Annotated in this window: 27 protein-coding genes; 17 read left to right on the top strand and 10 right to left on the bottom strand. The window is 38.9% G+C overall.

Translation table 11 applies throughout. The annotated features are described in order from the left end of the window. The 17 genes from KFO40_RS19990 to KFO40_RS19910 all read left to right on the top strand — a co-directional run. Nucleotides 1–268, top strand: a 268-nt coding sequence (locus tag KFO40_RS19990; protein ID WP_211146729.1) for an MFS transporter, incomplete at its 5' end; no start/stop codon positions are given. 131 nt (nucleotides 269–399) lie between these two features. Further along, nucleotides 400–1575 carry an AGE family epimerase/isomerase gene (locus tag KFO40_RS19985; RefSeq protein ID WP_128858708.1) on the top strand — a complete coding sequence of 392 codons (1176 nt, stop codon included), beginning with the start codon at nucleotides 400–402 and terminating at the stop codon, nucleotides 1573–1575. 31 nt (nucleotides 1576–1606) lie between these two features. Then, nucleotides 1607–4729: a SusC/RagA family TonB-linked outer membrane protein gene (locus KFO40_RS19980; protein WP_151935922.1), complete on the top strand. Its 3123-nt coding sequence runs from the start codon at nucleotides 1607–1609 to the stop codon at nucleotides 4727–4729. 14 nt (nucleotides 4730–4743) lie between these two features. After that, nucleotides 4744–6384, top strand: coding sequence for a RagB/SusD family nutrient uptake outer membrane protein (locus tag KFO40_RS19975; protein ID WP_141409162.1), 1641 nt, complete (start codon nucleotides 4744–4746; stop codon nucleotides 6382–6384). 21 nt (nucleotides 6385–6405) lie between these two features. After that, complete coding sequence (locus KFO40_RS19970) at nucleotides 6406–6783, top strand: hypothetical protein (RefSeq protein WP_128858665.1); 378 nt, start codon at nucleotides 6406–6408, stop codon at nucleotides 6781–6783. Between the two features lie 13 nt (nucleotides 6784–6796). Beyond that, entirely contained in the window at nucleotides 6797–8095 is a 1299-nt protein-coding gene (locus KFO40_RS19965; RefSeq protein ID WP_128858664.1) for a DUF5018 domain-containing protein, read from the top strand. A gap of 32 nt (nucleotides 8096–8127) precedes the next feature. Continuing rightward, complete coding sequence (locus KFO40_RS19960; RefSeq protein ID WP_141409161.1) at nucleotides 8128–9372, top strand: alpha amylase family protein; 1245 nt, start codon at nucleotides 8128–8130, stop codon at nucleotides 9370–9372. 33 nt (nucleotides 9373–9405) lie between these two features. Further along, the gene (locus KFO40_RS19955; protein WP_192498821.1) at nucleotides 9406–10389 is read left to right on the top strand and encodes a phosphodiester glycosidase family protein; all 984 of its coding nucleotides are present in this window, start codon (nucleotides 9406–9408) and stop codon (nucleotides 10387–10389) included. A gap of 116 nt (nucleotides 10390–10505) precedes the next feature. Continuing rightward, the gene (locus KFO40_RS19950) at nucleotides 10506–11804 is read left to right on the top strand and encodes a family 10 glycosylhydrolase (protein WP_128858662.1); all 1299 of its coding nucleotides are present in this window, start codon (nucleotides 10506–10508) and stop codon (nucleotides 11802–11804) included. 33 nt (nucleotides 11805–11837) lie between these two features. Then, nucleotides 11838–13811 carry a glycoside hydrolase family 97 protein gene (locus KFO40_RS19945; protein ID WP_128858661.1) on the top strand — a complete coding sequence of 658 codons (1974 nt, stop codon included), beginning with the start codon at nucleotides 11838–11840 and terminating at the stop codon, nucleotides 13809–13811. Nucleotides 13812–13823: 12 nt separating this feature from the next. Continuing rightward, nucleotides 13824–15212, top strand: coding sequence for an SGNH/GDSL hydrolase family protein (locus KFO40_RS19940; protein ID WP_004307213.1), 1389 nt, complete (start codon nucleotides 13824–13826; stop codon nucleotides 15210–15212). Continuing rightward, nucleotides 15209–16681 carry a calcineurin-like phosphoesterase C-terminal domain-containing protein gene (locus KFO40_RS19935; RefSeq protein WP_141409159.1) on the top strand — a complete coding sequence of 491 codons (1473 nt, stop codon included), beginning with the start codon at nucleotides 15209–15211 and terminating at the stop codon, nucleotides 16679–16681. The genes KFO40_RS19940 and KFO40_RS19935 overlap by 4 nt, the downstream gene beginning before the upstream one ends. Nucleotides 16682–16706: 25 nt before the next feature. Next, complete coding sequence (locus tag KFO40_RS19930) at nucleotides 16707–18710, top strand: glycoside hydrolase family 97 protein (RefSeq protein ID WP_128858659.1); 2004 nt, start codon at nucleotides 16707–16709, stop codon at nucleotides 18708–18710. A 7-nt stretch (nucleotides 18711–18717) separates the two neighbouring features. Continuing rightward, complete coding sequence (locus KFO40_RS19925) at nucleotides 18718–20901, top strand: alpha-N-acetylglucosaminidase (RefSeq protein ID WP_141409158.1); 2184 nt, start codon at nucleotides 18718–18720, stop codon at nucleotides 20899–20901. Between the two features lie 21 nt (nucleotides 20902–20922). Next, complete coding sequence (locus KFO40_RS19920; RefSeq protein ID WP_128858658.1) at nucleotides 20923–22374, top strand: calcineurin-like phosphoesterase C-terminal domain-containing protein; 1452 nt, start codon at nucleotides 20923–20925, stop codon at nucleotides 22372–22374. Nucleotides 22375–22379: 5 nt separating this feature from the next. Further along, the gene (locus KFO40_RS19915) at nucleotides 22380–23780 is read left to right on the top strand and encodes a DUF5009 domain-containing protein (protein ID WP_211146728.1); all 1401 of its coding nucleotides are present in this window, start codon (nucleotides 22380–22382) and stop codon (nucleotides 23778–23780) included. Between the two features lie 18 nt (nucleotides 23781–23798). Continuing rightward, a complete protein-coding gene (locus KFO40_RS19910; protein WP_128858656.1) occupies nucleotides 23799–24869 on the top strand; it encodes an SGNH/GDSL hydrolase family protein in 1071 nt (356 codons plus the stop codon). A gap of 699 nt (nucleotides 24870–25568) precedes the next feature. Here the strand turns inward: KFO40_RS19910 and KFO40_RS19905 are convergent. From KFO40_RS19905 to KFO40_RS19860, 10 genes are all read right to left on the bottom strand, one after another. Next, nucleotides 25569–26981, bottom strand: coding sequence for a DUF5009 domain-containing protein (locus tag KFO40_RS19905; protein WP_141409156.1), 1413 nt, complete (start codon nucleotides 26979–26981; stop codon nucleotides 25569–25571). Beyond that, nucleotides 26978–29632 carry an alpha amylase family protein gene (locus tag KFO40_RS19900; protein ID WP_211146727.1) on the bottom strand — a complete coding sequence of 885 codons (2655 nt, stop codon included), beginning with the start codon at nucleotides 29630–29632 and terminating at the stop codon, nucleotides 26978–26980. Before KFO40_RS19900 ends, KFO40_RS19905 begins: the two co-directional genes overlap by 4 nt. Nucleotides 29633–29639: 7 nt before the next feature. Continuing rightward, nucleotides 29640–31073, bottom strand: a complete 1434-nt coding sequence (locus KFO40_RS19895; protein WP_151922954.1) for a calcineurin-like phosphoesterase C-terminal domain-containing protein — start codon at nucleotides 31071–31073, stop codon at nucleotides 29640–29642. A 22-nt stretch (nucleotides 31074–31095) separates the two neighbouring features. Next, nucleotides 31096–32499 (bottom strand): alpha amylase family protein, encoded by a 1404-nt coding sequence (locus KFO40_RS19890; protein WP_008644145.1) that lies wholly within the window; start codon nucleotides 32497–32499, stop codon nucleotides 31096–31098. Between the two features lie 53 nt (nucleotides 32500–32552). Beyond that, nucleotides 32553–33551, bottom strand: coding sequence for a phosphodiester glycosidase family protein (locus KFO40_RS19885; protein ID WP_008651675.1), 999 nt, complete (start codon nucleotides 33549–33551; stop codon nucleotides 32553–32555). Nucleotides 33552–33645: 94 nt separating this feature from the next. Next, entirely contained in the window at nucleotides 33646–35343 is a 1698-nt protein-coding gene (locus KFO40_RS19880) for a DUF5018 domain-containing protein (protein ID WP_004308394.1), read from the bottom strand. 18 nt (nucleotides 35344–35361) lie between these two features. Beyond that, nucleotides 35362–37023 (bottom strand): RagB/SusD family nutrient uptake outer membrane protein, encoded by a 1662-nt coding sequence (locus KFO40_RS19875; protein ID WP_004307227.1) that lies wholly within the window; start codon nucleotides 37021–37023, stop codon nucleotides 35362–35364. Between the two features lie 18 nt (nucleotides 37024–37041). Further along, a complete protein-coding gene (locus tag KFO40_RS19870) occupies nucleotides 37042–40266 on the bottom strand; it encodes a SusC/RagA family TonB-linked outer membrane protein (RefSeq protein WP_008644149.1) in 3225 nt (1074 codons plus the stop codon). 52 nt (nucleotides 40267–40318) lie between these two features. After that, complete coding sequence (locus KFO40_RS19865; protein ID WP_008644151.1) at nucleotides 40319–41482, bottom strand: AGE family epimerase/isomerase; 1164 nt, start codon at nucleotides 41480–41482, stop codon at nucleotides 40319–40321. Nucleotides 41483–41522: 40 nt separating this feature from the next. Beyond that, nucleotides 41523–41790, bottom strand: a 268-nt coding sequence (locus KFO40_RS19860) for an MFS transporter (RefSeq protein WP_211146726.1), incomplete at its 5' end; no start/stop codon positions are given.

Genomic DNA, 41790 nt, shown 5'->3' with positions numbered 1-41790 from the left:
CGCCGTGGTGTTCGTACTTCTCTCGGAGATGTATCCCACCAAGGTTCGCGGACTGGCCATGTCGATAGCAGGATTCGCTCTGTGGATCGGAACGTACCTGATCGGACAGTTAACCCCCTGGATGCTCCAGAACCTTACCCCCGCCGGAACATTCTTCCTGTTTGCCGTTATGTGCGTACCGTATATGCTAATTGTCTGGAAACTCGTGCCGGAGACCACCGGGAAGTCGCTGGAGGAGATTGAAAGATACTGGACCCGTTCGGAATAAATATAAAACAGACCTTAATAACAATAAACTAACATTTTATAAATATGGATAGTAAGAATAACATTGGTCATTCAGCAGACATCTCTTTAACCGCTGAATTACCTATAACAATCTATAATGGAAATACGATTATGGATTTCAAGAAACTGGCAAGTCTGTACAAAGATGAGCTTCTGGACAACGTCCTTCCTTTCTGGCTTGAACATTCACAAGACCATGAGTATGGTGGTTACTTCACCTGTCTGGACCGTGAAGGAAAAGTATTCGATACGGATAAGTTTATTTGGCTGCAAAGTCGTGAGGTATGGATGTTCTCCATGCTTTACAATAAAGTGGAAAATCGCCAAGAATGGTTGGACTGCGCCATTCAGGGTGGCGAATTCCTAAAAAAATATGGACATGACGGCGATTATAACTGGTATTTTTCCCTTGACCGTTCGGGTAGACCATTGGTAGAACCGTACAATATCTTTTCATATACATTTGCCACCATGGCTTTCGGTCAGTTAAGCCTGGCCACTGGTAATCAGGAATATGCAGACATCGCCAGAAAAACCTTCGATATCATCCTGTCTAAAGTGAATAATCCGAAAGGCAAATGGAACAAACTTCATCCGGGAACTCGTAATCTGAAGAACTTTGCCCTGCCAATGATCCTCTGCAACCTGGCTTTGGAGATAGAGCATTTATTGGATGAGAACTATCTGCGGGAAACAATGGAAACTTGCATCCACGAAGTAATGGAAGTTTTTTACCGTCCTGAACTCGGAGGTATCATTGTTGAAAATGTAGATATAGACGGTAGTCTGGTTGACTGCTTTGAAGGTCGTCAGGTAACTCCGGGCCATGCCATTGAAGCGATGTGGTTTATCATGGATCTGGGCAAACGTCTGAACCGTCCGGAATTGATAGAGAAAGCCAAAGAGACCACCCTTACAATACTTAATTATGGCTGGGACAAGAAATACGGAGGTGTCTATTATTTCATGGACCGTAACGGTTGTCCACCTCAACAATTGGAATGGGATCAGAAACTTTGGTGGGTGCATATCGAAACGCTTATTTCCCTGCTGAAAGGTTATCAGTTAACGGGAGACAAACGGTGTCTGGAATGGTTTGAAAAAGTACATGACTACACTTGGGAGCATTTCAAAGATAAAGAATATCCCGAATGGTATGGATACCTGAACCGAAGAGGAGAAGTATTGCTCCCACTCAAAGGAGGAAAATGGAAAGGATGTTTCCATGTGCCAAGAGGGCTGTTTCAGTGCTGGAAAACATTAGAAGACTTGATGAATTATAAATAACTATCTTGTTTTATTAACATTAATATTTAATATGGAGAAACAAATCACATGGAGTATAAGGTTTATAGCCTTATTCATCTGTTCGCTTTCTTTTTTAAACGCTCATGCTCAAAAAAACACGAACGTGAAAGGGACAGTGTATGACTCAAACAATGAACCGCTTGTCGGTGCTACTGTTAGTGTAAAAGGGAATTTGTCCAATGGTACTATTACCAATATTGACGGGCAGTTTAACTTAAATGTACAAGACTTAAAATCAACTTTAGTCGTTTCATTTGTTGGATATCAGACTCAAGAAGTTGCTTTACAGGGTCGTTCAGAAATTACTATCAGATTACAAGAAGATGCAAAAGCATTGGATGAAGTTGTGGTAGTTGGGTATGGAACTCAAAAAAAGAAGTTCTTAATAGGTTCTGTTTCTCAAGTAGGCTCTAAAGAGTTGATGATGGCTCCTCAAGCCAACCTATCCAATATGATGACAGGTAAATTACCGGGAGTAACAAGTGTTCAACGTTCCGGTCTTCCCGGAAACGATCAAACATCTATCAACATTCGCGGTTTAGGTACTTTTTTAGATTCAAGTCCCCTCATATTAGTGGATGGTGTTGAACGTATGTTGAATACAGTAAATCCGAATGATGTAGAAAACATATCTATTCTAAAAGATGCCGCCACAGCATCTGTTTATGGTTTGGCAGCGGCAAATGGAGTAATCTTGGTAACAACCAAGAAAGGTACTGAAGGTAAAGTTACGCTTTCATATGACGGTTCTGTAACTTTCCAAAAAAACACAGCTATGCCTGAAATGTTAAATGGTCCTGACTATATCTATTGGTATAATAAAGCTAGTGAACTTGATGGTAATGGTCCGTATTACGGAGCTGATATTCAGACGAAAGTAGCTAATAACTATGATCCGGAAGGTAAATATGGAAGTACAAAATGGACGAAAGAAGTTTTTAAGAATTATGGCTTCACACATCAACATAATATTTCGGCTTCTGGTGGTAACAAAAACATCCGCTTCTTTACTAGTATAGGTATGTTGGATCAATCTGGTATCATCGAAAATGTGAATTATGATCGTTACAATGTTCGTTCTAATGTAGAAGGTAATATCACCAAGGATTTAACGTTCGAACTTAATATCTCCGGCTTCTATGAAGAAAAGAATTGGCCTGGAATTAGTACAAGTGCACAAGCTGAACAAAATCCAATCCAGCAGGCTGTTTATGCAGCTCCTATTATCCCTATTTATTATCAAGGAGAATACACTGCTTGGATTGGTCCTGGTAGTTCCACCACACAAAGTCCCCTTGCTACATTGAGAAATAGTGGATTCCAGAAAAATCAAAGACATGAGTTTGATGGTACAATGAAAGTTAGTTATGCTTTCCCATGGGTGAAAGGGCTGAAAGCTTCTTTGGGCTTAGTTTACGATACTAGCTATACAGAAGATAATGGTTTTTTAGTAGGATATAACGTCAATGCATACAGTGCAGATTCAAAATCATATAATTTAATGCGTGCATCTTCTACAAGTGAGAAAGGTAATTATACAAAATCGGCCTCTTCTTTCAGAAGATTTATGGTCCGCCCAACTGTTGAATATGCAAATACTTTTGGCAAGCATGCAGTTTCTGCTTTATTCTTATATGAACAGACACAACTGAAAGGTTCTACAATGACAGGAAAGATGGGCGGTTATAACTTCAATGATCCGGTTGACCTTTCATTAGGTACTGAATTTATATCCAATCCTACAGGTAGCCACAGCGATAAAGCTACCATTGGTTATGTAGGACGTTTCAATTATATTTTTGATAAAAGATACCTTGCAGAATTTGCTTTCCGTGTAGATGGATCCTATAAATTCGCTAAAGATAAAAGATGGGGCTTCTTCCCTTCTGTATCTCTTGGATGGGTAATCTCTGAAGAAAACTTTATAAAAAATAACATCTCTTCTATCAACTTACTAAAGCTTCGCGTTTCTGTTGGTGAATTAGGTAGTGATAATACAGATGCTTTTTTGCATAGAAGTATTTTTAAGGTAGAGAAGAATGCGTATATATTCGGAGGAGTTCCTTATGCGGGATTAGGTGCATCCAACTCTATTACTTCCAGCTTAACCTGGTCTACCACCCGCAGTTACAATATTGGTGCTGACCTGACAATGTGGAATGGATTACTAGGAGTAGAATTCGATTTATTTTATAAGTTAACAAAAGACATACAAGAAAGCCGGAGCGGTGGTTTCCCTCCTTCACTAGGTGGAAATTATGCTCAAAAAGGAAATACTGGCAAGATCGATAATCGCGGTTTTGAGTTGGTGTTGAAGCATCAGAACCATATTAATGACTTCTATTATAACATAACCGGTAGTGTGGCATGGGCTAGAAATAAAGTTTTATCGCGAATAGAGAGTGAAAGTACTCCTTGGTACCGGACTAACATAGGTGAACCTTTAGGACAAATTTATGGCTATAAAGCTATAGGATTATATCAAACACAAGAGCAATTGGATAACCGTCCTTTCGTTGGCAATGGAGTTCAACGTTTTGGTGATATCATGTATGAAGATATTAATGGAGATGGTAAAATTACACAGGATGGAGACAGAGTTAAAATAGGTCACAGTACTTTACCAGAGCTAAACTACTCTCTGTCTATGGATTTCAATTGGAAAGGCTTTAACTTGAGTGCGTTATGGCAAGGAGCCGCTATTGTAAGTTATACACTGAATGGTACTTATAGCCATGGTTCAATGGATAATACAGTTTATACACGACCATTCTACTCTGGAGGTAATGCTCCTTATTATCTGGTAGAAGATTCATGGACACCGGAGAATGTTAATGCCCGTTATCCCAGATTAAGTGCCATTCATAATGGAAACAATGCATATACCTCTTCCTGGTGGTTGGTAAATGGTAATTTCCTACGTTTGAAGAACTTGCAGTTTGGTTACACCATTCCTAAAAAAATACTTGCTAAAGCCAATATCGGATTATCCAACGTTCGTGTATACGTAGCAGGTACTAATCTGTTTACTTTTACGGAGTTCAAATATTGCGATCCTGAAATGGCTATTATAAATAATGGTTATTACCCCCAACAAAAGAATTATAGTGTTGGACTAAATATCACATTCTAATTAAATCAATAATTATGAAAATAAAAAGATTATATCTATTAGGGATAGGACTGATGTTTACGTCACAGTTTCTAACCTCATGCCATGATTTGTTGGAGAAAGATCCCACAGACTCATATTCAGAAACAGTAGCCTGGAGTTCGGAATCTTCTTTAGATATGTATGTGACTTACTTATATAAGCCTCTTAATGGCTTATCCAACTTTTCTTCTTTATCCTTAACTGATGGATATACAGATTTAGTAAAGTATGGGAATGGAGTTCCACAGACATGGAGTGCTCATAATAAGATTCTGTTACAGCAAAATACAATAACATCAGATAACAACCCGATGTCATCATGGGGACTTTATACTGATATATTTAGAGAAAATGTATTTCTACGTGATGCTGGTATTTATGGAAATAAATTTAGTGAAGATTTTCTCAATATTCGTATTGCCGAAATTCGTTTTATCCGGGCTGTGAATTATGCACGTATGATTAGAATTTTCGGAGGTGTTATACTTCGTGATGAAACCAATGGAGTCGATTCAGAAGGGCAAAAAGATAAAGCGAGAGCAACTGAAGCTGAATCGTGGGATTTTGTTCTGAAAGATTTAGAATTTGCGGCAAGACATCTTCCGAAAGAATGGGATAGTAAATGGGATGGACGTCTAACTAAAGGAGCTGCATATGCTTATATGTGTCGTACAGCACTTTTCGCAAAACGTTGGGATGTTGCTATTACCGCAGCTGATGAGATTAAAAAGCTCAATAAGTATGACTTAATGGACAATTATGAAGATGTATTCAAAGTGGCAGGCAATAAAGAAATTATTTTCTCTATAGCATATAAGATACCAGATATGCCTCATTATTTTGATCGTTACTTTGCTCCTGACGGTAAACAGGGAATAAGAAGAGCTGTCCCGACGAGTGAATTAGTCGATTCTTATGATATGGCCGACGGAACTCCTTTCTCATGGAGTGGCTCTATGGCTAATGATCCTTATGTAGGTCGCGAACCTCGTTTCTATGCATCTATTATATACAATGGAGCTACCTGGAAAGAAAAGAAAATCTATACTTATGTGGATGCTGAAAATGGTTTCGCTGCTTATAGAGATAACATGAATCCGGGAGAAAAACAAACAGTTACCGGATACTTTATCAGAAAATATCTACAAGAAAACAATGCTGATTTTGATGACAAAGGAAGCGATCAATTTTGGATTGAAATGCGCTATGCGGAGGTTTTGTTAAATCTGGCCGAAGCCTTGGCAGAACAGGATTATAGCAAAAATCAGGATGATGCTTTAGAAGCTCTCAACGAAGTCAGAGAACGTGTTAATTTACCCAAACGCACTACAGAGGAAGCTCCGGATAAAGATTCATTTATGAAACTATTACGTAAAGAGCGTATCTGTGAATTAGCGTTTGAAGGATTCCGTTATTGGGATTTACGCAGATGGCGTTTGGCAGGAGAAGTCATTGATGGTAAGCAGGCACATGGGACAAAAATCACCAAAAAAGACGACAATACTTATACCTATGAACAAGTGTCATGTGATGACAATATAAACCGCTTCTTCCCAGAACGCTATTACTTACTGCCTATTCCTGTAGATGAATTACAGAATAATCCGTTATGTGAGAATAATGCTCCTTGGTAATATTAAAAGATTATTATAGTTATGAAAAATTTCAAAGTAATTACATACATCATATTAATGATAACATTTAGCTTTTCCTTTTCTTCTTGTGAAAAGCATGATGATATCCATTATCACTCTGATTGTAATATTGTATCTATTATGGTTCGTGCTAATTCTCCGGAAGATGGTACTACTTACGATGGAGTCATATCAGAGAATGGAAATATAACTTTCGAACTCCCGGCAAAAGTAAAATTGAGTGAATTGTATGTAACGGCAAATTTGCCTGTAGCAGCGTTTGCTTATCCTTCATTGACGGGTGCTAAAGATTTATCTACTCCATTTAAACTAACTATTGTAGCAGGTGATGGAACGCAAAAAGAATATACTCTGGTTGCCAAACACCCGAATAACTAAAAAAGTAGATGTCATGAAAATAAAATATCATAATTGGCTTCAAGTTGCTATAATGGCAACAATGGTTGCATTTTCCGCATGCTCGGACGATCCTACATTATACTCTGATACTGATATAACCGGATTCAAAGTAAGATTGGGGGAGGGAAATTATAAACAAGGTACCATTAAGGATGGTAATATAATTGAATTCAAGATTACTCCAGACTTAGATTTAAGCAAACTAAATGGAATTACTTGTTCGTTCTTTATTTCTCCATATGCAACAGTTACTCCTACCCCTGATGTACCTCAAGATTTTTCAAAAGATGTACATTATACAGTGAAGGCGCAAGATGGCACAACCACTGACTGGACCGTGAAATGGACTTATGGCGGAAAATTAAACGATGGAGAAGGTTTTGAATATTTCTTCAAGAAATGGGAAATTAGTGTACCTACCCCATCTAACAAAGACAAAGATGGTTTTGGTGCAGTGTTTGGTAATTATATAATAGATACCCAGTTTAACTTCTATGATAAATATACAGGGCAGAAAGTTGATAAAACGTTAAACGTGACAGGAATAGACGCTTCTTTATGCCAGTTAGTAAATGATGATGCCGGTAATCTGATAGGTGTAGTAAAGAATGTAGGATTATACAGATGGACTACTGTTGAAGGAGCTCCTCAAAAAGTTGCTAATGTAACTCCCGGAGCAAATAAAGTTTCTGCAACCGGTGATATTGATAAAGTGGGATATGTCTATGATTCTAAACCAGATGGTGTAGGTACACATGCTGTTTACAAATTTGAAAACGGTTCATATACAAGCACTTTATCCTTAGTTACCGGCCGTCCAAGCAATGATAGTAACTGGCGACAGATTGTAGCTGTACTCGGAGTGTCAGATAACCCACCATTTTATGTTATAGACGCAGTGAATGCCGGAGGTGTAATGGGACCGGAAATCGGTTACAAAGCAAATACGGCAGGGGCATTTAACAACATCACAGGTCCATATATTGATATGTGGAATAAGAAAGGATATGCTGGCTGGGGTAATCATGTGCTTATTTCCGGTAGAGGAATTCCATTCAATGGCAGATGGTATGGTTCAACTATTACTTGTGGTTGGGGCTGGGTTGGACTACACTTGTTAGATCCATCCAATAATAACTCATTACCCATCACTGAAACAATCGAGCCTTGGACTACCAACTCCTGTATCTGGACTACTTGTTCACCAAGTGATGATGGGGAATCATTATACCTCTATTACGGTTATGGTGTAGGTATTCGTTGTTATGAACTTACCAAATACGAAAAATAGACATAATACTCCTAATTATATAGAATTGAAATATGTTGAATAAAAGCATTATATCGTTTTTTCTATTGTTATTTGCTACCTGTTCCTTTGCCGGGAACAGGGGCAAAGAACAACCTAAATACCTTTGGTTTGATGCAGAAGCCAATTTTGAGCGTTTTGCTTCTAAAGATTCTATTTCTTACTATCTGGAAAAAGCTAAATCTGTAGGCTTCAATCAAGTAGTAGTAGACGTCAAACCTATATATGGGGAAGTACTATATAAAAGTAAAATTCTCCCTCCGCTTACAACAGTAAATGGCAAGGTGATTCATCGAGATTGGGATTACCTGCAGTATTTTATCAGTGAAGCTCGTCGGTTAGGATTAAAGGTTACAGTTTCTACTGCAATGTTTCCCTCCGGACATCCTGCTACTCGTGAAGGCTTAGTCTATGATGAGCCACGTTGGGATGGAAAAACATGCTTGGAGTACACACCCGGCGGAAAGATGCTTGACATCAGGGAGGATAAGAAAAAGGTAGGAGCTTTCTTGAATCCGGTTCGTAAGGATGTTCGCAAATTTGCTTTGAGTATTGTTCGTGAAATAGTGAAAAACTATGATGTGGATGCTTATGCATTAGATTATTGCCGATATCCCGGAGATGGCAGCGACTTCTCTATTGATAGTCAGAAAGCTTTTGAACGCTACCTGGGCAAGAAAATTCAGAACTTTCCAGATGATATTTTCACATGGAATACAGATGGAACGAAAAAACCAGGCATCTATTATAAAGAATGGTGGGCATTTCGGGCTAATGTTATTACAAGCTTTGTGAAAGAAGTACGTAAAGAAATTCATTCCATTAATAAGAAAGTAGAACTAGAGTATTGGGCTGCTTCCTGGATTCATGGTATTTATGGACAAGGACAAAATTGGGCTAGTCCAAAATCTGATTTCTCATTAAATTATCCATGGGGATCGGAAGCTTATAATGAATCAGGATTTGCACCTTATCTGGATACTTTCTTATGTGGAACGTACTTGGAGCGTATTTACGGAATGAATGATCCGGAATCTATAGAGTATGGCATTGACCGTGCACAGAGGTTGGTTGGTAATGATTGCAAAGTATTTGGGACGATATACGCTTTAAATCATAAAGCCAATATAGCGGATGCTGTTAGTCTTTGTCTTGAAAAATCGGAAGGTTTGATGGTGTTCGACATAGTACAGGTTATTGAGATGAATCTATGGGATGGTATCCGAAAAGGCATAGAACGTGCGGAAGCACAAAAATAAAAAATAAACATTTACGATTAAATCAATATGATAATGAAAAATATATCAAAATATTGGCTTCTTTTCATGATTGCCGCTATGTCAGCGACAAGTTGTTCAGATGATGATAATGAAAAGGTAGTAATGCCGGATCCTGATCCGACAACATTAGGTTGGGTTAAACAGGCAACAGAGTTTGGCACGTTACCTGAGTACATAAGTGTATATAAATCTCCAACAGAATTGGAAGGTATGAAAGCTATTGCTTTTATTGCTGTTGCAGATATGTCAAAAGCTAATTTTGCAACTATAGGAGATCAGATATATTCTAAGACTCCCAATCAAATTTGGCAAGCAGAACAACAAAAATATCCGATAATTATGAATGGCGGATATTTTGTTATGGGAGCTGGAAAGTCTGTTAGTCTGCTATGTCGTGAAGGAGAGGTATTAGCAGTAAATTCACAGGAAGAGATACGCTCTCAAAAAAGTTATTACCCGACACGAGGTATCTTTCAGTTGTCAAAAAATGGTAGTTTCTCCACAGATTGGGCTTATACAACAGCTGATGGCGTGACATATACCTATGAAGAACCTTCTCCTAATAAATCCGGTTATGAACCTCAACCTATACCTTCAGCTTATTTTCCGGCTAGAGGCGTAAAACTAAATGCGGAAACAGCTATTGGAGGAGGTCCGATCTTGTTGAAAGACGGAAATGTGAGAAATACTTTTACTGAAGAGCTTTTTGATGAAGAAAGTGGAGTTGCTCCTGAAAATTATCATCCAAGAACAGCTATTGGAGTAACAGCCAATAATAAGGTGGTATTTTTCGTTTGCGAAGGTCGTAGTGTGACGGAGGGTGTAAAGGGTATGAATATGGCTATGATAGCTAATGTTTTGAAAAGCTTGGGTTGTGTAGATGCGATGAATCTTGATGGTGGTGGTTCAACTTGTATGTTGGTCAACGGACAACCGGTGATAAAACCAAGTGCAGGTGCCCAACGTGCTATAACTACGGCAGTAGCTTTAAAATAACGGTCGAAAGATCTTTAGGATAACAAATTTATTTTATTTAGCTTTCTTATTATTCTCGGTTTCAGGCTGTATTTTTTTAATGTCAGCCTGAAATCGGGAAATAAAAACAATAAAGTATGAAATTCATTCCAAGCATTTTATTATTCTTTTTTCTTCTATCATTTAGTAGTTGTTCCACAAAGACTGTAGAACCAGAACTTCCTGATGCAAATCCTCCCGCTCCTGTTATTCCGGAAGAACCGATTCCTGAAAAAGAAAAAATGCTTTGGTTTGATGCAGAAGCTAATTTTGAACGTTTCTCAAAGAAAGAGAACATCACCTATTATCTTGATCTTGCCAAATCAACAGGTTTTAATAAAATTGTAGTTGATGTCCGTCCTGTACAAGGGGATGCCCTGTTTAAAAGTTCTTATTTAACCCCATTGACTGATCTTGCCGGTATACATATTGAAAGAGATTGGGATTATCTTCAATTTTTTATTGATGAGGCCCATAAACGTGAACTTAAAGTTACAGTATCCACCACCATATTTACAGCAGGCCTGCCTTCTTCTAAAAATGGGATGGCATATCGTGATGATACATGGAATGGAAAAACTTGTCTGGAATACACCAAAGATCAAGGGTTGATAGATATAAAGAACGATAAAACGAAAGTTTCCGCCTTTTTGAATCCTGTTTTACCGGAAGTACAAGACTTTTGTTTGAATTTCATAAAAGAATTAGTTACAAATTACGATTTTGATGGCTTTGCTTTAGACTATTGTCGTTATCCGGGAGATGAAAGTGACTTTTCGGAGATTACAAAAGTAACTTTTGAACAATACATTGGAAAACAACTGGATCGATTCCCGGATGATATTTTCACTTGGAATACGGATGGGACTAAGCGTACAGGGGCTTATTATAAAAAATGGTGGGAATTCCGTTCTATGGTTGTACGTAATTTTGTAGAACGGGTACGTACAGAAATTAAAAATATTAAACCGGATATTCAATTAGAATATTGGGCCGCCTCATGGATTCATGCCATTTATGGGCAAGGACAAAATTGGGCATCCACCGAATATGATTTCTCAAAAGAATACAGTTGGGCTTCATCTGAATATAAAAATGCAGGTTTTGCCGGATTATTGGATACTTTTCTATGTGGAACTTATTTAACCAAAATATTTGGATTAAATGATCCCGAATCAATAGAATATGGTATAGCGCGTGCACAACGCATTATTCATGGTGCATGTAAAGTCTATGGAACTTTGTATGCTTTAAATCACAAGGACAATATAGCAGATGCTGTTTATGTCTGTCTTTCCCAATCCGAAGGATTAATGGTGTTTGACATTGTACAAGTAATAGAATTCAATCAATGGGCAGCTATTAAAGAAGGAATTCAACGAGCAGAGAGTCTTTAAATAGAGAACATTCAATAAAATATAATATATAAAATGAAACGAGTACTTATACTATTACACATTATTTTATGCACATGCATAATGACTCAAGCCAAAAACTACACAGTAAATTCACCGGATGGAAAAATCAAAGTGACTGTTACAGCCGGTAAACAATTGAGCTGGAGCATTGATTACAACGGGGAGCGTATACTAAATCCCAGTCTGATGCAGATGAATATCGCAGGACAGATTGAACAACCAGGAGTGAATCCGAAAGTAATAAAGGCTAAAACAGTCAAAGTAAATTCGGAGCAAACCGCTGTTGTTCCACTTAAACAAAAAATCATCAGAGACCAATATAATCAGTTAACCCTGACTTGCAAGGGCAATTACGCAATAGTCTTCAGGGTATACAACAATGGAGCTGCCTATCGTTTTGAGACTTCGCTACAACAACCAAAAGTTATCATTAATAATGAAACTGTTGAGCAAAACTGGACAGATGGTTGCAAAGTATATTGGCCTAGAGAAAAGAATCAGGAATACATTACACATTGTGAAGCCATTTTTGATGAATTAAACATTGCCTCTCTGACTAAAGAAATGAAAGGTTATCTACCCATTTATCTTTCTACTCCTAAAGGAACAAAAGTTGTCATCATGGAATCCGATCTTCTCGATTATCCTAATCTATTCCTGACTGGTGATCGCAATAACACACTCTCTGGCGAGTTTCCTCCTGTAGTTTTAAAAAGTGCATTAAAGGAAGATGCCGACCGTGATGAAGTATTATTAGAGAAAGCTTCTTACATTGCCGAAACTGAAGGAACAAGAACCTTCCCTTGGCGTGTGTTAATGATTAACGAGGATGACAAAGCAGTGATTGAAAACAACTTAGTATATCAATTAGCCTCTCCATCTGTCACTCAAGATACAGAATGGATTAAACCCGGAAAGATCTCTTGGGATTGGTGGAGTACACTCAATGTATATGGAGTAGATTTTAAGGCAGGTGTGAATACTGATACTTATAAATATTTCATTGATTTCGCTTCAAAATACGGAATTGAATATATTTTATTAGATGAAGGATGGTCAGCCGGGACTTGGAATATTAAAGAGGCAATCCCCGAACTTAATATCCCGGAACTTGTACGATATGGAAAGGAAAGAAACGTTGGCCTTGTATTATGGACTTTGTGGAACCCGCTGGATAAAGATTTGGAAGGAATTCTGGATATTTATGAAAAATGGGGAATCAAAGGTATAAAAGTCGATTTTATGCAACGTTCGGATCAATATATAGTTAATTTCTACGAGCGTGTAGGAAAAGCGGCTATGGACCGTAAATTACTCGTTGATTTTCATGGTTCTTTCAAACCTTCCGGCTTACAAAAGAGATACCCCAATGTGATGACTTTTGAAGGTGTACTGGGATTAGAGCACGATAAAGATTCAAGAGATATTAATCCGGTACATGACCTGATACTTCCATTCACTAGAATGGTAGCCGGTCCGATGGATTATACGCCTGGTGCAGTAAACAATGCGACAGCAGAAGATTTTTACATCAATTTCGTGCATCCGATCAGTTTAGGTACGCGTGCCCATCAAGCAGCCTTATATGTAGTGTATGAAAGCTCGTTACAAATGTTAGCAGATTCTCCTTCAAACTATTATAAAGCTCCTGAATTTGCTTCCTTTATCTCCCGTATACCTACCACTTGGGACGATACCAAAGCGATAACAGCCAAAATCGGAGAACAATTGGTGATTGCTCGTAAAAATGGGAAGAATTGGTATTTGGCAGGCCTGACAGACTGGAATGCCCGCAGCATTGAAGTAAAACTGAACTTTCTTGAGGCAGACAAATATAAAATGGAAGTTTTCAAAGATGGTGTGAATGCAGATGTTTATGCATCGGATTTTAAAACAGAAGAGGTAATAGTTTCAAAAGGTGATTCGATCAATGTCACAATGGCCAAAGGCGGTGGTTGGGCAGCAATTCTGACTCCTATTGAATAAAAAGATTGAGCAATGAAAAAAATACTATTCATATTATATACCTGTTGCATTTTATTGTTTCCCGTAAGTGCACAGCAAATTCCATCATTTAAAGCCAATGACAGAATTGTCTTTCTTGGAAATAGTATAACGGAAGGAGGCCATTATCATTCTTATATATGGCTGTATTATATGACGCATTTCCCCGAATTGCCTCTTCGTATTTATAATGGAGGAATTGGTGGCGATTGTGCAAGCCACATGGTTTTTCGTTTCGATTCAGATATTAAAATTAAAAAGCCAACTTATCTGGTTTGTTCCTTCGGAATGAATGATTCCGGATATGACGGATATAATAAGCCCGGATATGATAAGTACGCGAATAAACAGGTAGAATACGCTAACACAGAGTTTGGAAAACTACAACAGCAGATTCTTGCAGACAAGAAAATAAAAAACGTAGTACTTTTGGGTTCTTCTCCTTATGATGAGAATGTGAAATTGGAAGGAGTGGAAACTTTACATGGAAAGAATGAGACGATCAAAAGAATTATTGAAATGCAAGCAGAAGTTGCCCAAAAGCGAGGATGGGGATTTGTCAATTTCAATACAGTGATGTGTGAGCTGAATAAGGAGATTCAGCAGTCTGATTCTACAGCTACTTTCTGTGGAGGTGACAGAATTCATCCGGATAAAGACGGTCACATGGTAATGGCATATTTGTTCTTAAAAGCACAGGGACTTGCAGGGAAAGAAGTCGCTTATTTTCATATCAATGCAACTAACAGGAAAGCAATGGAAGAGAGAAATTGTCGAATAACTCATATAAAGAACGAAAATGACACAATATCTTTCAGCTATTTATCCCGTTCTTTGCCCTTTCCTGTCGACACTATTCCTCGTTGGGGAACAAAAGGTACAGCCCGGGATGCTGTCAGACAAGTTCCCTTTATGCAGGAAATGAATCAGGAAATAATGAAAGTGACCGATTTGCATGGCAATTTCCGAGTGACTATTGATGGAACAGAAATAGGACGCTGGGACGGCAATGAATTGAGTAAAGGAATTAATCTGGCTGAAATAACATGCACGCCCCAATACCAACAGAGCCTGTCTATCATGTATCTGAATGAGGAAAGATGTGCTATAGAAAAACGTTTACGACAGTATATGGCTATGCAGTATGTCTTTTTTAAGCATAGAGGATTACTTTTCGCAGATAATAAAGCTGCTCTTGATGCTGCCAAAGCGGAGCGAGAAAGTCACTATTTAGTGAAGTATTTATATACCAATTATACCCAAGCCATGTTTCCACAGATACGTGAAGCCTGGCAAGCTGAAATAGACCAGTTGATAACTCAAATATATAAAATAAACAAGCCTCTCACACGTTTGATTAAAATAGAAAGGATTAAAGAATGAAATTAAGACTATTATTGCTTTTAAGCTTGTTCCAATGGAGTTTTTCCTGTTTCAGTGTGCAGGCAATCACTACTCCCGTGGTCTATTATGGGAAAGTACTGTCCGGAGGTAAGGGAATTGCTAATGTACCTGTTACAGATGGTACACAAATTGTCCTTACGGATGACAAGGGACAATATTCCATATCAAGTACCTCTAATGCAGAATACATTTACATCACCCTTCCTGATGGCTATAATATTCCGATGAAAGGTAAAGTTCCTGCGTTCTTTCAAAAAGTACCTGCTCAACCTTCAAAAAAAGTGCATATTGATTTTGAACTGACACCATCATCTACTGACAACAAAAAGCACGTTTTGGTGGTATGGGCTGACCCACAAGTTTATTTCGATGAAGAAATGCCACAAGTACAGCAGGCTTCAAAAGATGTAAAAGAACTGTTGGCAACTAATTATCAGGGGATTCCTGCCTATGGAATAGTCTGTGGAGACATTATCGGTGACATCAATAAAAAGCCCAGTTACTTTACACCGATGATAGATGCAATAGCTGAAACGGAAATTCCCTTTTTCTATGTAATTGGAAATCATGATTTAGATTTAAACGTACGTTCTAATGAACATGCCCGTATTACTTACAAATCTTATTATGGTCCCACTTATTATTCATTTAATAGAGGAGATATACATTATGTTGTTCTTGATGATATTTTCTTTATTGCAAAAAGCTATTTATATGTTGGTTATCTCACCGAGCAGCAGCTTCAGTGGCTGGAACAGGATTTGAAACAAGTCACTCCAGGATCTACAGTAGTAGTTGCCATGCATATTCCTACATATTCAAGAGAAGCACGTCGGAAAGAATGGGGAAAAGAGTCTACTATGAAAGTCATGAACAACCGTTCTCATTTGTATGAGCTGCTAAAACCTTACAATACCCATATCATGTCGGGGCATGAGCACTATAATGAAAATTATGTTTTGGCAGACAATCTTTACGAACATGTACATGCTCCCTTGTCAACACTGTTTTGGCAAGCTCCCTGGGCTTGTGACGGAACTCCAGGCGGATATGCCGTTTACGAGTTTGACGGAGGTAAAGTCAATTGGTATTACAAATGTGTAGGAAAAGACAAAGATTATCAATTCGAGCTTTATCCGGTAGGTGCCAGTCGTAATAAAAAGGAGGCAGTTGTAGCAAATGTTTGGAATTACGATTCAACCTGGAAAGTGAAATGGTATGAAAATGGTATTGACAAGGGGGAAATGCCCCGTTTTTCCGGATACGATCCTGCTATTTATGAATACTGCGAGAAAAACAGTTCTACATTCAAACACAAGTATTTGGGAGCGGACATTACCGAACACTTGTTTTATGCGGTTCCTGAAACGAAGGATTCCGAAATAAGAGTAGAAGTTACAGATCATTGTGGTAATGTATATACCCGCAAAATGCAGCAATCTAAATAAGCAAAAACATAAAAAAGGAAAGAAGATGAATCGATTAACTGTATTAAGGAGAGTATTTTATATTCTGGGAATCACCAGCCTCCTTTCAGCTTGTAACGAGACTGATAATCTGGTACTAAAATCTCCGGATGGTAAAATACAACTAACAGTCACAGAAAATGATAATACAATATCATACGCAGTAAACAAAGAAAACGCCGCTATGATACTCCCTTCTAAACTGGGATTTATTCTGGAACATGAGGATAGTTTAAACCACTTTGTGATTAAAGGTACCGAACGTTCCTCTTTAGACGAGACTTGGGAACAACCTTGGGGAGAGAGCCGGTATGTACGCAATCACTATAATGAATTGAAGGTACTACTCCAAGAAACAGACGGAAAGCGCAAACTTAATGTAATATTCCGTCTGTTTAATGATGGTATTGGGTATCGTTATGAATTCCCGCAACAGGAATCCATGGATTCATTAGTGATTATGAGTGAAGAAACAGAATTTAGAATGTCAGGTACACACAAAGCCTGGTGGATTCCTGCATCCGATCCGTATTATGAGTGTATAGCAACCTTCTCTCCCATTAACGAACTAGACACCGTACGTACTCCTCTTACAATGGAAACAGCGGAAGGAAAGTATCTTACCATTCACGAAGCCAATCTGACAGATTATCCTAAAATGAATCTGACAGTCAAGGATTCTGCCACCCTCTGTGCTTCGTTAGTACCTTGGTCTAATGGAGTAGCAGCATATATCAAAGCTCCATTTGTTACCCCTTGGAGAACGATCGTGATTGGTGATAAACCGGGCGATCTAGTTACCTCCTATTTAATGTTGAATCTCAACGAACCCTCCAAAATTAAAGATACTTCCTGGATAAAGCCAGGAAAATACATGGGTATATGGTGGGAAATGCATTTGGGCAAAGGAACATGGTATTATGGTCCTAAACATAGCGCAACTACTGCCAATACAAAGAAATATATAGATTTTGCATCAGAGAATGGTATCTCCGGTGTTTTAGTTGAAGGATGGAATGTCGGCTGGGAAGGAAACTGGATGAAGCATGGTGATTCTTTAGACTTTACCAAACCTTATCCGGACTTCGATATTAAAGCAATTACAGATTATGCCCGTGAAAAAGGTGTGGAACTGATCGGACATCATGAAACGGCAGCTGCTACACGCAACTATGAGAACCAACTGGACAAAGCTTTTGCTTTCTATCAACAATATGGAGTACATGTTGTAAAAACAGGATATGTAAATCGCCTAATGGATTTTAAAGAAGCTCATGACGGTCAGTATGGCGTACGTCACTACCGGAAAGTAATAGAAACAGCTGCCAAATATCAAATAGCAATTGACAACCACGAGCCTGTTATGCCTACCGGTATTGAACGTACCTGGCCCAACCTTATGACCCAAGAAGGTGTACGCGGACAGGAACACAATGCGTGGTCTCCCGATGGAGGAAATCCTCCGGAACATACAACTGTTATTCCTTTTACCAGAGGATTAGCCGGTCCTATGGATTTTACATTCGGAACTTTCAATTTTGCTAACGAGGCATATCCGGGAACACGTGTCAATACTACGCTTTGCAAGCAATTAGCACTCTTTGTTGTTATCTACAGCCCTTTACAGATGGCTTCGGATTTACCAGAAAATTATAAAGGGATAAAAGCGTTTGATTTTATTAAGGATGTACCTACCGATTGGGATAAAACTTATGTCGTAGATGCGAAAATTGGTGATTATTCCGTATTTGCACGAAAAGATCGCAACTCTAGCGATTGGTATGTGGGTTGCATCACTGACGAAAATGCAAGAGAGTTGGACATTCCTTTAAGTTTTTTAGAGACGGAGGTAAAGTATATTGCTCAAATATATGCTGACAGTGATGATGCAGAATGGAAAACAAATCCGACTTCTTTTAAATATGAAGAAAAAACAGTAACGGCTTCTGATACGCTTCATGTCAAACTGGCAACAAGCGGTGGATGTGCTATTCGTTTTATCAAACAATAATATGATTATGAAGAAAATATTTAGTGTGCTCCTTTTTCTTGTTGTCATCTGCCAAATTCGCGCGGAAGATACAAATATCACTACCATGCGTAAAATGACACAACGGTTGTTTCCTCAACAGGCTTCATTTTTTGATTTTCGTCTGTTGAATGATACTTCTACAGATACTTTTACCATCAAAAGTGAAGGGAATAAAATTATTATTTCCGGAAATAATGCTAACTCTATGGCTGTAGGTTTGAATCATTATTTGAAAAACTACTGCCTGACTACTATCTCATGGTATAAGGATGATCCGATAGAATTGCCAAAGACTCTTCCTAATATACCGGCGGAAGTCACTATTAAGGCAAATGTCCCAACGCGTTTCTTTCTGAACTATTGTACGTTCGGATACTCAATGACTTGGTGGAAATGGAGTGATTGGGAACATTTCATCGATTGGATGGCTCTAAACGGAATTAATATGCCTCTTGCTATTACTGGTCAGGAAGCCATCTGGTATAAGGTCTGGAGTAAATTAGGATTGACAGATGAAGAAATACGTGGCTATTTTACAGGACCTGCACATCTTCCGTGGCATCGAATGTGTAATTTGGACGGCTGGCAAAGCCCCTTACCCAAAGAGTGGCTGTCAAGTCAGGCAGAGCTACAGGAACAGATCGTTGCCCGTGAACGTGAGTTTAATATGCAACCTGTATTACCGGCTTTTGCCGGACATGTACCGGCAGCGTTGAAACGGGTCTATCCCAATATAAAAACATCCAGAGTAAGCGAATGGGGAGGATTCGCCGATCAATATCGTTGCACTTTCCTTAACCCTATGGATTCTTTGTATGCGATCATACAAAAAGAATATCTTACCGAACAAACTCGTTTGTATGGCACAAATCATATTTATGGTATAGATCCGTTTAACGAGATAGATCCTCCTTCATGGGATGCCGATTCTTTAGGAATGATGGCTAAACATATCTACGAGTCTGTGGCTGCTGTAGATCCGAAAGCAATATGGCTACAAATGACATGGTTGTTTTATGCTGACATCAAGCATTGGACTACTCCACGTATAAAATCCTATCTTCGTTCTGTACCTCAAGACAAATTGATTCTATTAGACTACTTCTGCGAATATACAGAAATATGGAAACAGACTGATAGTTATTTCGGGCAACCCTATCTTTGGTGTTATTTAGGCAATTTCGGAGGAAATTCTTTCTTGTCAGGGCCAGTTAAATTGGTAAGTGAACGGTTGGCAGATGCTTTAAAAAATGGTGGCAGCAATCTTAAAGGAGTTGGTTCCACTCTTGAAGGCATAGACCTGAATCAGTTTATGTATGAATTTGTTCTTGATAAAGCATGGAATAGCGGTCAGACAGACAAAGAATGGTTCTTAAAACTGGCAGATAGACGGACTGGCAAGGTGTCTCCCGAAGCAAGAAAAGCATGGGAAATACTGGCAGAAAAAGTGTATATCCAGCCGGCACAAGTAGGGCAAGGCACACTTACCAATGCACGTCCTTGTTTAAAGGGAAATGGACATTGGACTACCAAGCCGACAATAGAATATCAACCCAAAGATTTAGTTGAAGCGTGGAGATTACTATTGTTAGTAAAAGACTGTCAACGGGATAGCTATGAGTTTGATTTGGTTAATATTGGACGACAAGTTTTAGGAAATTATTTTAATGTAGTCCGTGATGAGTTTACTCTTGCATATGAAGCCGGAGATATAATGATGATGAAAAACCGAGGGGATAAAATGAGAGAAATTCTTGCTGATCTTGATAAGCTCGTTAGCTGTCATCCTACCTTTTCTCTGAATAAATGGATCACTGACGCCCGCGATATGGGACACGATGCCGCTTCTAAAAACTATTATGAGATGAATGCCCGTTCTCTGATTACCATTTGGGGAGATAGCTATCACCTGACCGACTACGCCAATCGGTCATGGGCAGGACTAACCAATCAGTATTATTCTGTCCGGTGGGATCGTTTTATAAATGAAGTGATTAAAGCTGTCGAAAAGAAGAAGGCTTTTGATGAGGAAGTCTTCTTTAATGAATCACGGATGTATGAAAACGAATGGGTAAATCCGAGTAACAGAATCAACTATAACGAAGGTGGTGACGGAATAAAACTAGCCCGGCAAATCTATAAGAAATACGCAAAAGAAATCATTCGATAAATTTACAAAGTACACCTCAATATGAGAACAAATAAACTACACTTTTTTTTATTGCTTTTAATGTGCTTCTGCTTGAACTTTTCAGTTCAGGCAGAAGCCTCGATTCATATCATCAAAGGTAAAGTAACCTGCGAAGGTAAGGGGATACAGGGGATAATGGTTACCGATGGCCGTATATGTGTGCAAACTGATGCTTCTGGAAAGTATAATATACCAACTTTGGGAGACAGCCGTTTTGTGTATATTTGTACTCCTTCAGGTTATCTGACAGACCGGAAAGGGACTATTCCTTCTTTTTATTTACCAATCGATCATTCTAAAAAGCAAAACTATAATTTTAATTTAAAGAAGAATCCGAAAGATGATGCCTCTCATGTCTTTGTTACTCAATCTGACATACAGGTTACTTCCAGAGATGAACTGGCTATTTATCAGTATGTAGTGGATGATTGCAAACAACTTCTCTCTTCTTATGCAACAACTGATGTTTTTGGTATCGATTGCGGAGACATTGTAGGCGACCATCAAGAATTATATCCCGATTACCTGAAAAGAGCCGATCAACTGGATATACCCATTTATCGTGTAGTTGGCAATCATGATATGAATTATGACGGTCGTACTCATGAAACTTCCTACAAGACTTTTGAAGATACTTTTGGTCCTTCCTACTATTCTTTTAATAAAGGGAATGCCCATTACATTGTAGTAGACAACAACTTCTTCATCGGACGTGATTATTTTTATATGGGTTATCTGGACGAAAAGACATTTGCATGGCTTGACCAGGATTTATCATACGTACCGAAAGGGTCACTCGTATTCTTTATTATGCATATCCCTTCCCGTCAAACGGAAAAGCAAGAAGCTTTTTTGTATAACTATGATATGATTGGCAATCAGATGGTTAATGCCGGTGCACTGCATCAGATCTTGAAACCCTATAAGGCACATCTTATCACAGGACACACTCACTACAATCTCAATGTAGTATTTAATGAGAATCTGATGGAACATAATACAGCTGCGGTTTGTGGTACGTGGTGGAAAGCGGATGTTTGTCTGGATGGAACTCCGCGTGGTTATGGTGTATACGAAGTGAATGGTAACGATGTGAAATGGTATTATAAAAGTTCCGGATATCCTAAAGAACATCAGTTTCGCTCATATCCGGCAGGGGCCTCTAAAGAGCATCCGTCGGATATTATTGCTAATGTCTGGAACTGGGATAAACTGTGGAAAGTGGAATGGTTGGAAGACGGTCAATTGATGGGAAGCATGACACAATATACAGGTTTAGACCCATACGCATCAGTGGTATGTTCGGACCGGGAAAAGATGGTCTATACATGGATTACTCCAAGACCTACCCAGCATATGTTCCGGGCAACTCCTAAAAATAAAGATGCTCGTATAGCGGTTAAAGTTACCGACCGTTTTGGCAAAGAATATATTCAAACAATCAATCCATAGATATTATGACTAAACGTGCTTATGCTTTAGATGCCCTACGAGGATACGCTATAATCACAATGGTGCTTTCGGCAACGGTTGCGTGGAATTCTTTACCCGGATGGATGTATCATGCGCAAACTCCTCCGCCGGACAGAGCTTTCGACGCCAGTTTATCAGGAATCACCTGGGTGGATCTGGTTTTTCCATTCTTCTTGTTTGCAATGGGAGCAGCTTTCCCTTTCTCAATCAAAAAAAGATTTGAGAAAGGGGACACTAAGTTGAGATTGGTGTATGAAGCTATCAAACGAGGTGCACAATTGACTTTTTTTGCTATTTTCATCCAGCATTTTTATCCGCATGTATTGAGTAATCCACAAGACATGCGTGGCTGGTTATTGGCCATCCTTTGTTTTGTGATATTATTCCCCATGTTCATTCGTATTCCACTGAAAATACCGGATTGGATGCGTATAGCTATTAAGGTGGTAGCATATGGGATAGCTATTGTTCTGTTACAGACAACTCAATATGCAAATGGAAGAGTTTTTGATGTATCATTCAGCAATATTATCATATTATTATTGGCAAATATGGCTGTTTTTGGTTCAGTCATATATATTTTCACAATGCAAAGCCTCCGGGCGCGAGTAGGTGTATTACTGATATTGATGGCTTTGTTGTTGAGCGGACAGGTCGAGAATTCCTGGGCACAAGCTATATACAACTACACACCTCTACCATGGGCTTTTCATTTTGAGTATTTACAATATCTCTTTATCGTGATTCCGGGAAGCATTGCGGGAGAATATTTGATGGACTGGCTGAAGCAACACAATGATTCGTTTGTTGAATCTACCAATAAATGGAAAGCTATCGTAATGATTCTTTTGACATTAGCTATAATTATTGTAAATTTGGCAGGACTTTATACACATTGTACAGTCTTGAATCTGATAATAAATATTCCGTTATTGATAAGTGGAGTCTTTTTATTGAGAAAAGGCACAGGATTTATAAAGCTTTGGAGAGAACTTTTTACAGCCGGAGCTTTTCTAGTTATCCTGGGATTATGTTTTGAACCTTTTCAAGGAGGTATAAAAAAAGACCCCGCCACTTTTGGTTATTTATTCCTCACTTCAGGCCTGGCATTTATGGCTTTGTTGCTTTTTAATGTAATATGTGACTATTTTCGTTGTGTGAAGAGTACGCGTTTTCTCGTAATGCCCGGACAAAATCCTATGATGGCTTATGTAGTAGGAGATCTGTTGATTATGCCTTTGGTCAATTTATTAGGAATTGCATCATTGCTTGTATATTTCAACGAAAACGCATGGATGGGATTTTTACGAGGAGTGGTATTGACAACATTATCAGTACTGATAACTATGTTCTTCACCCGAATAAAATGTTTTTGGCGGACTTGAAACAATAATACTCAAAATATGAAAAGAAGAATCTGTATTTTTATAATGTTTTTTTCGGTGTGTCATATATATGCTCAATTAGTATATCATGATGCCTCAAAGTTCCCTTTATTAGGAAAAGCTACCGAAGCTACCGGAGCCCGATATGAAAGGTTCCCGGATTCATTGAAGAATATCTCCCGTGCTCCGTTATGGAATTTAAGCCGTAATTCTGCCGGAATGGCGATACGTTTTCGTAGTAATTCTACCACAATAGCCGCTAAATGGGAAACGCTCATCAATTTTCATATGAATCATATGACGGATACAGGTGCAAAAGGCTTAGACCTTTATTGTCTTCAGAAGAATGGAGAGTGGCGTTTTGTTAATAGTGGTCGTCCGGGTGGAAAAACAAATCAAGCAACAATCATTGCTAACATGCGACCGGAAGAGAGAGAATATATGCTTTATCTTCCTCTTTACGATGGTCTTGTTTCTTTGTCTATAGGAGTAGATTCGTTAGCCACCATCGATCAGCCTTTAATTGATTATCCGATCCGCAAAAAGCCGGTTGTATTTTATGGCACCAGTATTCTTCAAGGAGGTTGTGCTTCACGTCCCGGAATGGCACATACCAATATCATATCGAGAAGGCTGAACCGTGAATGTATCAACTTGGGATTTAGCGGAAACGCACTTTTAGACTTGGAAGTGGCCAAAGTGATAGCCGAAGTAGATGCCAGCGTTTTTGTTTTAGACTTTGTGCCTAATGCTTCTGCAGAACAGATGAAAGAACGAATGGAAGCATTCTATCGTATCATTCGTTGTAAACATCCGGCTACGCCAGTCATTTTTATAGAAGATCCTATTTTCACTCATACACTTTATGATGAAAGAATAGCTAAAGAAGTACAAAGAAAGAATGACACGTTAAAGGAAATATTCAATCGGTTAAAGAAGGAAAATGAAAAGAATATCATTTTTATCTCTTCCAAAAATATGTTGGGAGAAGATGGAGAAGCTACTATAGACGGTATTCATTTCACAGATTTAGGCATGATGAGATACGCTGATTTTGTTTGTCCAATCATTAAGAAAGCAATCAAATAAAATAGTGACGCTATCCACTCGGTATAGCGTCACTATATTCAGCCTATAGCGACACTATCTTGTTGACATAGCGTCACTATTTCCAATACTCTGGATAGATAGCTTTTTGTACATTATATCAATAAAAACAAATCTTCAAATACCAAAATGATAAAATATCATTTTGGTATTTGAATGATGCTATAATTGAATTTATTCAGGCGAACAGCCGGATATAGAAAAGAATCGCATAGATTAGCCATTAGTATTATTCAGAAATTAAAGAAATCCGTTCCTTATGGAGCATAATCATTATTATTTGATATCATGCATTGCATAGTGAATGTATTTCTAAATCTATTTATGCATTTTGTTTAATAAAGTAAGTTCATAAAAGCACTTCTAATAAATCAAGAAATCCTATTTTTATGAGTCAAAATAGCTTTCTTTAAAACGTACGTGCTGTTTCTTATAAACCAACCGTATGTTTCTTTAAAACGAACCGTACGTATCATTACAATCAACCGTGTATTTCCCACAAACAATACGGTAATTTATATGCAAATGCCCGTTCTTTTATTCGTAATTATGCATATAAATACCGTATTTCATTGTTTTCTCGCTCCACTTTCTTTCATTCACAAAAAGTGGGAAATAGTAGAATCAAAGAAAGAATGACAATATGTCGATCAATTTAATATAAAATAGTCACATTGATATTTATGTTCTCCAAAACCATTTGATTTTTGTGAAGAACATAGTTACTAAAACAGCTAAAGAAGTAAGGATTACTCCTTGAAGAAATCCCAACCAGGCATTTTGTTGAAAATAAGATAATAATGAAGCAATTCCAAGTATATTAGCCAAGGGCATAATCAACAAATCGCCAACCACATAAGCTATCATCGGGTTCTGACCGGACATCACCAAAAAACGAGTACTTTTGACACATCGGAAATAATCACAAACGATACTTAGAAATAAAAGAGCCAGAAAAGCCAACCCGGAAGTTACAAAGAAATAACTAAAAGTAGTTGGATCTTTTTTAATGCCATCCTGGAAAGGCTCAAAACACAAACCCAGAAGAAGTAAATATGCTCCTGCGTTAAACAACTTTTTCCATAATAGAGCTATTCCATCCACCTTATGTGGAAATACACACTTGCCAGTTAATAACAATAAAACAGTAACCACCAGATTAACAACCAAATTACGAGTGTATAGACCGTAAAGATTGCCAATGATGATGATAACGGATAATATCATTAGCATAATACTTATTTTACGATAAGGAGATGTAGCATAATCATCCGTCTCTTTTTGAAATGCTTTCATCCACTCCGCTAAATACTCACCGGCTATACTGCCGGGAATAACGATAAATAAGTATTTCAAATAGTCAAACCGATACATCCACGGCAAAGGAGTATAATTAAACACGCTCTGTGTCCACGAACTATCAACTGTACTTCCTAATATCATAGCCATCAACAATATCAGAATTCCTAAACGCATCCAACGATTATGCATTGTGAAAATGTAAAGGATAGAACCGAAAATAGCCATATTGGCTAACAGTAAAATTATGATGTTGCTGGAGAATAAGCTGAATGTTTTCCCATCTGCATAAGAAGTGGTAGCTAACATAATGGCAGCAACAATGTAAGCTCCCACTTTTATTGAAATATGTGCCCAATCCGGCATTTTTAAAGGAATACGCATGAACATGGGAAATAGAACAGCAAAACAGAGTATAGCCAATAACCATGCCCTCATATCTTGCGGAGAACTTAGCATATACGGATAAAAATGCTGGATGAAAATAGCAAAGAAGGTCAACTGAATCCCCCGTTTGACAGCTTCATAAACGAGTTTTAGTTTTGAATCACCTTTTTCAGCACGTTTCCTTATGGAAAAAGGAAACGCAGCTCCCATAGCGAACAGGAAAAAAGGAAACACAAGATCTACCCAAGTAACACCGGGCAACAGAGGATTAAACACATGATCCGGTGGAGGTGTTTGAGCATGGCTCATCCAACCGGGAAGAACATGCGTTACGATGGTAGCCGAAAGCACCATCGTAATAATTGCATATCCCCGTAAAGCATCTAAGGCTAAAGCTCTGTTGTTCATAAAGATCCTCCCTCACGCATTCCTTTTTCTACTTCTTTCCAAAGATTCTTTTGGATGATGTGTACTATATCAAACACCATTAGTCCATCCGATCGACGAAGGTTCATTTCTATTGTTTCGGACAATTTCCCCGGATTATCATAGAATTGATCCACCAAGATACCACCCATAAACTTGTTATCTTTAAGAATCTGACGCAAGTGCTGACAGGAACCTTCTACGCAGTACCATGTACCGGCCTGAGCTTGCGAGTCTGTCTCGTTCCAGATATTGCGGTTCGTTTTCTTGTATTCCTCTATCGTTATGTCTGTATAGTAATTTCCGGTTGCATACAAATCGATTAGTTCTGCGTATCCGTAATTTTTATATTCGGGAGTGGCCCAACTAAAGTCTTGAGCCGGATCATACTTTTTGCTAGCGAAATTAACTCCCACTTCGTAATAAGACGGATACCAAGCTCCGGTATATGTGCCAAAAGAAACTTTTGGATTGGCAGCCTTCACTTCCTTACGTGCCAATGCCATAAAATCAGTAATATTTTTCGTTCTCCATTCAATCCATTTATGGAAATACTTTCCCGGTTGTGTGATAAACTTTCCGTCCGTATTCTTCTTCCAAACAAAAATATCTTCGGGGAACTTAGACATTTTCTTACCTATATATGCTTCAAACTTTTCACGTGAAAGCGGCGAGAAGTCAGCTGTTATACCATCATAGCGTACGCGATCGAGCATCAGACCATCCAAATCAGGATATTTGGTCACTACTTCTTTCAATACATTTAGAATATGCGTACGATACTCCTCGTTCAAGGGATTAATCATAGCACCATATTTCTGTTTTTCTTCCGTAATCGGAATAATGCCTTTCTCGGGAGTATATACCATGGACGCCCAGTCCGAATGTCCGCTATACACCATTCCACGATCGAAATAATTGTGTCCGGCACAAAATACATTTAATGAAGCATGAACCTCAATCCCCAATTCATGCCCTTTTTTAATGAAGTATTGCAAATAATCAAAATTCCCGGCCTTTGCGCCTTTCCACTCTTTCATTTGTGGGGCAAACTGACTTTGATAAAGTACTTCTCCTGTAATGGGTCGGATGTCCACTATTGCATGGGTAAAACCTACTGATTTGATTTTCTCCAAATAAAAGTCAATTGAGTCTTTATGGCTGAAACGTTCGAAATTAGCTTCGGCATCGAACCACATCAGTGCAGGTTTCTTTTTGATTACGATCCGGAAAGGAGAAGCAGGAATCCCTGCATTATTGCATAATTCGCCCAACATATAATTCCGGAAACAATAGCGTACCTCTATCGGATCATTGATCGAATCATTCCAGACCTTTACGGTAGAAGAGCCATTGATAATTTCCGCTTTGGCTGGCCGGAATATGCCATCTGTCCCCACTATTTCAAACCCTTTCACGTTTTGATTTTCCGGGATCAATCCTTCTTCACCATGTTCAAAGTCTATTTCTACTACATTCCCTTTTACTCGGTGGGATTTGTATATAGGACCGGAATATTGAATACCTTTACGATGATACGTTTTTGCCAATGCCCAATAAGCCAGTCGTTCACCGACCTTTATCTTATAGGGCGAATGAATAAAGTTTTCACTCCCGGCATCACCTGTGGTCACCATTCCAACATTTGGAACAGCTGACATCAACTCCAACTGACACTGGCGGAACCAAGCCCAATCCAGTTTATCATTGCCTTCCGATTTCCATGGTGCAATCTGTACGTAATAAAATGGCATTTGGGGATTGTTGAAGAATGTTCTCCATTGAGAAACCATTGCAGGAAATAATCTCTTATATAATCCGGGATCGGGTGTGTTTGCTTCACCTTGATACCAAATCACTCCTTTAACAGGAAATCCTTTCCATGGATTCACCATTGCATTCCACAATAATGTAGGAGTCCCTGCCGTCCACCCGAACTCTCTCTGTATTACATCAGGCAATGCTATTTCCGGAAAGCCCGATAAAGTCTCTTTATTCATCCAAGCCTCTATTTTTGACATGCTCCAGGAACAATGTATCAGACCGACAGGAACATCCAAAGATTGCTGTAACTGATTGCCAAAGAAATAGGCAGTTGCACTGAAATCAGCAACATCTTCCGGAGAGGCTTCTTTCCATTCTCCGTCCACCCCAGCTTCCTGTGGAATGGTACTCCAGGCATTTTTTACAGTATAGAGACGCAGTGGACGTTTGGGATTAGCAGATACAATGTATGGCTGGGAACCAAACACAGGCTGTCCACGGAATCCTTTCACAGGCATTTCCATATTCGACTGTCCGGAACAGAACCAGACTTCTCCTATTAAAATATTCTGCAATGTGAGGTCCTCTCCATCCGAGAACGTAATACTATACGGACCTCCAGCTACCGGTGTTTGGAGAGAAAGTTTCCATTCACCTTTTGCATCAACGTTCGTTTGGATTTTTTTATTATTCCATGAAGCGGTAGCCTGTACACGTTTTCCCGAAGTTGCTGTTCCGGAAAAAGTAACTTCCGATTGTTGCTGTAACACCATATTATCCCCCCAAATGGAAGTAAGGGTTACTTTCGCTTCTGCCTTGAGGAGAAACGACAAGCATATCAATAATATAAAATATTTGGCTTTCAACATATGATCCTTATTTGTTTTCTATAACTTTAGTATACACGTTGCCGAAGCGATCTGTCACTTTCACTTCCATTTTAGCATTCTTATTGCGGGGAGTAGCATGAAAAAGATGTTCGGTAAGAACCGGGGAAATCCATTCATATTTCACTTTTTCTTTGTCAGAACAGATTGCTTTTGCTGCAGGATCATATCCTTTGTAGCGTTGCATTTCTCCCATTCGTTTTCCGTTTTCATACCATTCCACTTTCCACTGTTCATCCCAGTTCCATACATTAGCAATTATATCGGAAGGGTGCTCGTCAGATGAACCGGCTGGATATACATGTAACTGATGCTCTTTCGGGTAACCTGCACTTTTATAGATCCATTTCACTTGATTCCCGTCTACTTCATACACTCCGTACCCCCTCGGAGTACCATCCACATTGATGTCCGCACGCCACCAGGTACCGCATACAGCAGCCGTGTTATGCTCCATTAATGAGTCATTAAAACATACGTTTACATTAAAATGTGTATGTCCGGAAATGATGTGGGCATTATAACCTTCCAATAATTTATATAGTGCAGCTGTATTGACCGTTTCATCTTGATCTAGCGTGTTATATCTTAGCTTCTTCTGAAGACTGGAAGGAATGTGCATCACTACAAAGACAAGTTTGTCTTTGGGCACATAAGAGAGGTCTTTCTCCAGCCATTGGAAAGTACGTTCATCAATGTAACCTATATATTGATAATCACGGTTGACATAAAAGCAATTGTCAAGCACGATATAATGAGCATTACCTTTATTTAATGAATAGTAGATAGGACCGAAATAACTTTCGAAAGTGCGATAAGAATATTCAAAAGTACGCCCTCCATACGTCATGTCGTGATTACCAATTGCCCGATAGATGGGAATCTCTAATGATGATACCGTATCTATATAGGAAGGATATAAAGAAGGAGTATCTCCTACGATATCCCCACAATCTATGCCGAATACTTCTTTTTTGCCCATATACGGACGAATATATTCTTTCATATCTTGCAGATATTTAGCATAAGCCTTTACGTCATCTTCGGAAGTAACCTGCGCATCTGCCTGCACCAAAAACAAATGATTGATCTCATTTTGCGGATTTCTTACCAATTCGAAGTCGTAAATATCTTGCTTGGCCGGATTCAGCTTCTGATAGAATAAAGGTATTGTTTGTTCTGTTTTCGGTAAATATCCGGAAGGAGTGGATAAATAAATGAAACGAACATCCCTATTAGGGGGGAGAGTATATTGGCCTTGCTGGTCAGTCAAAACACAGTCTATTCCGTCGGTCACTACTACCCCCGGGACTCCTGTCCCATTACAGGTTACTTTCCCGCGAATAGGGTTAGAAGGAATCTGGGCTTGTAAATTCAAGCCCAGACCTATTAATAAAAAGAATTGTAATAAATATATTTTCATAATTAGTTGGTTAGTTCAAACCTCATTCTTCGATAGATTCCAGATATTTATCAAAGCCTGTTTTAAAAGCGTTCCAATAGTCGTATTTCTTAACGTGGCAAAGGTCGAAGGCAAAGAAGCCGTCACTATTACTGATACAAGCATCAATAGTATCCGGAATTTTTGCAGATTGTCCTCCGTCAGTCCATCCGGTACTGTTACCGATATCTGGTCCGCCTGCAAAAGGTACATCTCCTTGTAACAGTTCACGTCCATTCTTACAAAAACCTTCCATGGTCCATTCGCCACTTCCATATATATTGTTCACGGAAGCATAAGCACCCAAAAAGATATAGTCCAAATGGTCCGCATATCCATAATTCTTATAATCGGAAGTAGCCCATTTCGGATAATAAGCGGAGGTGTTGTATTTAGGGCTGGCCCAGTTCACGCCTGATGTATAGTATGTTGAATACCAGGCACCAACATAAACTCCAAACTTGATATTGTTATTGACAGATTTAACTTTCTCGCGTGCCTTTACTATGAAATCATGAATAACTTTCGCTCTGAATTCCAACCACTTCTTAAAATAAACAGGCTGGTCAGAAGGTATTTCATCCGTACCGGGTGCCATAATATCTGCCGGGAAGTTTGCTACAGTTTCACCGATGTATTCTTCGAACTTCTGTTTGGAAATATCTGAAAAATCGCTTTCTAAGCCATAGTCATCATAACGACAACGATCCAATATGATGCCATCCAAATCATATTTAGCCAAGTCGGCCAACAACTGTAAAACAAAGTTTTGTACATCATCATTAGCGGGATTGAAAAATTTCGCTCCATAATCGGTTTCATCGTCCAACAAATCCATCGTATTGGTTAGCCCGTCAGCTAGATTAGCTACACTAGCCCATCCTTTTTTTGATTCATCACGGAACAAGACTCCATCATGTCCTAAATTATACGGACATAAATAGCCTCCTACAAATGTATTGATAGAAGCATTCACTTTTAATCCTTGTATACGAGCCTCCTCAATAAATGCCTGTAAATAATCCCAAGTTTCCGTCCTTTCATAATAACTATATCCGGAATTACCCCATACATCCATACGTTTCACCTGATCTACAACATTAGTATTGAATAATACATCTCCTGTAGTGGGACGTACATCGACAATAATATCAGTGAATCCTGCCGCTTTTATCTTTTCCATATCTTTGGCTATGTTTTCCTTACTATTGGCATAGTCAGGAAAATTAGCAGCCGCATCAATCCAAATATATCGTGGCTTAGCTTCTGCAACATCCGGCTCGTCCGGCTTTTCTGTCGAATTATCGTTCCACGGCCATCCGGGAATTCCATCAGAATCATCACTACAGGAGGTTATTGTAACTGCTCCCAAGAAAGTCAGTATTAGTATTTTTAGAAATTTTCTCATATCATACTTGTTTTATTAGGTATATACTGCCTGATATATCCGCAGTACATTTTTTATTTAAGAGTGACTACTGATGCTACGGATCTTTCGTCTCCGCTGGAGTCACTTGTCTTGATCGTCTCTTGCCCATTGACTAACATGCAACTGGAACCACCGCCATCCAAATTGATAGCATCCGTACATCCCAGTGTTTTCATGATATTGGCTACATTTTCGGTGGTCATACCGGCAACTCCCGTTGTCATTCCATCTCCTTCACACACAAAAAGAATCATTTTCTTATCATTGGTGATACCAATAGCCGAACGAGGTCTGTTCGCCGTGGCGCCAATATCTGATAAGATTTCTTCTTCGTATGTATTCTTTATGTTTCCATCCAACAGAAGTACGGGGCCACCGCCTATTCCTGTTTTAGCATTTAAGACAGTTCCTGTAGACGGAAAATTTTCGTCAGGAGTTGTTTCTGATTTTACCGGTGAGGGCTCTGAATACCAATAAGTAACATTGGATAGTGTTGTGTAAGTCCACATTGATTTGAATGAGCCATCATTCATTTCACAGAATGCAGCTAATACAGGATACCAGAATGGACCGTTAGTCCAATCTTCTGCTGTTACATCATTGTTCTTACACACCATTTCACCGTTACGCCATATTAGGCTTAATGACCCCTCATAGAAGAAACCTCCATTGATTACAATTGTGGAGTTGTTCTCTTCATAAAATTCTTTTGGCTTTTTCAATCCAGTCTTTTCTCCTAATACACCAAATGCTGCCTTACTCATATCACCTACCGCAATATAAGCTATCGCTTTTTTGCCTTCCAGTGTTTCTGGTGATTTATATACGTTGATATGTTCAGGCAAGGTTCCATAAGTGCTTTTCACATTGGTCCAGCCTAAATTTACAATATCAGGATTGGCTTCAACAGGTTCAGTTGGAGTCTCCGGCTCCGCCCATGGCCAATCCGGGATATCAGTGTTATCATCACCACATGCTATGAAAAAAGGCAGTAATGATAATAACCATAACATTTTTTTCTTTGTTGACATATAGCTACTCCTTTAAATGATTTACAGATTTCTTTATCCCATATATGATGAATGGGTATTTTCTCATCATATATGAGATAAAGAGATCAATTAATTATTTGTCGATACAATCAAACTCATATCCTCCGATAACCTTACAGTTGTTATCCACGTAGTAAGCACGGAGCTTATATCCATCTGTTGTCGGAGCAAGCAATACATCACCTGTTGCAGCTACACCATCGGATGAATTGTATGAGGAAAGTGAAGGATTGAATGACAGAGCATCTGAAGTAGATATTGTACCAGTGAATGATCCGTCTGACGTTACATCATACATATATAAGCATGGAGTTCCACCCCATTGCGGGAAATGAGCTGTACATACCAATACAAGATATTGTGCATTATTAAAGCTTCTTGTATCCAGACAGTTGTTATTCATTGCCCAAGAATTACCATTGTCGGAGTCTTCCAGAGATTTACTTGCATTATTATTTGTTCCATTCACCCAATAAAGAATGTTAGAATCATAGTATGACAAAAAATAATCACTTTGAGCAGTAGTTCCTTTAGTCACAACTTTAGTGTTTGATGCGGGAGCTCCCCAATTACCTACACCATTCACTGTTACTACTTGAGGACTTCCCAATACACCGTCTGTTATAATCCAACGAACAAACTTATTGGAACCTGAACTGGCTGTTCCGTCACAAGTAGCAATAATAGAGGCATTAGTATTAATATCTCCTTGAACAGACACTTTCGTACCCATATCTAACCCTGTATTATTAGTATAAGTAGTCAATAAAGTTGGAGCAGTCGTAACAGAAGAAGTCTTATAGATTGAGAAAGACTTGCCATTAGTAGCCTTCGTTGCTAATAATATATTTCCCCTACTATCACTTGTCATACATCCTAAAGATGCAACACTCACACTACCCAAAGTTACATTACCAATCTTATTTCCCGTAGATGCATTGTAATATGCAGGAGTTGTGGTACCATCACCCAAGCAAACTACCAGATTATTTCCGGAAACAGCTAAAGAAGGTGCATTTGCTCCAGTCCAAGGTAAGCCGATAACTCCCATATCCAATTTAAATAATTCTGTCTCACTACCTTTTCTATATCCGTAAGGAATCTTATCCGGTACTGCTTTTTGAATAGTATAAGTTTGCTTTGTCACTCCATCGTGAGCAATCACTGTAAGCTCAACAGGTGAATTAAAATTAAGAGGCTCTGTTTTAGGATCCGGTGACATGGTCGCATGAGCCGACAGTGAATAATCTGCCAAGCAAGAAGATAAATCTTCCGCAGAGATTAAAGATACAGTTTTGTGGTCTTCATCAATAATACCTGTAATGTCTTCAGACGGTATTGAGAAACTTAATAACTGACACTTAGTAGACTTAACTCTTTCGCCTGTGATGCAGATTTGTTTCTTATATCCTTGAGCGTCTGTATAAGTGAAATAATTCTCTTTAGTCAGATCGAGAATTGAAAGAACCGGTTCAATAGTACAGTTTGGTGCCAACTTTGCCTGAATCCTCATCGCTTTCATATATTCTGAAGTTTCATTATCACTATTTTCCGGATAATACCATGGCATAGGAATTACATACTTATCTACAGAAGCATCTGCAATAGTATATACCACAGCCTCTTTATCCACGTATGGCCCAGAAGTAAAGAGTGCAGTCAAGCTCGTGATTCCCTGTCTGTCCGCAGTAGGAAGCACATATTCCGGATCCTGGCAAGAACTCGTGAGAGCCAAAATCCCTAATAATAGATATAATATATTCTTTTTCATAATGTTTTCATTTTAGATTTATTGCCATTCTGCATATTGAGTTACCGCACCGTTATTGTCCAACTCTGCCTGTGGCATTGGGAAACGATACATCTTAGTCGGGAAATTACGATCTTTATCATCACATTCTGTATAAATGTAAGTGAAAGACCCATTTGCATTTTTCTCTATTTTCATTCCATGAAGACGAATACCGGTAAATGCTGTCGCAGATAATTTCCAACGACGCATGTCCCAATAATAATGTCCTTCATAAGCAAGTTCTACTTTGCGTTCCTGACGGATGGCTTTCATTAAATCATCCCCACTTTTGTCTGTGTAAGACAATCCCACTCTGTTACGAATATCTTTTATGTCTTTATTTGCCTTATCCGTATAGCCATTCAGATGATAACATGCTTCTGCATGATTCAGTAATACCTCTGCGTAACGAATTTCTGTCCATGGCTGTGTACTGGCTTGTATGGAAGTAAAATTATGAGCTTCATCTACCAGTTTACGTAAATAATACCCGGTAGTAGAACGTCCTTCCGGTTTGGCATCTGTTTTCCATGCAGCCCAACCATCAGTACCGTTTACGAAAGATTCTATCGGTCTGCCTTTCCATGTTGCTCCATTATAGAGAATGGTAGCTTTAAAACGTGGTTCCAATTTGGCATAAGGAGGAGTCGTTGTAGTACCTTCAGCAGTATGCCATGCACTCCAATCGGGGAAGCCACTACCATCTGCATATTCATACGATTCAACCATTTCTTGTGTCGGGGTACCGAATCCTCCGGTCATGGAATTGCCGTCGAGCGCTTTATCACCTCCAGGAACCATATATCCATCAAAGTCATGAGTCACAGTGGAACTCTTATCATAACAATATTGTAGAATGGCTTCTTTGCTTCCTGCTTTAAAGGCATTTGAATAGTCTTCTTTTGCTTCTAATTCATAACCCATTCCCATCACCTTTTCAGCTGCAATACGAGCGTCATCCCATCTTTCCGCATACAACATAGCTCTCGATAACATTGCATAAGCAGCTCCGCTAGTTAAACGTCCGTTAGGAGTTTTATCAACAGGCAAATGTTCACCGGCATATTTTAGATCATTATATACAAAATTCCATCCGTCGGCTTCCGAACTAACTGGCATATCCTTTTTTATATTATCCAGATTCTCATCGTATATAATCACTTCTTTATAACGCTTTAATAAATCTGTATAGAGATACCCTCTGAAGAAACGCATTTCAGCTTCCAAGCGTTCTTCATCAGCCTGACCAAATGAAGCATATTTCTTTAATTTGTTGATACCTTCATTGACACGGCGCACATATTCGTACATCGTCCCCCAGTTGCCAAGGTAAGTACTAACATAATTCACTGTGAGAACAGAACCTCCATAAGCAATTTCACTAGGTATCTGACATTTAGCCATATAGTTGTAGGAACCATATTTAAGCTGATCTGTCAGAGCTTCTGTCATTCCTGCCAAACATTGTCCATCCCTGTAGGCTCCTAAATAATCTATATAGCGATAGAAATCGTTGACTGCCTGTTCTGCATAGTCGAGTTTACTCCATACAAGTTTATCTGATGCTCTGTCTGTTGGAGTCATGTCCAGATAATCACTACATGAGCCAAGCCCTAAAGAGGCTCCCAACAATATGATACTTAATACTTTTGTTTTCATAATAGAACTTTTAAAGGTTTAGAAAGTCAAAGTTATACCGCCCATAATGGTGCGTTGTTGAGGATAGTATCCGTTATTTACTCCCGGAGATTCAGGATCGATTCCATCAGGAAGACCGGAAATCGTGAATAAATTAGAACCTTCTACATAAATTCTAAGATTCTGAATACCGACAGGACTCATCCATCTCTTGGGGAATGTGTAACCCAATTGTGCGGATTTGAGACGAAGGTATCTACCGTTACGCAACCAGAAAGTGGAAGCTAATCCATTATCTCCTCCGTGTCCTTGATTACCCAGTGTAAGTCGTGGGAATGTTCCATTCGGATTTTCTACTGTATATGCATTCTGAACCAGATATAGTGGTGAGTTGGCTCCTTCTTTAAATGCCTGTGTCCAGACTGTATTATCGTCATATCCATTGTAATAAGTTCCTGTCAACGATACATCAAACAGTGCACCTCCAGTAAATTGTGCACTTAAATCGAATCCATTCCAAGCACAATTCAGGTTCAAACCGTAAGTTAATTCGGGACGATTGCCACGTCCAACACGTGTTCTGTCATCTTCGTCTATTTTACCATCACCATTTAAATCTCTGTATTTGATATCACCGACATTAGGACGAGTGCCATACCAGGCTGAATTGTTTATTTCTTCTTCTGAACGGAATAAGCCATCTGCAACCCACACAACAGAAGCATCGACACTACGTCCTGTGCGTTTTCTCCACTCTACTGTGTTCGGACTATCCGGATAACGGAGATAACGGTTTCTTGCAAATGTCAGATTGAAGCTTGCGCCATAGGAGAATGGCTTGCCTGCCAAGTTTAATTTATTACGATGGCTCACCGTTACTTCAACGCCTTTGCTATCCACCTTATTATAGTTGGCATAAGTATAATAATATCCTCCCATAGATGGGGGGTAATCGCCTCCCATTGCTGTCAAAATATCATAGGTATAATTATAGAATGCGTCAAACTCCATTCCCAACAGACCATTCCACATCGTAAAGTCAAATCCTGCATTGTAAGTTAAGGTGTTCTCCCAAGTTAGAGTAGGATTGGCAATTACAGAGGCGCGTAATGCTTGCATTACTTTTCCATTCAGAATTGTTTGGTATGCATTTTTGTTACCATCCATCAAATTGTAAGTACTAAGGAAAGCATACGGACTCACTGCATCGTTTCCTAATAAACCGACAGATGCACGTATCTTCATATCATCCAGAAATGTCAGACTAGACATAAAATCTTCTTTAGATATTCTCCACGCTACTGACGCTGACGGGAAGAATGCCCAACGTTTCCCACTAACATTGCCGGCAAATTTGTAAGAACCATCATATCGACCTGTAAACTCTGCCAAATACTTATTGTCATAGTCATATTTCAAACGAAAAACATAACCAATACTACGGTTTGCATCACTGTATCCCGAGATTGGAGAGTCTGCCGGTTGTCCAAAGCTCAATTCTGGTAGTTCAGAGAAACTCATGTTCTTATTATAGCCGGAGAAACTGTTTTCTTTATAATCCCGGATTTCTGCTAATACCATTCCTTCTACATTATGTTTTCCGAAGGAGCTTGCATAGTTTATGCTTCCTTGGCCTACCATTTGATGAGAACTATACTGTCCTTCACCTAAATTTATTCCATTTGCTGTGCCGCGAGGATCGTCTGCTTTAGACCAAGTCCAATCTGCTGTCGAAGTCGGCATTTTATGTATATATGTGGAGTAAGGTGTATTCAAATTCTTATTATGAGAAGTTGTATAGTCATAAGCTCCGGTTACTTTCACGCTCAAGCCTTTAACCCAAGGTACATTATATTGTAAAGAGATGTTAGTTTGTAAATCAAAGCTATTGGTATGTTTGTATCCTGATTCATAAATGGCAGCCAATGGACTGTTGGGCAGACTTGTGTTATTCTGTGTGGTAGCAGAATAAAGTCCGTCATATGTTTCCGGCAAATATGGATGCATCATTATAGTCTGATGAGCTACTGACAACCAACCTTGTTCACCCAATTCGGAATTAGAATCCGTACCGCCTGAAGCATATCCCGGAGTTTCACGTTTACCGACATTTCCTGCAATACCTAAACTTAACTGGAAGTTCTTAGCCAGTTGAGTCTCAAGATTAGTTCTTAAATTGTATCTCTTGTAAGAGAAATTGTCAATGTTACCTTTTTGACCTAAATAACCCACAGAAGCAAAGTAACGCATCTTATCACTACCTCCCTGTATTGTTACATTGTGTTTCTGATTAATACCGGTTCCGAATACTTTATCAATATAGTTAACATTATCCCATCCGTCAGTAGGATCACCATTCAACATAGCTTCCACATTCGCCTTTGTAAAAACGGGATTATATTGACTAATGTTTGAAATGCTTCCATTAGCCATTTTATCCATCATGTCAGCCATATTATAATAATATGCAAATTGAGGTCCATTCATAAACTGCGGGAAGTTTGCATTCATAGATGCTCCTATTGAACCATTATAAGTGATTTTGGATTTTCCTTCCTGACCTTTTTTTGTAGTTATAATAATAACACCACCGGCTCCTTTTAATCCATAAACAGCTGCAGAAGCTCCATCTTTCAAAACAGATACACTTTCGATATCATTAGGGTCAATATCATTAATAGAACGAGGCATTCCGTCTACTATATAAGTAACATTATAAATAGAGCCACGAACTCGTAATGTAGCCTGATCGTCTCCGGGTTCACCAGATACTTGAACAGATGAAATACCTGGCAAACGTCCACCTAAAAGACTCGACACATTGGTTGCCGGTGCTTTCAGCAGTTCGTCGCCTTTCACCGCAGATACGGCTCCGGTTAAAGATTGCTTCTTGGCAGTACCATATCCTACCACAATCACTTCATCCAAAGCTGCCACATCATCTTTCATAACCACATTAATGGTCGTCTGACCTGCTACCTTTATTTCCTGATCTGACATTCCAACATATGAGAATGATAAAATGTCTTTTGCGGTGGCCTGAATGCTATATTTTCCATTTACATCTGTAATAGTGCCATTAGTAGTTCCTTTTACGACAACACTTACTCCTGGTAGCGGTTCTCCTATACCATCAGTAACAGTTCCTTTCACTAAACTCTGTGCATGACTACTGATAGCACATGCAAATAGCGCGCAGATTGAAAACATAAATATTTTCAATATACGAGAGTTCTTCTTGATTTTTGAGTTAAACTCTGTCATAGAATTAATTTTTAGATTATTAATATAGATTGGTTAACATATCCATTATTGTTTATAGCTGTTCCAATACTTTCCAGCATTGGTATAACCCTCTTGGTACATGGAAACATCCTTTCCATTTTCCTCCTTTGAGTGGTAGTAGCACTTCACCTCTCCGATTTAAGTATCCATACCATTCGGGATGCTCTTTATCTTTAAAATGGGTCCATGTATAATCGTGTACTTTTTCAAACCATTCCAGACATTGGTTATCTCCGGTCAATTGATAACTTTTCAGAAGAGATATGAGTGTTTCAATATGCACCCACCAGAGTTTCTGGTCCCATTCCAGTTGTTGGGGAGGACAACCGTTACGATCCATAAAATAGTAGATACCTCCATATTCTTTATCCCAACCATATTCAAGCATTGTAAGAGTGATATTCTTAGCCTTTTCGATTAATTCCGGACGGTTTAGGCGTTTCCCTAAATCCATTATAAACCACATGGCTTCAATCGCATGGCCAGGGGTAATCTGCCGTCCTTCAAAGCAATCTATCAGATTACCATTCACATCTACATTCTCAACAATGATACCACCAAGTTCGGGACGATAGAAGACAGACATAACTTCATGAATACAAGTATCCATCGCTTGTTCCAAATAGTCCTTGCCTAAAATATGCTCAATTTCCATAGCAAGATTGCATAGTATCATCGGCAGGGCAAAGTTTTTCAGATTACGGGTATCTGGATGAAGCTTGTTCCATTTACCTTTCGGGTTATCTACTTTGGAAAGGATAATGTCGAAGGTTTTCTTGGCTATGTCAGCATATTCCTGATTACCGGTTGCAAGGCTTAATTGCCCGAAAGCCATGGCAGCGAATGTATACGAAAAGATATTGTATGGTTCTACCAATGGTCTACCCGAACGGTCAAGTGAAAAGTACCAGTTATAGTCTCCATCATGTCCGTATCTTTTTAAAAAATCACCACCTTGAACGGCACAATCAAGCCATTCCTTACGTTTTTCTACCTTGTTGTAAAGCATGGAAAACATCCACACCTCGCGACCTTGCAGCCAGATAAATTTATCTGTATCGAAAACTTTTCCTTCACGATCCAGACAGGTGAAGTAGCCACCATATTCATGGTCTTGTGAGTTCTCAAGCCAGAAAGGAAGAACATTATCCAAGAGTTCATCCTTGTATTGATTTGCCAGTTTCTTAAAATCCATACATCTTTTATTATTAAGTTATTAAGGTCTTTTTGTTTTACTATTCCGAACGGGTCCAATATCTTTCAATCTCTTCCAGCGACTTCCCGGTAGTCTCCGGCACGAGTTTCCAGACAATCAGCATATACGGCACGCACATGAGGGCGAACAGGAAGAATGTTCCGGCGGGGGTAAGGTTCTGGAGCATCCAGGGGGTCAACTGTCCGATCAGGTACGTTCCGATCCACAGAGCGAATCCTGCTATTGACATGGCCAGTCCGCGAACCTTGGTGGGATACATCTCCGAGAGGAGTACGAACACCACGGCA

It is taken from the genome of Bacteroides sp. 1001302B_160321_D4 (assembly GCF_015667765.1).
Taxonomy (GTDB): Bacteria; Bacteroidota; Bacteroidia; order Bacteroidales; family Bacteroidaceae; genus Bacteroides; species Bacteroides xylanisolvens.
This window is presented reverse-complemented; position numbering and strand designations above follow the sequence as displayed.

Excerpts from the sequence above, each read along its gene's own strand:
- KFO40_RS19880 (WP_004308394.1), bottom strand. The coding sequence starts at position 35,343 with ATGAAAAAGAATATATTATATCTATTATTAGGGATTTTGGCTCTCACG.
- KFO40_RS19895 (WP_151922954.1), bottom strand. The coding sequence starts at position 31,073 with ATGAAAATATATTTATTACAATTCTTTTTATTAATAGGTCTGGGCTTG.
- KFO40_RS19890 (WP_008644145.1), bottom strand. The coding sequence starts at position 32,499 with ATGAGAAAATTTCTAAAAATACTAATACTGACTTTCTTGGGAGCAGTT.
- KFO40_RS19865 (WP_008644151.1), bottom strand. The coding sequence starts at position 41,482 with ATGGATTTTAAGAAACTGGCAAATCAATACAAGGATGAACTCTTGGAT.
- KFO40_RS19920 (WP_128858658.1), top strand. The coding sequence starts at position 20,923 with ATGAGAACAAATAAACTACACTTTTTTTTATTGCTTTTAATGTGCTTC.
- KFO40_RS19915 (WP_211146728.1), top strand. The coding sequence starts at position 22,380 with ATGACTAAACGTGCTTATGCTTTAGATGCCCTACGAGGATACGCTATA.
- KFO40_RS19980 (WP_151935922.1), top strand. The coding sequence starts at position 1,607 with ATGGAGAAACAAATCACATGGAGTATAAGGTTTATAGCCTTATTCATC.
- KFO40_RS19885 (WP_008651675.1), bottom strand. The coding sequence starts at position 33,551 with ATGTCAACAAAGAAAAAAATGTTATGGTTATTATCATTACTGCCTTTT.
- KFO40_RS19945 (WP_128858661.1), top strand. The coding sequence starts at position 11,838 with ATGAAACGAGTACTTATACTATTACACATTATTTTATGCACATGCATA.
- KFO40_RS19930 (WP_128858659.1), top strand. The coding sequence starts at position 16,707 with ATGAATCGATTAACTGTATTAAGGAGAGTATTTTATATTCTGGGAATC.
- KFO40_RS19900 (WP_211146727.1), bottom strand. The coding sequence starts at position 29,632 with ATGTTGAAAGCCAAATATTTTATATTATTGATATGCTTGTCGTTTCTC.
- KFO40_RS19975 (WP_141409162.1), top strand. The coding sequence starts at position 4,744 with ATGAAAATAAAAAGATTATATCTATTAGGGATAGGACTGATGTTTACG.
- KFO40_RS19910 (WP_128858656.1), top strand. The coding sequence starts at position 23,799 with ATGAAAAGAAGAATCTGTATTTTTATAATGTTTTTTTCGGTGTGTCAT.
- KFO40_RS19935 (WP_141409159.1), top strand. The coding sequence starts at position 15,209 with ATGAAATTAAGACTATTATTGCTTTTAAGCTTGTTCCAATGGAGTTTT.
- KFO40_RS19905 (WP_141409156.1), bottom strand. The coding sequence starts at position 26,981 with ATGAACAACAGAGCTTTAGCCTTAGATGCTTTACGGGGATATGCAATT.
- KFO40_RS19875 (WP_004307227.1), bottom strand. The coding sequence starts at position 37,023 with ATGAAAACAAAAGTATTAAGTATCATATTGTTGGGAGCCTCTTTAGGG.
- KFO40_RS19950 (WP_128858662.1), top strand. The coding sequence starts at position 10,506 with ATGAAATTCATTCCAAGCATTTTATTATTCTTTTTTCTTCTATCATTT.
- KFO40_RS19925 (WP_141409158.1), top strand. The coding sequence starts at position 18,718 with ATGAAGAAAATATTTAGTGTGCTCCTTTTTCTTGTTGTCATCTGCCAA.
- KFO40_RS19970 (WP_128858665.1), top strand. The coding sequence starts at position 6,406 with ATGAAAAATTTCAAAGTAATTACATACATCATATTAATGATAACATTT.
- KFO40_RS19985 (WP_128858708.1), top strand. The coding sequence starts at position 400 with ATGGATTTCAAGAAACTGGCAAGTCTGTACAAAGATGAGCTTCTGGAC.
- KFO40_RS19955 (WP_192498821.1), top strand. The coding sequence starts at position 9,406 with ATGAAAAATATATCAAAATATTGGCTTCTTTTCATGATTGCCGCTATG.
- KFO40_RS19940 (WP_004307213.1), top strand. The coding sequence starts at position 13,824 with ATGAAAAAAATACTATTCATATTATATACCTGTTGCATTTTATTGTTT.
- KFO40_RS19965 (WP_128858664.1), top strand. The coding sequence starts at position 6,797 with ATGAAAATAAAATATCATAATTGGCTTCAAGTTGCTATAATGGCAACA.
- KFO40_RS19870 (WP_008644149.1), bottom strand. The coding sequence starts at position 40,266 with ATGACAGAGTTTAACTCAAAAATCAAGAAGAACTCTCGTATATTGAAA.
- KFO40_RS19960 (WP_141409161.1), top strand. The coding sequence starts at position 8,128 with ATGTTGAATAAAAGCATTATATCGTTTTTTCTATTGTTATTTGCTACC.